This is a genomic window from Rhodovarius lipocyclicus (assembly GCF_009900765.1).
GTDB lineage: Bacteria > Pseudomonadota > Alphaproteobacteria > Acetobacterales > Acetobacteraceae > Rhodovarius > Rhodovarius lipocyclicus.
This window is the reverse complement of the sequence record NZ_JAAABL010000005.1, coordinates 56,576-114,246: the sequence shown is the minus strand read 5'-3', so window position 1 is coordinate 114,246 and position 57,671 is coordinate 56,576. Positions and strand designations below refer to the sequence as shown.

47 protein-coding genes (2 of these 47 running past the window's edge) are annotated in these 57,671 nt (G+C 69.4%); 30 read left to right on the top strand and 17 right to left on the bottom strand.

Going from position 1 to position 57,671, the window contains the following annotated elements:
- From nuoL to GT007_RS07655, 11 genes are all read left to right on the top strand, one after another.
- Positions 1–1,814: the 3' portion of an NADH-quinone oxidoreductase subunit L gene (gene nuoL / locus GT007_RS07705; RefSeq protein WP_160121021.1), read on the top strand. 97 nt of this gene lie to the left of the window's left edge; 1,814 of the gene's 1,911 nt are visible here — the last part of the coding sequence; the start codon falls outside the window, past its left edge; the stop codon is at positions 1,812–1,814.
- Positions 1,815–1,817: 3 nt separating this feature from the next.
- Positions 1,818–3,332: an NADH-quinone oxidoreductase subunit M gene (locus tag GT007_RS07700; RefSeq protein WP_160121020.1), complete on the top strand. Its 1,515-nt coding sequence runs from the start codon at positions 1,818–1,820 to the stop codon at positions 3,330–3,332.
- 1 nt (position 3,333) lies between these two features.
- On the top strand, positions 3,334–4,761 hold the full coding sequence (nuoN, locus tag GT007_RS07695; RefSeq protein WP_160121019.1) for an NADH-quinone oxidoreductase subunit NuoN: 1,428 nt from the start codon (positions 3,334–3,336) through the stop codon (positions 4,759–4,761).
- Positions 4,748–5,464 carry a biotin--[acetyl-CoA-carboxylase] ligase gene (locus GT007_RS07690; RefSeq protein ID WP_236571550.1) on the top strand — a complete coding sequence of 239 codons (717 nt, stop codon included), beginning with the start codon at positions 4,748–4,750 and terminating at the stop codon, positions 5,462–5,464. The genes nuoN and GT007_RS07690 overlap by 14 nt, the downstream gene beginning before the upstream one ends.
- A complete protein-coding gene (locus GT007_RS07685; protein WP_160121018.1) occupies positions 5,464–6,264 on the top strand; it encodes a type III pantothenate kinase in 801 nt (266 codons plus the stop codon). The genes GT007_RS07690 and GT007_RS07685 overlap by 1 nt, the downstream gene beginning before the upstream one ends.
- A 41-nt stretch (positions 6,265–6,305) precedes the next feature.
- On the top strand, positions 6,306–7,964 hold the full coding sequence (locus GT007_RS07680; RefSeq protein ID WP_160121017.1) for a ribonuclease J: 1,659 nt from the start codon (positions 6,306–6,308) through the stop codon (positions 7,962–7,964).
- A gap of 3 nt (positions 7,965–7,967) precedes the next feature.
- A complete protein-coding gene (locus GT007_RS07675; RefSeq protein ID WP_160121016.1) occupies positions 7,968–8,231 on the top strand; it encodes a DUF1467 family protein in 264 nt (87 codons plus the stop codon).
- 582 nt (positions 8,232–8,813) lie between these two features.
- Entirely contained in the window at positions 8,814–10,121 is a 1,308-nt protein-coding gene (proS, locus tag GT007_RS07670) for a proline--tRNA ligase (RefSeq protein ID WP_160121015.1), read from the top strand.
- 3 nt (positions 10,122–10,124) lie between these two features.
- Positions 10,125–11,378 carry a lipoprotein-releasing ABC transporter permease subunit gene (locus GT007_RS07665; RefSeq protein WP_160121014.1) on the top strand — a complete coding sequence of 418 codons (1,254 nt, stop codon included), beginning with the start codon at positions 10,125–10,127 and terminating at the stop codon, positions 11,376–11,378.
- Positions 11,371–12,051, top strand: coding sequence for an ABC transporter ATP-binding protein (locus GT007_RS07660; protein ID WP_160121013.1), 681 nt, complete (start codon positions 11,371–11,373; stop codon positions 12,049–12,051). The genes GT007_RS07665 and GT007_RS07660 overlap by 8 nt, the downstream gene beginning before the upstream one ends.
- A gap of 147 nt (positions 12,052–12,198) precedes the next feature.
- A complete protein-coding gene (locus GT007_RS07655) occupies positions 12,199–13,362 on the top strand; it encodes a multidrug effflux MFS transporter (protein ID WP_160121012.1) in 1,164 nt (387 codons plus the stop codon).
- Positions 13,363–13,632: 270 nt separating this feature from the next.
- On the opposite strand, the gene msrP is transcribed toward GT007_RS07655, so the two are convergent.
- From msrP to gltX, 5 genes are all read right to left on the bottom strand, one after another.
- A complete protein-coding gene (msrP, locus tag GT007_RS07650; protein ID WP_160121011.1) occupies positions 13,633–14,571 on the bottom strand; it encodes a protein-methionine-sulfoxide reductase catalytic subunit MsrP in 939 nt (312 codons plus the stop codon).
- Positions 14,568–15,665, bottom strand: coding sequence for an OpgC domain-containing protein (gene opgC / locus GT007_RS07645; RefSeq protein WP_160121010.1), 1,098 nt, complete (start codon positions 15,663–15,665; stop codon positions 14,568–14,570). Before opgC ends, msrP begins: the two co-directional genes overlap by 4 nt.
- Positions 15,662–16,126: a hypothetical protein gene (locus GT007_RS07640; RefSeq protein WP_160121009.1), complete on the bottom strand. Its 465-nt coding sequence runs from the start codon at positions 16,124–16,126 to the stop codon at positions 15,662–15,664. The genes opgC and GT007_RS07640 overlap by 4 nt, the downstream gene beginning before the upstream one ends.
- A 49-nt stretch (positions 16,127–16,175) precedes the next feature.
- The gene (locus GT007_RS07635) at positions 16,176–17,102 is read right to left on the bottom strand and encodes a GGDEF domain-containing protein (RefSeq protein WP_160121008.1); all 927 of its coding nucleotides are present in this window, start codon (positions 17,100–17,102) and stop codon (positions 16,176–16,178) included.
- Between the two features lie 72 nt (positions 17,103–17,174).
- On the bottom strand, positions 17,175–18,554 hold the full coding sequence (gene gltX / locus GT007_RS07630) for a glutamate--tRNA ligase (RefSeq protein WP_160121007.1): 1,380 nt from the start codon (positions 18,552–18,554) through the stop codon (positions 17,175–17,177).
- Positions 18,555–18,825: 271 nt separating this feature from the next.
- Between gltX and GT007_RS07625 the strand changes: the two genes are divergently transcribed.
- Complete coding sequence (locus GT007_RS07625) at positions 18,826–21,030, top strand: ComEC/Rec2 family competence protein (RefSeq protein ID WP_160121006.1); 2,205 nt, start codon at positions 18,826–18,828, stop codon at positions 21,028–21,030.
- Between the two features lie 53 nt (positions 21,031–21,083).
- On the top strand, positions 21,084–22,442 hold the full coding sequence (gene der / locus GT007_RS07620; RefSeq protein WP_236571549.1) for a ribosome biogenesis GTPase Der: 1,359 nt from the start codon (positions 21,084–21,086) through the stop codon (positions 22,440–22,442).
- 192 nt (positions 22,443–22,634) lie between these two features.
- On the opposite strand, the gene GT007_RS07615 is transcribed toward der, so the two are convergent.
- The gene (locus tag GT007_RS07615; protein WP_160121004.1) at positions 22,635–23,897 is read right to left on the bottom strand and encodes a DUF1796 family putative cysteine peptidase; all 1,263 of its coding nucleotides are present in this window, start codon (positions 23,895–23,897) and stop codon (positions 22,635–22,637) included.
- Positions 23,894–24,511 carry a 30S ribosomal protein S4 gene (gene rpsD, locus GT007_RS07610; RefSeq protein WP_160121003.1) on the bottom strand — a complete coding sequence of 206 codons (618 nt, stop codon included), beginning with the start codon at positions 24,509–24,511 and terminating at the stop codon, positions 23,894–23,896. The genes GT007_RS07615 and rpsD overlap by 4 nt, the downstream gene beginning before the upstream one ends.
- Positions 24,512–24,774: 263 nt before the next feature.
- Here rpsD and GT007_RS07605 point away from each other — a divergent pair, with 263 nt between their 5' ends.
- Complete coding sequence (locus GT007_RS07605) at positions 24,775–24,975, top strand: hypothetical protein (RefSeq protein WP_160121002.1); 201 nt, start codon at positions 24,775–24,777, stop codon at positions 24,973–24,975.
- Between the two features lie 8 nt (positions 24,976–24,983).
- On the opposite strand, the gene GT007_RS07600 is transcribed toward GT007_RS07605, so the two are convergent.
- Positions 24,984–27,032, bottom strand: coding sequence for a TonB-dependent receptor (locus tag GT007_RS07600; RefSeq protein ID WP_160121001.1), 2,049 nt, complete (start codon positions 27,030–27,032; stop codon positions 24,984–24,986).
- Between the two features lie 190 nt (positions 27,033–27,222).
- Here GT007_RS07600 and GT007_RS07595 point away from each other — a divergent pair, with 190 nt between their 5' ends.
- Positions 27,223–28,950 carry a GMC family oxidoreductase gene (locus GT007_RS07595; protein WP_201451828.1) on the top strand — a complete coding sequence of 576 codons (1,728 nt, stop codon included), beginning with the start codon at positions 27,223–27,225 and terminating at the stop codon, positions 28,948–28,950.
- Positions 28,951–29,184: 234 nt separating this feature from the next.
- Here GT007_RS07595 and GT007_RS07590 read toward each other — a convergent pair whose 3' ends face one another.
- Positions 29,185–29,445, bottom strand: coding sequence for a hypothetical protein (locus GT007_RS07590; RefSeq protein WP_160121000.1), 261 nt, complete (start codon positions 29,443–29,445; stop codon positions 29,185–29,187).
- A gap of 5 nt (positions 29,446–29,450) precedes the next feature.
- Complete coding sequence (locus tag GT007_RS07585) at positions 29,451–30,656, bottom strand: MFS transporter (RefSeq protein ID WP_160120999.1); 1,206 nt, start codon at positions 30,654–30,656, stop codon at positions 29,451–29,453.
- 123 nt (positions 30,657–30,779) lie between these two features.
- Between GT007_RS07585 and dnaE the strand changes: the two genes are divergently transcribed.
- The 7 genes from dnaE to GT007_RS07550 all read left to right on the top strand — a co-directional run bounded on the left by dnaE (position 30,780) and on the right by GT007_RS07550 (position 40,915).
- The gene (dnaE, locus tag GT007_RS07580; protein ID WP_160120998.1) at positions 30,780–34,193 is read left to right on the top strand and encodes a DNA polymerase III subunit alpha; all 3,414 of its coding nucleotides are present in this window, start codon (positions 30,780–30,782) and stop codon (positions 34,191–34,193) included.
- Entirely contained in the window at positions 34,193–35,242 is a 1,050-nt protein-coding gene (locus GT007_RS07575; RefSeq protein ID WP_160120997.1) for an AI-2E family transporter, read from the top strand. The genes dnaE and GT007_RS07575 overlap by 1 nt, the downstream gene beginning before the upstream one ends.
- Before the next feature lie 97 nt (positions 35,243–35,339).
- Positions 35,340–36,917, top strand: a complete 1,578-nt coding sequence (locus tag GT007_RS07570) for an ABC transporter substrate-binding protein (protein ID WP_160120996.1) — start codon at positions 35,340–35,342, stop codon at positions 36,915–36,917.
- A 171-nt stretch (positions 36,918–37,088) separates the two neighbouring features.
- Positions 37,089–38,066: an ABC transporter permease gene (locus GT007_RS07565; protein WP_160120995.1), complete on the top strand. Its 978-nt coding sequence runs from the start codon at positions 37,089–37,091 to the stop codon at positions 38,064–38,066.
- A complete protein-coding gene (locus tag GT007_RS07560; protein ID WP_160120994.1) occupies positions 38,066–38,968 on the top strand; it encodes an ABC transporter permease in 903 nt (300 codons plus the stop codon). Before GT007_RS07565 ends, GT007_RS07560 begins: the two co-directional genes overlap by 1 nt.
- Positions 38,965–39,933 (top strand): ABC transporter ATP-binding protein, encoded by a 969-nt coding sequence (locus GT007_RS07555; RefSeq protein ID WP_160120993.1) that lies wholly within the window; start codon positions 38,965–38,967, stop codon positions 39,931–39,933. The genes GT007_RS07560 and GT007_RS07555 overlap by 4 nt, the downstream gene beginning before the upstream one ends.
- On the top strand, positions 39,926–40,915 hold the full coding sequence (locus GT007_RS07550) for an ABC transporter ATP-binding protein (RefSeq protein WP_160120992.1): 990 nt from the start codon (positions 39,926–39,928) through the stop codon (positions 40,913–40,915). The genes GT007_RS07555 and GT007_RS07550 overlap by 8 nt, the downstream gene beginning before the upstream one ends.
- A 233-nt stretch (positions 40,916–41,148) precedes the next feature.
- On the opposite strand, the gene GT007_RS07545 is transcribed toward GT007_RS07550, so the two are convergent.
- Positions 41,149–42,087: a hypothetical protein gene (locus GT007_RS07545; protein WP_160120991.1), complete on the bottom strand. Its 939-nt coding sequence runs from the start codon at positions 42,085–42,087 to the stop codon at positions 41,149–41,151.
- Positions 42,088–42,175: 88 nt separating this feature from the next.
- Positions 42,176–42,622, bottom strand: coding sequence for a hypothetical protein (locus tag GT007_RS07540; RefSeq protein WP_160120990.1), 447 nt, complete (start codon positions 42,620–42,622; stop codon positions 42,176–42,178).
- A 209-nt stretch (positions 42,623–42,831) separates the two neighbouring features.
- On the opposite strand from GT007_RS07540, the gene pehA reads away from it, so the two are divergent.
- The 8 genes from pehA (at position 42,832) to GT007_RS07500 (ending at position 52,926) form a co-directional block, all read left to right on the top strand.
- Complete coding sequence (gene pehA, locus GT007_RS07535) at positions 42,832–44,406, top strand: phosphoric/sulfuric ester hydrolase PehA (protein ID WP_160120989.1); 1,575 nt, start codon at positions 42,832–42,834, stop codon at positions 44,404–44,406.
- 14 nt (positions 44,407–44,420) lie between these two features.
- A complete protein-coding gene (locus GT007_RS07530; RefSeq protein WP_160120988.1) occupies positions 44,421–45,989 on the top strand; it encodes an ABC transporter substrate-binding protein in 1,569 nt (522 codons plus the stop codon).
- Between the two features lie 3 nt (positions 45,990–45,992).
- Positions 45,993–47,600, top strand: a complete 1,608-nt coding sequence (locus GT007_RS07525; protein ID WP_160120987.1) for an ABC transporter substrate-binding protein — start codon at positions 45,993–45,995, stop codon at positions 47,598–47,600.
- A complete protein-coding gene (locus GT007_RS07520; protein WP_160120986.1) occupies positions 47,597–48,559 on the top strand; it encodes an ABC transporter ATP-binding protein in 963 nt (320 codons plus the stop codon). The genes GT007_RS07525 and GT007_RS07520 overlap by 4 nt, the downstream gene beginning before the upstream one ends.
- Positions 48,556–49,548, top strand: a complete 993-nt coding sequence (locus tag GT007_RS07515) for an ABC transporter ATP-binding protein (RefSeq protein WP_160120985.1) — start codon at positions 48,556–48,558, stop codon at positions 49,546–49,548. Before GT007_RS07520 ends, GT007_RS07515 begins: the two co-directional genes overlap by 4 nt.
- A 1-nt stretch (position 49,549) precedes the next feature.
- Positions 49,550–50,482 (top strand): ABC transporter permease, encoded by a 933-nt coding sequence (locus tag GT007_RS07510; RefSeq protein WP_160120984.1) that lies wholly within the window; start codon positions 49,550–49,552, stop codon positions 50,480–50,482.
- 1 nt (position 50,483) lies between these two features.
- Positions 50,484–51,350 carry an ABC transporter permease gene (locus tag GT007_RS07505; RefSeq protein WP_160120983.1) on the top strand — a complete coding sequence of 289 codons (867 nt, stop codon included), beginning with the start codon at positions 50,484–50,486 and terminating at the stop codon, positions 51,348–51,350.
- Positions 51,351–51,501: 151 nt separating this feature from the next.
- A complete protein-coding gene (locus tag GT007_RS07500) occupies positions 51,502–52,926 on the top strand; it encodes an alkaline phosphatase family protein (RefSeq protein ID WP_160120982.1) in 1,425 nt (474 codons plus the stop codon).
- A gap of 31 nt (positions 52,927–52,957) precedes the next feature.
- On the opposite strand, the gene GT007_RS07495 is transcribed toward GT007_RS07500, so the two are convergent.
- The 5 genes from GT007_RS07495 to GT007_RS07475 form a co-directional block, all read right to left on the bottom strand.
- Positions 52,958–53,743 carry an ABC transporter permease gene (locus tag GT007_RS07495; protein WP_160120981.1) on the bottom strand — a complete coding sequence of 262 codons (786 nt, stop codon included), beginning with the start codon at positions 53,741–53,743 and terminating at the stop codon, positions 52,958–52,960.
- Positions 53,740–54,579, bottom strand: coding sequence for an ABC transporter permease (locus GT007_RS07490; RefSeq protein ID WP_160120980.1), 840 nt, complete (start codon positions 54,577–54,579; stop codon positions 53,740–53,742). Before GT007_RS07490 ends, GT007_RS07495 begins: the two co-directional genes overlap by 4 nt.
- Positions 54,580–54,582: 3 nt before the next feature.
- Positions 54,583–55,638, bottom strand: a complete 1,056-nt coding sequence (locus GT007_RS07485) for an ABC transporter ATP-binding protein (RefSeq protein ID WP_160120979.1) — start codon at positions 55,636–55,638, stop codon at positions 54,583–54,585.
- A 1-nt stretch (position 55,639) separates the two neighbouring features.
- Complete coding sequence (locus tag GT007_RS07480; protein WP_160120978.1) at positions 55,640–56,701, bottom strand: ABC transporter substrate-binding protein; 1,062 nt, start codon at positions 56,699–56,701, stop codon at positions 55,640–55,642.
- A gap of 69 nt (positions 56,702–56,770) precedes the next feature.
- On the bottom strand, positions 56,771–57,671 hold the 3' portion of the coding sequence (locus GT007_RS07475) for an NAD(P)/FAD-dependent oxidoreductase (RefSeq protein ID WP_160120977.1). 341 nt of this gene lie beyond the right edge of the window; only the last 901 of its 1,242 coding nucleotides appear in the window; the start codon falls outside the window, past its right edge — the gene reads right to left on this strand; it ends in the stop codon at positions 56,771–56,773.

Genomic DNA, 57,671 nt, shown 5'->3' with positions numbered 1-57,671 from the left:
TGTTCTTCATGGTGCTGGCCGCCGTGTGCGGCGTGACCGCTTTCTTCGAGGTCGGCTTCGGCTCGGCCCCGCGCACGGAGGTGCTGTTCACCTGGGTCGATGTGGGGGACATGCAGTTCTCCTGGGCGCTGCGCTACGACACGCTGTCCGCGATGATGGTGGGGATGGTGACCTTCATCTCCACCTTCATCCACCTCTACTCCGTCGGCTATATGTCCCATGACGAGACGCCGAGCCGGTTCTTCGCCTACCTCTCGCTGTTCACCTTCATGATGCTGATGCTGGTGACGGCCGATAACCTGGTGCAGCTGTTCTTCGGCTGGGAAGGCGTCGGCCTCGCGAGCTACCTGCTGATCGGCTACTGGTATGAGCGCGAGAGCGCCTGCAACGCCGCGATGAAGGCCTTCATCGTGAACCGCGTGGGCGACGTGTTCTTCATGCTGGGCATGGCGCTGACCTTCTATGTGTTCAGCTCCGTCGAGTTCGGCGCGATCTTCGCCGCCGTCCCCCAGCATGTGAACGACCGCTTCCTGGGCCTGCCGGCGCTGGAGCTGATCGGCGTTCTGTTCTTCCTGGGCGCCTGCGGCAAGTCCGCGCAGCTCGGCCTGCACACCTGGCTGCCGGACGCGATGGAGGGCCCGACGCCCGTTTCCGCGCTGATCCACGCCGCCACCATGGTGACGGCCGGCGTGTTCCTGATGGCCCGCATGTCGCCGCTGATGGAATACGCGCCGGTCGCGCTGTCGATCGTGACGGTGGTCGGCGCCTCCACGGCGCTGTTCGCGGCCACCATCGGCTGCGTGCAGAACGACATCAAGCGCGTGATCGCCTACTCCACCTGCTCGCAGCTGGGCTACATGTTCGCGGCCGCCGGCGTGGGCCTGTACCAGGCCTCGGTGTTCCACCTGTTCACGCACGCCTTCTTCAAGGCGCTGCTGTTCCTGGGTGCGGGCAGCGTGATCCACGCCATGTCCGACGAGCAGGACATCCGCAAGATGGGCGGGATCTGGAAGAAGATTCCCATCACCTACGCGATGTTCTGGATCGGCAGCCTGGCGCTGGCCGGCATCCCGATCTTCGCGGGCTACTACTCCAAGGACGCGATCCTGGAGGGCGCGATCGCCGCCCATTCCGGCGTGGGCACCTATGCCTTCGTCTGCATGGTGCTGGCCGCCTTCCTGACCGCCTTCTACTCCTGGCGCCTCATCATCCTGACCTTCCATGGCGCGCCCCGCGCGGACCATCACACCATGGAACACGTGCATGAGAGCCCGGCCGTGATGCTGATCCCGCTGCTGGTCCTCTCGCTGGGGGCCATCTTCACGGGCTTCACCTTCGCCCCCTACTTCATCGGGGAGCACCAGGCGGAGTTCTGGAACGGCGCGATCTTCAACCTGCCGGCCAAGCACATGATCGAGGCGATGCACCACGCCCCGCACTGGGTGGCGACGCTCGCCAAGACGGTGGCGCTCTCGGGCATCGTGCTGGCCTTCGCCATCTACATGGGCGCGCCGAAGCTGCCCGCGAAGGTGGCGGGTGCCGTGCCGGGCCTGTACCGCTTCCTGCTGAACAAGTGGTACTTCGACGAACTGTACAACTGGCTGTTCGTGCAGCCGCTGCGCCGGCTGGCGCGCGGGCTGTGGCAGACCGGCGATGTGCGCATCATCGACGGCATGCCCAACGGCGCCGCCGCGATCACGGCCGGCATGGGGCGAAGCGCCATGCGGCTGCAGACGGGGAGGGTGGCGAGCTATGCCTTCGCCATGATCATCGGCCTCGTCGTTTTCGTTTCGCTCTTCCTGTTGGGGCGCTGAGCCATGAACGCCGCGGGCTTTCCGCTTCTCTCGCTGCTGACCTTCCTGCCGCTGGCCGGCGCCCTCATCATCATGCTGGTGCGTGGTGATGAGGCGGTGGTGGCGAGCAACGCTCGCTGGACCGCGCTCTGGACCAGCCTGATCGTCTTCGTCCTGTCGCTCATCCTCTGGATCAGCTTCGACAAATCCACCGCCGCCTTCCAGTTCGAGGAAAAGCTCGACTGGCTGCCGGATTTCGGGGTGGGCTATCACCTCGGCGTGGACGGCATCTCGGTGCTGTTCGTGCTGCTGGCCACCGCGCTGACGCCGATCTGCATCCTCGCCTCCTGGGTCAGCGTCACCAGCCGCGTGCGCGAATACATGATCGCCTTCCTGGTCCTGGAGACCATGATGGTGGGCATGTTCGTCGCCCTCGACATGATGCTGTTCTACATCTTCTTCGAGGGCGTGCTGATCCCGATGTTCCTCATCATCGGGATCTGGGGCGGGCCGCGGCGGGTGTATGCCGCCTATAAGTTCTTCCTCTACACCTTCCTGGGCTCCGTGCTGATGCTGCTGGCGATCATCGCCCTGTGGTATGCGACCGGCACCACGGATATCCCGGCGCTGATGCAGTTCCAGGTGCCCGTCGCCTGGCAGCCGATCATCTTCCTGGCCTTCTTCGCCTCCTTCGCCGTGAAGGTGCCGATGTGGCCGGTGCACACCTGGCTGCCGGATGCCCACGTCGAGGCACCGACCGCGGGCTCCGTCATCCTGGCGGGCGTGCTGCTGAAGATGGGCGGCTACGGCTTCATCCGCTTCAGCCTGCCGCTGCTGCCGCAGGCCAGCGCCGATTTCGCGCCCTTCATCTTCGCGCTGTCGGTCATCGCGGTGGTCTACACCTCGCTGGTGGCCCTGGCGCAGCAGGACATGAAGAAGCTCATCGCCTATTCCTCGGTCGCCCATATGGGCATCGTGACGATCGGCACCTTCACCTTCAACCAGCAGGGTCTCGAAGGCGCGCTGTACCAGATGTTGAGCCATGGCGTGGTCGCCGGCGCGCTCTTCCTCTGCGTGGGCGTGCTGTACGACCGGGAGCACACGCGCGAGATCGCGCGCTACGGCGGTGTCGCCAAGATCCTGCCCGCCTATGCGCTGGTGTTCATGCTGTTCACCATGGCCTCCATCGCGCTGCCGGGCACGGCGGGCTTCCCGGGTGAGTTCCTGGTGATCGTCGGCGCCTGGGCGGTCAGCCCCTGGGTGGCGCTGGGTGCCGCCATGGGCATGATCCTGGGCGCCGCCTACATGCTCTACCTGTATAAGCGGGTGGCCTTCGGCAAGATCACGCATGAGCATCTGCGCGGCCTGGCCGATCTCTCGGCGCGGGAGATCGTGATCTTCGCGCCGCTGGTCGTGCTCACCCTGTGGATGGGCATCTACCCCTCATCCTTCACCTCCTTCTTCTCCGCCTCCGTCGCTGCGCTGTTGCAGCAGCACGAAGCGGCGATGAATGTCGCGCGTCTCGCGGGGATCAACTGAGATGGAATGGAAGCTCGCCCTCCCCGAAATCACCCTGGCGGTCTCGGCCCTGATCATCCTGGTGGCCGGTGTGCTGCCCAAGCGCGACACCAGCTTCGGCGTCACCATGGCGGTGCTCGGCGCGCTGCTGCTGGCCGGCGGGCTGGTGCTGGCCCAGGGTGAGGGCTCGGCCTTCGGCGGCCAGTATGTGGCCGACAGCTTCTCCACCTTCATGAAGCTGCTCTGCCTGGCCGGTGCCGCGCTGGGGCTGATCCTGGCGCTGGACTGGAACGCCAAGCAGGGCATCGCCCGCTTCGAGTTCCCGTTGCTGGTCCTGCTCGCCACCATCGGCATGATGGTGATGATCTCGGCCAATGACCTGATGTCGCTGTACATGGGCCTGGAGCTGCTCTCGCTGCCGCTCTACGTGCTGGCCGCGATGGACCGCGACAATGGCCGCAGCGCGGAAGCGGGGCTGAAGTATTTCATCCTCGGCTCGCTGGCTTCCGGCCTGCTGCTCTATGGCAGTTCGCTGGTCTATGGCTTCGCCGGCACCACGAATTTCGACCGGCTGGCCGATGCCTTCTCCGCCCAGCAGGGGATTTCCGCGGGCGTGGTGGTGGGCATCGTGTTCATCATCGCCGCGCTGGCCTTCAAGATCTCCGCCGTGCCGTTCCACATGTGGACGCCCGACGTGTATGAGGGCGCGCCGACCCCGGTGACGGCCTTCTTCGCCTCCGCCCCCAAGGTGGCGGCGGTGGCGCTGCTGACGCGCGTGCTGGCCGGCCCCTTCGGGGATACGGTGTCCCAGTGGCAGCAGGTGATCGTGCTGGCGGCGCTGGGCTCCATGGTGCTGGGTGCGCTGGCCGCGATCGGGCAGCGCAACATCAAGCGCCTGATGGCCTATTCCTCCATCGGCCATATCGGCTTCGCGCTGATGGGCCTGGCGGTGGGCGGCGAGAGCGGCCTGCGCGGCGTGCTGGTCTATATGGCCATCTACCTGTTCATGAACCTCGGCACCTTCGCGGTGCTGGTGGCCATGCGCCGCAACGGCCGCGCGCTGGAGGGCATCGACGATCTGGCGGGCCTCGGCCGCACCGATCCGGCGATGGCGCTGGCGATGGCGGTCTTCATGTTCTCCATGGCGGGCGTGCCGCCGATGGCGGGCTTCTTCGGCAAGCTCTATGTGCTGCTGCCGGCGGTCGAGCAGGGGTTCTGGGTGCTGGCGGTGGTGGGCGTGCTGTCCTCCGTCGTCTCGGCCTTCTATTACCTGCGCGTGATCAAGGTGATGTACTTCGACGCGCCCGCCGAGGCCTTCGACGTGCGGCCCGCCTCCGTCTCCGTGGTGCTGGCCGGGACGGGCCTGTTCACGGGCTTCCTGTTCCTGTTCCCGGCGCCGCTGCTGGCCGCGGCCCGTGCCGCCGTCGTGGCGATCCTTGGCGCGGGATGACACCGCGCGCGGGGTGAACTGGCGGCTCTCGATCCATGAGAGCCTGGCCAGCACCTCCACGCTGCTGACCGAACTGGCCGAAAAGGGCGAGCCTGAGGGGCTCGCCATCCTCGCCCGGCGCCAGACCGCCGGGCGTGGCACCCAGGGGCGCGTGTGGGAATCCCGGACCGGCAACCTGCACCTGTCCGTGCTGTTGCGCCCGGCCATGCCGATGCGCGCGGTATCCCAGGCGGCCTTCGTCGCCGCCCTGGCCATGCAGCAGGCGGCCGGGCCCGCCACCCGGGTGAAATGGCCCAACGACCTGATGCTGGACGGCGCCAAGGTGGGCGGCGTGCTGACCGAAACCGCCAGCGACGCCCAGGGCAACCTCGCCTGGCTGGTCTTCGGCATCGGCATCAACCTGGCCTATGCGCCGGAGGTGCCGGGCAGGGCGGTCGCAGCCCTCGGCCCGGAGCCGGTGGAGCTCTTCGCCCGCCGCCTGCTCGATGCCGTGGCCCACTGGCACGGGGTCTGGATCGCCGAAGGCTTCGCCCCCATCCGGGCCGCCTGGATGCGCGTAGGCCCCGATGCTGGTGCCGAAGTGACGGCCAGCAGGGCTGGCAGCCGGATCACGGGGCGCTATGAGGGAATCTCGGAGGAAGGCGGGCTGTTGCTCGCTGTAGAAGGGCGCATCCATGCGCTCCATTCGGGGGAAATCGCCTGATGCTGCTCGCTGTCGATGCCGGCAACACGAATGTGGTCTTCGCGGTGCATGATGGGAAGGAATGGCGCGGCCGCTGGCGCATCGCCACCCGCGCCGACCGCACCTCGGACGAATACGCCGTCTGGCTGCTGCAGCTGATGCAGTATGAGGGGCTGAAGCGCGAGCATATCGACCGCTGCGTGATCGGCACGGTGGTGCCGGCGGCGCTGTACAACCTGCGCCGCCTGTGCCGCGACTGGTTCAGCTGCGAGCCCCTGGTGGCCCGCGCGCCGCTGGACTGGGGTTTCCGCATCAAGGTGGACAGCCCGGGCGATGTGGGGGCGGACCGTCTGTTGAACGCGCTGGCCGCGCACCATCATTACAAGGGCCCGCTGCTGGTGGTGGATTTCGGCACAGCCACCACATTCGATGTCGTGGACAAGGACGGCTCCTATCTGGGCGGCGTGATCGCGCCGGGCATCAACCTCTCGATCGAGGCGCTGCACCAGGCCGCGGCGCGGCTGCCGCGCATCGGTATCGGCCGCCCGCAATCCGCGATTGGCAGGAATACCGTGGCGGCCATGCAATCGGGCATCTATTGGGGCTATGTGGGCCTGATAGAGGGCATCGTCTCACGCGTGCGGGGCGAATACGGGGCGCCGCTGAAGGTCGTCGCCACCGGCGGCCTCGCGCCGCTCTTCGCCGAGGGGACCACGATCATCGAGAAGATCGACCCCGACATCACGCTCGAGGGGCTCAGGCTCCTCTCGGAACGCAACCCCGCGCCGGTGCTGCCTCGCAGCCGCGTGGAACTGGAATAGACGGGCAGCCGCCCCGCTTCGCGGCTTACGGACAGGACTAGATGACGGACGCAAATCACGATCTCGCTTTCATCCCTCTCGGCGGCACCGGCGAGATTGGGATGAACCTCAATGTGTACCGCTGCAACGGGGCCTATCTGGCGGTCGATTGCGGGCTCGGCTTCGGGGGCAACGACAACCCCGAGGTGGATGTGATGGTGCCCGACCCCGCCTGGCTGGTGGAGCGCCGGAAGAAGCTGGTGGGCATGGTCATCACCCATGCGCATGAGGACCATATCGGCGCGGTCGCGCATCTGTGGCGTTCGCTCGGCTGCCCGATCTGGGGCACGCCCTTCGTCATCTCCGTCCTGCGGCGCAAGCTGGGGGAGGTCGGGCTCGGCCATGATGTGGAGCTGAACACCGTCCAGCCCGGCGGCAGCTTCTCGATCGCGCCCTTTGAGTGCCAGTTCCTGCACGTCAGCCACTCCATCCCCGAGGCGCAGGCCCTGGTGCTGCGCACGCCCTATGGCACGGTGGTGCACACGGGCGACTGGAAGATGGACCCCCGGCCGATGGTGGGCCCGCCCACCGATGAGGCGGGCTTCGCCAAGGTCGGCGAGGAGGGGGTGCTGGCGATGATCTGCGACAGCACCAACGTGTTCGAGGAAAAGCCCGCCGGCAGCGAGGCCGATGTGCGCGAGGGGCTGGCCAAGGTGATCGCCGCCTGCAAGGGCCGCGTCGCCGTCACCTGCTTCGCCACCAATGTCGCGCGGGTGGAAAGCATCGCGCTGGCCGCCCAGGCCGCGGGGCGCAAGGTGGCGCTGTTCGGGCGTTCGCTGCGCAATGCCGTGACCTCGGCCCGGGAATGCGGCTACCTCTCCCAGGTGCATGATTTCATCTCCGAGGAGGAGGCGCAGTACCTGGCGGACCGCGAGCTGCTGCTGATCTGCACCGGCAGCCAGGGCGAGGAACGCAGCGCCATGGCCAAGATCGCCGCCGACAACCACCCCAACGTCACGCTGGGCGAAGGCGATACGGTGATCTTCTCGGCCCGCATGATCCCGGGCAATGAGCGCGCCGTGCAGCGCATGCAGGACGAGCTGACCCGCGCCGGCTGCGAGGTGATCACCCCCGACGATGCCCCCGGTGGCGTCAAGGTGCATTGCTCGGGCCATCCCTCCAAGGCCGAGCTGCAGCGCCTGTATGCCCTGGTGAAGCCGAAATACGCGGTGCCGACCCATGGCGAATGGCGCCACCTGTCGGAGCACGCGGGGGTGGCCGAGGACGCCGGCGCGGATGCCATCCTGGTCGAGGATGGCGACGTGCTGCGCCTGGCGCCCGGCCGCGCCGATGTGGCGGGCAGCGCCCCGGTGGGGCGGCTGGCCGTCGATGGGCCCCGGCTGCTGCCGCTGGAAGGCGGTGTGCTCGGTGCGCGCAAGCGCATGCTGTACAATGGCGTGGTGGTCGCCAGCCTGGCGGTCGACCGCGCGGGCAAGGTGCTGGGCCAGCCCCAGGTCTCGGCCCCCGGCCTGTATGAGGCCGATGGCGAGGAAACCGCGCAGCTGTCCGGGGAGTTGGCCCGGCTGGTGCGGGACCTGCCCGACAGCCTGCGTGGCGAGGACGATGCCCTGCGTGAGGCGGTGCGCGCCGCGCTGCGCAAGGCGGTGGGGCGGCGGCTGAAGAAGCGCCCCAATGTCGAGGTGCATCTGCTCAGGGTCTGACCGATGAACTGGTTTACCGGATTCGTCCTGTTTTTCATCATGTGGTGGACGGTGCTGTTCGCCGTGCTGCCGCTGGGGGTGCGGCCGGACGAATCCGGCCAGGACACCACCGGCGGCTGGCGCGGCGCCCCGCGTGAAGTGCGGCTGGGCCGTAAGGCGCTGATCACCACCGCCATCACGGCGGTGCTGTGGCTGGCCTTCTATGGCGCGATGCAGCTGGAATGGTTTGGATTCCGCGAGGGCATCTTCGCGATCCAGGGGGATTGAGGGCGCGCATCACCCGTTTGGGTAAAAAACCGCATGAATCCGACTGCAAGCCTTGAGGCAGATCAAAACCACTGCACAAAAAAATAGCGGACCAGCCGTCTGGAGGCATGGTCCGCTTACACTTGAAGCAGGTCGGGGCGTTTCGCCCTCTTTTTCACCTGATCAAGCCACCGTTTGGCGTTGAGAGCCTCGGCAGCCTTTGCCAATCTCTTCGTCAGAGAGAGGTTGGTCCTCTTTCTGCCGTGTGACTGGCGTTTCCTCCCTAAACTTGGCCGCCCTCTCTGGGGCGGCCTTTTTTTTAGCCCAGGGCTGATCAATGTGGAAGCAATTTCCGCATCTTCATTGGCCAGATCCTGTTAAAAAGTTTCGTGAAGGGCTGTTGCGGCGCAGCAATCTATTGCGACGCAGCGATTTCGGGGTCATCCACCCCCTCCAAATCGCAACACTGTTCCTGTTTCCGGGCGCCCCGGCGGGGGAATCGCCCCCAGGCACGGATTTCCGCCGCCTTCTTTGCCCTTCGGGTGATTTCGCCCGCCCGGGCGATGCTCTAGTTTGCGCCCGAAGATTACCGGAGCCACTGCCTTGCGCCTGTCCCGCGCCTTCCTGCCCACGCTGAAAGAAACCCCCGCCGAGGCGCAGATCGTCTCGCACCGGCTGATGCTGCGCGCGGGTCTGGTCCGCCAGACCTCCGCCGGCATCTATGCCTGGCTGCCGGCCGGCCTGCGCGTGCTGCGCAATGTGGGCCAGATCGTGCGCGAGGAGCAGGACCGCGCCGGGGCGCAGGAAATCCTGATGCCCACCATCCAGTCCGCCGATCTGTGGCGCCAGTCCGGCCGCTATGACGATTACGGCAAGGAGATGCTGCGCATTACCGACCGGCATGACCGTGAGATGCTGTACGGCCCGACCAACGAGGAAATGGTCACCGACATCTTCAAGAGCTATGCCCGCAGCTACCGCGACCTGCCGCGCAACCTGTACCACATCCAGTGGAAGTTCCGTGACGAGGTGCGCCCGCGCTTCGGCGTGATGCGCGGCCGCGAATTCCTGATGAAGGACGGCTACTCCTTCGACCTGACGCAGGAAGCCGCCCAGCATTCCTACCGCCAGATGTTCGTGGCCTATTTGCGCACCTTCGCGCGGATGGGGCTGAAGGCCATCCCGATGGCGGCCGACACCGGCCCCATCGGCGGCAACCTGTCCCATGAATTCATCATCCTGGCCGAGACGGGCGAGAGCCAGGTCTATCTGCACCGGGATTTCCTGAACTTCGACCCGCTGGCCGAGTTGCCGGATTTCGACGGCGACCTGACGCCCATCACCGATCGCTGGACCAGCCGCTACGCCGCGACCGACGAGATGCACGACGAGGCCGCCTGGAACGCGATCCCGGAGGGCGAGCGCGTCTCCGCCCGCGGCATCGAGGTGGGGCACATCTTCTATTTCGGCACCAAGTACAGCGCCTCCATGGGCCTGTCGGTGCCGGGGCCGGACGGCAAGCCCGTGCACCCGGAGATGGGCAGCTACGGCATCGGCGTCTCCCGCCTGCTGGGTGCGCTGATCGAGGCGAGCCATGACGACAACGGCATCATCTGGCCGGATTCCGTGGCCCCCTGGAAGGTTTCGATCCTGAACCTGAAGCCCGGCGACGCCGGCACCGACGCGCTGTGCGGCCAGTTGTATGCCGCGCTGCCCGACCAGGCGCTGCTGGATGACCGCGACGAGCGCCCGGGCGCCAAATTCGCCGATGCGGACCTGATGGGCATGCCCTGGCAGGCCATCATCGGCCCGCGCGGGGCGGCCGCCGGCAAGGTGGAACTGAAGCGCCGCGCAACCGGCGAGCGGTTCGAGCTTTCCCTCGAGGACGCTCTGGCCAAGATCAAGGGATAACGCATGTTCGGCGCCTTCGAGCGCATGGTGGCTTTCCGCTACCTGCGCGCCAGGAAGGGCGAGCGGTTCGTCTCCGTCATCGCCATCTTCTCGCTGGTGGGTATCGCGCTCGGGGTGGCCACCCTCATCATCGTCATGTCGGTGATGAACGGCTTCCGGCAGGAATTGCTGACGCGCATCCTGGGCCTGAACGGGCATCTGGGCGTGCACAGCATCCAGGGCGGCCCGCTGCCCGACTATGATGCGCTGACGGCGCGCATCCGCGCCGTGCCCGGCGTGGTGCAGGCCGCCCCCATCATCGAGGGCCAGGTGCTGCTGACCAGTGACCGCGGCGGGGCCGGCGGCGGCCTCGCGCGCGGGATCTCGCCCGAGGATCTGCGGGCGCGCGCCCTGGTCGCCAGCAATATCCGCGCGGGGCGGCTGGCCGATTTCGGCGGCGACGACACCATCGTCATCGGCACCCGGCTGGCCAACCGCATGGGGCTGACCGTGGGCGACCGCATCACCCTGGTCTCGCCCCAGGGCCGTGCCACCGTGCTGGGCACCGTGCCGCGCCTGCGCGCCTATCGCGTGGTGGCGCTGTTCGAGATCGGGATGCACGAATACGACAGCACCTTCGTCTTCCTGCCCCTCGCCTCGGCCCAGACCTATTTCCAGATGCCCGGCACCGTCAGCCAGGTGGAGGTCTTCGTCTCCGACCCCAGCCGGGTCGCGGCCACCACGCGGGCCATCCGCGAGGCGCTGGGCGCGCAGAACTTCCGCATCCTGGACTGGCAGAGCCTGAACAGCAGCTTCTTCGGCGCGGTGCAGGTGCAGCGCAACGTGATGTTCCTGATCCTGACGCTGATCATCATCGTCGCCGCCTTCAACATCATCAGCAGCCTGATCATGCTGGTGAAGGACAAGGGGCGGGACATCGCCATCCTGCGCACGGTGGGTGCCACGCAGGGGGCGATCATGCGCATCTTCCTGCTCGCCGGTGCCTCGGTGGGCATTCTCGGCACGCTGATCGGCTTCGCCCTGGGCATGGTGTTCTGCGCCAATATCGAGAGCATCCGCCAGTTCATCCAATCCCTGTCGGGGACGGAGCTGTTCAGCCCGGAGGTGTATTTCCTGGCGCAGCTGCCGGCGGTGGTGGACCCGATGGATGTGGTGCAGGCCGTGGGCATGGGCCTCGTCACCTCGCTGCTCGCCACCCTCTATCCCAGCTGGCGGGCCGCCCGCACCGACCCCGTGGTGATGCTGCGCAATGAATAGCCCCGTCCTGGAACTGCGCGGCGTCGCCCGCCGCTACGCCACCGAGGCCGCAACCCTGACCGTGCTGGACAACGCCAACCTCACCCTGCACCCGGGTGAGATCGTGGCGCTGGTCGCACCCTCGGGCACCGGCAAATCCACCCTGCTGCATGTGGCCGGGCTGCTGGAACGCCCTGACGCGGGGGAGGTGTACATCCACGGCACCCCCGCCGGCACCCAGAACGACGACACCCGCACCCGGCTGCGCCGCGAGACCATCGGCTTCGTCTATCAGTTCCACCACCTGCTGCCGGAATTCACGGCGCTGGAGAATGTGGTGCTGCCGCAGATGGCCGCGGGCATCGCCCGCCGCGTGGCGGAGGCCCGCGCGCAGGACCTGTTGGCGCGCTTCGGCCTGGCGAGCCGCGCCGAACACCGCCCGGGCAAGCTGTCGGGCGGCGAGCAGCAGCGCGTGGCCATCGCCCGCGCCCTGGCCAACAAGCCGCGCCTGCTGCTGGCGGACGAACCCACCGGCAACCTGGATGTGGGCACCAGCGGGCGGGTGTTCGACGAACTTCTGGCCCAGACCCGGGCGGAAGGGCTGGCGGCGCTGATCGCCACCCATAACCCGGAACTGGCGGCGCGGATGGACCGGGTGGTCACGCTCAGGGATGGGGCGGTGGTGGCGGGCTGACAGGGCATGACCCTGGCGCTCGGATAACGGGCGCCAGCGGGGCGAAGCCCTGTTTGCACCCGTTTGCATGCCATGCCACCTTTGTGGCGTGACAGATCAACTCATGCGTTTCGCCCGCCTTTCCGGCCGGCTGGCGGAGCTGACGGCATGACCAGGCCACCGCCGCTGTGGTTCCTGGCGCTGATCACCCTGACCGGCACGCTGGCCATGCACATCTTCGTGCCGACCCTGCCGCTGGTCGCCCGGCATTTCGGGGCCAGCGCCGGCGCCGCGCAGATGACGCTCAGCGCCTATGTCATCGGGCTGGCGGTGGCGCAGATCGCCTATGGCCCGATCTCGGACCGCTATGGCCGCCGGCCGGTGCTGATCCTCGGCATGGTGATCTACGCGCTGTCCAGCATGGTGGCGCTCTCCTCGGTCTCGATCGAGATGCTGATCGTCGTGCGCTTCTTCGAGGCGCTGGGCGGCGGCGCCGGGCTGGTGCTGGGCCGCGCCATCATCCGCGACGGCAGTTCGGGGTATGAGGCGGCGCGGCGGCTGTCCCTGCTGAACCTGATGGTGATGGCCGGGCCCGGCCTGTCGCCCATGCTGGGGGCGGCCATCGCGGATGTCGCGGGCTGGCGGGCGATCTTCGTGGCGCTGGCCGGGCTCGGCGTGCTGAACCTGTGGCTGGTGATCCGGCGCCTGCCGGCCGTGCCGCTCAACACCGGCCAGACCGGCTGGACCATCCTGCGCAATTACGGGCGGATGCTGCGCTCGGTGCGCTTCCTGGCCTATGTCTTCGGCGGCGGCTTCGCCTCCACCTCCATGTACGCCTTCGTCAGCGCGGCGCCCTTCATCTACATTGAGCAGCTTGGCCGCCCGACGCAGGAGGTGGGGGTGTATCTGGCCATCAACTTCCTGGGCACCTGGTTCGGCAGCCTGGCGACCAGCCGGCTGGCCGGGCGGGTGCAGCCGCGGCTGCTGATGGTGGGCAGCAACCTCATCACCTGCCTGGGCGCCGTGGTGTTCCTGGGGGTGGTGCTGACGGGCGGCCTGAGCGTGCCCGGCACCGTGCTGCCGATGATGCTGGTCAGCTTCGGCGCGGGCATCGCCTCACCCATGGCACTGTCGGAGGCAATGGCGGTGAACCCCACCATGGCGGGCTCCTCCTCGGGCCTCTATGGCTGCACGCAGATGGCGATCGGCGCGCTGTGCGCGGCCCTGGCGGGGGTGGGCGGCAACCCCGCCCTGGCCGCCGCGGTGGTGCTCACGGTCGCCGGGGTGATCTCCCAGGCGACCTTCTTCATCGCCGGAAAGGCGAGGGATTGAGGCGGGCGGTCTTTTTCAGGGGCTTCGCCCCCGAACCCGCACCGAGGGGCTCTGCCCCCAAGGGTGCAAAAGACCGAGGGGCTCTGCCCCTCGGCTCCCCGCCAAAGGCCGAAAGGCCCTTGGAACCCATCAGAGGCGCCATTTTCATTATAAAAATCAATGGCAGATACCTTCCCAGGATCAGCGCCAAACTGATCTAGGTCCAGGACCGAGCACGGTCCTGGCGGGGGTGTCGGGGGCGGAGCCCCTGAGTGCCTGCCCCCCGGCGCCTCAGGTGAACAGCCGCTCGCTCCCCAGCCCCTGGTACATCGCGGCCACCTGCTCGCCATAGCCGTTCCAGATCTGGGTCGGCACGCGCTCGCCGCTACCGATCAGGCGTTCGGTGGCCTGGCTCCAGCGCGGATGGGGCACTTCGGGGTTCACATTGGCCCAGAACCCGTATTCCTGGGGCTGGATGGTGCCCCAGAAGGTGGCCGGGCGTTCCTCCTGGAAGGTGATCCGCACCAGGGACTTGCCTGATTTGAAGCCGTATTTCCACGGGAACAGAACCCGCACCGGGGCGCCGTTCTGGGCCGGCAGCGGGTTGCCGTACATGCCGACCGCCATGAAGGCCAACTCGTTGCCGGCCTCCTGGATGGTGCAGGCCTCCTGGTGGGGCCAGGGGTACCAGCTCTGGCGCAGGCCGGGCATGACGGCGGGTAGGGCGGCGGTCTGGAAGGCGAGGTATTTCGCGCTCGCCATGGGCTTCACCACATCCAGCAGCGCCTTCAGCGCGAAGCCGGACCAGGGCACGGTCATCGCCCAGGCCTCGACACAGCGCAGGCGCAGCACGCGCTCCTCGATCGGCATCATCCGGATCAGGTCATCGATGTCGAATTCGCGCGGGTTCTCGACCAGCCCTTCCACCTTCAGCCGCCAAGGGCGGCGGGGCATGCGCTGGGCGTCCCGCGCGATGCCCTTGTAGGTGCCGAATTCATAGAAATTGTTGTAGTTGGTGGCCTCGCGCTCGGCGGTGATGGCGCGCCCGCCCGGATAGGCCGGGTTGCGCTGATGCTCCGGCAGGGCGGGGATGGCGCCTTGCTGGGCCAGCGCCGGCGTGGCCGCCAGCAGGGCGGGGGCGCCCATCAGCGCGCGGCGGTTCAGGACGAATGCCTGCGATGTGGCGGCGCTGTCGGGCAGCGCCCAGCCCTTGCGGCGGATGATGTTCATGCGGAAGGCCCTTTTCCTGCCGCCAGCATATGGGCGCTGCCGGTGCCGGCGCTAGCGGCGATGCGGCGGTTCTCGAGATGGCGGGCGAAAGCCCAGAGGATCAGCGCGCCGCCGGGGATCAGCAGCAGCTCCAGCGCCGGGTGGCGGGCCAGCGCCACGGTGCCCGTCCAGGACAGGAACAGCCCCAGGCTGAACACATGCAGGCTGTTGCGCCCGATGCGGCCCAGCGCCCCGGCCAGAGGCGTGCGGGCCCAGGCGGCGTCGCGCGGCACCAGCGCCGCGACCAGATAGGCCAGGCTGAGCGCGTGCAGGGCGCGCAGCGGGGCCAGCTGCTCCTTGCCGTCCAGCCAGGCGGGCAGGGTGCCGGTCAGCTTGGCCGCCAGCCCCAGCGCCACCACGCCCAGCGCGCCGGCGATCAGCCAGGGGGTGGGGCGCACGGCGCGGCCGGTGAACAGCACGCGGCGGCCGAACCAGGCGCCCAGCAGGAACAGCGGCACCCAGCCTGCCGGGCTGAAGGCGATATGGGTGCCGCCCAGCGCGGGCCATTCCGCGGGCAGCACCTGGGCCGCGGCATACAGGATGGCCGGCACCAGCAGTGCCCAGGCGCCCCAGCGCCCGACCAGCCACAGAAAGGGCACCAGCGCCGCCATCCCCAGCAGGAACATGGGCAGGATGCCCATGAAGGGCGGCTGGTACAGCAGCAGCGTGCCGCCGATCGCGGCCAGCACCGGGTGGGCCATGGCATAGCTCCAGCCCGGCGTGCCCAGCAGGGCGGCGGCCCCCGTGACCATCACGCCGAAGCCCAGGAACACCAGCATGTGCATGCGCCACAGCTTGCCGAAGCGCCCGGCCATGTCCCGGCAGGCGGCCAGGAAACCCTGCCGCGCCTGCTTGTACAGGAACACCGACCCCAGCCCGAAGCCAGACAGGAAGACGAACTGCTCGGAACTGTCGGACACGCCCCAGGCCGCATGGATCAACCAGCCGCCCGTGATGCTGCCCCCCATGTGGGAGGCGAAGATGGACAGCTGCAGCCAACCGCGGATGGCATCCAGCCGGGCGTCCCGGCTGGGGGGCTTGAGCGGTGCGCTCATGCGCGCCGCCATTGCCGGAAGGCCAGCACGGGCAGTTCCTGGCGGTGCAGCCACGCCAGGAAGGCCGCGACCAGGAAGGTGAAGCAGGCTTCCTTGAACAGCATGGCGCCGTCATTGTAGGGGTCGATTCCGATCGGCCCCAGCGTGTGCAGGAAGATGGCCCCGCCCATCAGCCCCATGGTCATGACCGCGCCGAACAGGCGGGTGGGCTGGTTCAGCACCAGGGTGGCCGCCGCGATCTCCAGCAGGGCCACGGTCCAGCGGACCTGCGGCTCGAAGGCCGGCAGGAACAGCCAGTCGGCCAGCGGCTGGAACACCCCCTGCACGGAGCCCTCGGCGCCGTTCAGCTTGAACTGTTCGTAGTAGAAGAACTCCCACGCGATCCACCCGGCCGCGAGCCAGGAGACGGCATGGGCCAGGCGCTGGGCGCAGCGTCCGGCAATGGGCAGGTTGGGATGCATGGCGGAGCCCCTCTGTGACACCGGTTCTTCGCCCGGCGCCGCCCGAAGGTTACATGATCGGCTCCGCCTGCCGCGAGCCGGACCTGACATGGCGCGCCTGGGGCTGCTCCGCCGGTTCCATCGACGGCTCCGCGAGGACGACACGGTCGCGTCCCGCGCGCTTGGCGGCGTAAAGCGCCAGATCCGCCTCCCGCAGCAGCTGGTCCATGCCGGCATCGTAACGGGGCGGGGCGATGCCGATGCTGACGGTGACCGCCAGCTCCGTCCCCGAACGCAGGGGCACGCGCAGGGCCGCGATGTCCTGGCGCAGCTGCTCCATCCGGGGCTCGGCCTGGTCGGGGCCGGGCAGCAGCAGGGCGAATTCCTCACCCCCCAGCCGGGCGGCGAAGCAAGGCTGATGCAGCAGCAGCCTGGCGACCGCCACCAGCACCGCGTCCCCGGCCTCATGGCCATGGGTGTCGTTCACCGCCTTGAAATGGTCGATGTCCAGCAGCGCCAGCGCGGCGCCGGGCATGCGCCGGGCATTCTCCAGCAGCTGCCGGCGGTTGGGCAGGCCGGTCATGGCATCGGTCGTCGCCTGTTCGATCAGCGCGCGCTGGGCATGGAGCAGGCGTTCGGCCGCGCGCAGGCGCGCCGTCAGCTCGATGACGGAGGGCGGTTTGAACACGAAGTCATCGGCGCCGGCGTCCAGCGCCTCCGCGACATGGGCATCGTCGAGGCTGGAGGACATGGCGATGAGATAGAGCGGCGGCCGGCCGGAGCGGGAGAGCAGGCGGGCATGCCAGCACAGTTCCATCCCCGGCATGCCCGGCAGCTCGAAGCTGGTCAGCAGAACGTCGACGGAGGCATCGGCGCGCAGGGTGTCCAGCGCATGCAGGCCATGCCCCTCCGCCACCACGGTATGGCCCGCGGCCTCTAGCATGGCGCGGACCAGGCGCTGCGCCAGACGGCCAGGCTCCACCAGAAGTATCTTCATGCCACCTCACCCATGCCTCGGCCGGGCCCCAAGGGCCTGGGCAGGCGTAGCCGGGTGGCGGTTGACCAATCCTTACCCGGCGGCGGCGCGGATGCGGAACAGCGCCTCGTCCTCGCCCAGCGCGGCCAGCACGGCGTCGATGGGCGGGGAGACCAGCGTGCCGGTCAGCGCGGCCCGCAGCGGCTGCGCCACGGCGCCGAGCTTCACGCCCTCCGCCTCGGCGAAGGCCTTGATGCGGGGCTCCAGCCCGGCGCGGGACCAGTCGCCGCCGGCCAGCGCCTCGGCCAGGCGGGCCAGGCGCGCGCGGCCTTCCTCGTTCAGCTGGCCCTGCGCCTTGGCGTCGGGCGCCGGCGCGCCGTGGCCGAGGGCGAATTTCGCGCCCTCCGCCAGTTCCAGCACGGTCTTGGCGCGTTCCTGCATGGCGGGCATCAGGGCCAGGATGCGGGCCTGTGCGGTCTCATCGGCACCCAGCCGGGCGCTGACATCGGCGGCCAGCCGCGCGGGGTCCGCCTGGCGGATATAGACGCCGTTGATGTGCATGAGCTTGGCGTAGTCCATGCGCGAGGCGCCCCGGCCCACATCGGACAGGTCGAAGATCTGCTCCGCGCGCTCGCGGGGGACGATTTCCTCGTCGCCATGGCCCCAGCCCAGGCGCAGCAGCGCGTTCAGCGCGGCCTCGGGCAGAATGCCCTGGTCGCGCCATTCCAGCACGCTGACGGCGCCGTGGCGCTTGGAGAGCTTGGCGCCATCCGCGCCATGGATCAGCGGGATATGGGCGAAGCGCGGCCGCTCCCAGCCCATGGCGTCGAACACCAGGCACTGGCGGAAGGTGTTGGTCAGGTGGTCGTCGCCACGGATGACATGGGTGATCTCCATGTCGTGGTCGTCCACCACCACCGCGTGCAGATAGGTGGGCGTGCCGTCCGAGCGCAGGATGATCAGGTCATCCAGCTCCTCGTTCTTCACCTCCACGCGGCCCTGCACCAGGTCCTCCACGACCATCGTGCCCTCACGCGGGGCCTTGATGCGGATGGCGTAGGGCTTGCCCTCCTGCTCGGGGCCGGGCGCGCGGTCGCGCCAGAAGCCGTTGTAGCGGGGGGGGCGCTTCTCGGCCATCGCGGCGGCGCGCATGGCGTCCAGCTCCTCGGCCGTCTCATAGGCGCGATAGGCGGCACCCTTGGCCAGCAGCTCGTGCGCGACCTCGGCGTGCCGGGCCTCCCGCGTCGATTGCAGGATGGGTTCGCGGTCGGGCGACAGGCCGAGCCAGGCCAGGCTTTCCTTGATCTGGTCCACCGCGGCCTGGGTGGAACGGGACTTGTCGGTGTCCTCGATGCGCAGCAGGTATTCGCCCCCGTTCCGGCGCGCGTAGAGGGCGTTGAAATAGGCGGTGCGGGCGCCCCCCACATGCAGGAAGCCGGTGGGGGAGGGCGCGAAACGGGTGCGGACGGTCATGGGGCCGATATCCGCCGCCGCGCGCGCTTCGTCCAGAGGGTTCCTCTCGTGTCTGGGGCGCGTTTTTCCGGCAGGCGGGCCGTGAGGGGCAGCGGGCGATTCAACCACCAATTGTAGTGGCTGGCCGCGGCTTCGCATACCGCATCGTGGGGTGGGGGTGGAGGCGGGCCGGGATCGCGAGAAATCTGTGGACGACTCGTTAACATTCCGTTTGCGGAAAGAGATGACTCGAGGCTTGTGACTTGACTCGGATTCGCGCGAAAGAATCGAGATGGCGCACGCTTGGGTTGCATCACCCGGGTCCGATCTCGCTCCGGCCGGCCTCGCCGCCGGGCGCGGCGCGCCGCTGTTCGTCCATTGGGCCGTCCTGTTCCGGGCCATGCTGGGCGCCCAGCACGGGCGCTGGCTGCTGTGGCTGCCGGTGGCGCTCGGCGCCGGGGTGCTCGCCTATTTCGCCTCGCCGGTGGAGCCGCCGCTGTGGCTGGGGCTCGGGGCTTTCGCGCCGTTGGGTGTCGCCGTCTGGGCCGCGCCGCGCCGGCCGGCCCTGGCCTGGCTGCTGGGGCTGCTGGGCGCCGCCTGGCTGGGGCTGGGGTTGGCCGCGCTGCACAGCGCCCGCATGCCCGCCGCCCTGGAACTGCCCCGCAACGCCGTGCGGGCCGAGGGGACGATCGCCGCTGTCGAGGCCCTGCCCGACGGGCTGCGGATCACCCTGTCGGGCGCCGTCTGGCCGGGGCTGGCCGAACCCGCCGGGCGGCTGGTGCGCGTGCGGCTGAAGGCGGATGACCCGCTACATCCCGTGCCCGGCCAGCGCATCGCGCTGCGCGCCATGCTGCGCGCGCCCTCCGCCCCCACCCATCCGGGCGCCTGGGATTTCCAGCGCGCCGCCTGGTTCTCGGGGCTCGGGGCCTCCGGCTATGCGCTCGGCCATGCCAGCTTGCTGCCGGGGGAGGGCAGGGCGCCCGCCCTGGCCGCCACCCGCCGCGCGATGGAAAGCCGCATCGCCGCCGTGCTGCCGGGCGCGCCCGGGGCTGTCGCCGCCGCGCTGATCACTGGCGGCCAATCCGTCATCCCGCCCGCCGAGATGGCCGCGATGCGCGACAGCGGCCTCGCGCATCTGCTCTCCGTCTCCGGTCTGCACATGACCATCGTGGTGGGGCTGGTCTATGCGCTGCTGCGGGGCGGGCTGGCGCTGTGCCCCTGGCTGGCGCTGCGGCTGGATGTGAAGCTGCCCGCGGCGCTGGGGGCGCTGGCGGCGGGGGGCTTCTATCTGGTGCTGTCGGGCAACCAGATCCCGATGCTGCGCAGCTTCGCCATGGCGGCCCTCGTCACGGCCGCGCTGCTGGCGGGGCGGCGCGCGATCACCCTGCGCGGTGTCGCCATCGCCGCGCTGATCGTGCTGCTGATCGACCCGGCCGCGATCCTCGGCCCTTCCTTCCAGATGAGCTTCGCCGCCGTGCTGGCCCTGGTGGCCGCCCATGAGGCGCTGCGCCCGCATCTGAGCGTGCCCGAGAACCCGCGCTGGTGGCGCCGGCCGCTGCTGGTGCTGGCGGGGCTGGCCGCCACATCCCTGATCGCGGGGCTGGCGACCATGCCCTTTGGCCTGGCGTATTTCGGGCGGCTGCAATTGTATGGGGTGGCGGCGAACATGGTCGCGGTGCCGCTGACCACCTTCCTGGTGATGCCGGCGGGGCTCGCCGCCGTGCTGGCCATGCCCCTGGGGCTGGAGGCCCTGCCGCTGACCGTCATGGGCTGGGGCGTGCAGGCGGTGCTGGGCATCGCGCAGGCCGTCGCCGCCTGGCCTGGCGCGACCCTGGCCTCAGAGCCCTTGCCGGCCTGGGGCGCCGCCCTGGTGGCGCTCGGCCTGTGCTGGCTGGCGCTGTGGCGTGGCTGGCTGCGGGCGCTGGCCCTGCCCATGCTGGCCTGCGGGCTGCTGGCGGGCATGGTGAGCCCCACGCCCGATGCGCTGGTGTCCGCCGATGGGCGGCTGATCGCCCTGCGCGCGGGGGGCGAGGTGTTCGTGCAGCGGGCCTCCGGCGCGCAGCGCTTCACCGCCGATGCCTGGCTGCGCGGCTGGGCGGAGGACGCCGCGCGCCCGCTGCCCGTGGCCGGCGGCCCGCCGGGGCTGGCCTGCGATGGTGCCTCCTGCCGCCTGTCGGACCGCATCGCCCTGCTGCGCCCGCCCGCCGCTCCGTCCGCTGGCCAGCGCGGCCGCACCCGGGCCGCGATGCCCGAGGCGCCTTGCGGCCAGGCCGCGCTGATCATCTCGCCCGAGCCCGTGCGCGGCCAGTGCGAGGGCAGCCGGGTGATCGACCGCTTCACCGTGTGGCGCGACGGCGCCCATGCCGTGTGGCTGACGGCCGATGGCGGGGTGCGGGTTCTGAGCGACCGCGCGCATCGCGGCGACAGGCCATGGGTTCCCCCGCGCCCCACGCCGCGCTATCAGGCGGAATCCCTTCCGGTCGCCAGCATCGAATAGCGGCCGCTTCCCTGTATATTTGGCGCACACCCCCCGCGCCTGAGGTTCCGCCCGTGCTCCCGCTCGTTGCCATTCTTGGCCGGCCCAATGTCGGCAAATCCACCCTGTTCAACCGCCTGGCCCGGCGCCGGATCGCCATCGTGGACGATACGCCCGGCGTCACGCGCGACCGGCGGGAGGTGGAAACCGAGATCGGCGGCCGCAAGGTGCGCCTGATGGACACCGCGGGCCTGGAGGAAGCGCCCCCCGAGACCATCCCCGGCCGCATGCGCCAAAGCACCGACACGGCGCTGGACATGGCCGATGTGGTGCTGCTGGTGATCGACGCCCGCTTCGGCCTGACGCCGGTGGACAAGACCTTCGCCGACATCCTGCGCCGCGCGAACAAGCCCGTGATCCTGGTGGCCAACAAGGCCGAGGGCCGCGCCGGCGCCACCTCCGCCATGGAGGCCTATGAGCTGGGCCTCGGCGACCCGCTGCCGGTCTCGGCTGAGCATGGCGAGGGCTTCGGCGAGCTGCATGAGGCCGTGGCCGAGGCGCTGCCCCCCGACCCCGAGGCCCGGGACTATGACCAGGAGGACGAGGACGACCGCGCCAACCGCCCTCTGCGTCTGGCGATCCTGGGCCGGCCCAATGCCGGCAAATCCACCCTGCTGAACACGCTGGTGGGCGAGGAGCGCATGATCACCGGCCCCGAGCCCGGGCTGACGCGCGACGCCATCCCGGTGGAATGGAACGACGGCCAGGGCCCGGTGCGGCTGGTCGATACCGCCGGCCTGCGCCGCAAGGCCCGCATCCATGAGAAGCTGGAGCAGCTCTCGACCTATTCCTCCATCGAGGCGCTGAAGCAGGCGGAGGCGATCATCCTCGTCCTCGACGCACAGCTGGGGATGGAGGAGCAGGACATCCGCATCGCCCGCCTCGCGGAGCGCGAGGGCCGGGCGCTGGTCATCGCGCTGAACAAGTGGGACGCGATCGAGGACCGCCCGGCCGCCCGCAAGCGGCTGGACGACACGCTGACGGCCTCTCTGGCGCAGATGAAGGGTGTGACGGTGGTGCCGATCTCGGCCGCCAACGGGCGCGGCGTGGACAAGCTGATGCCCGCCGTGCGCAAGGTGGTGGAGCTGTGGAACCGCCGCATCCCCACCGGCGCCCTGAACCGCTGGTTCGAGGACGCGCTGTCCCGCCATCAGCCGCCGCTGGTCTCCGGCAAGCGGTTGAAGCTGCGCTACGCCACCATGCCCAAGGCCCGGCCGCCCACGATCGTGGTGTTCGGCACCCGCGCCGAGCAGACCCCGCAGGATTACCAGCGCTATCTGGTGAACAGCTTCCGCGAGGCCTTCGACATGCCGGGCGTGCCCGTGCGGCTGAGCTTCAAGGGGACCGAGAACCCTTACGTGGACGAGGACTGACCGGCGCCGCGCGCGGTGGCGCGGGGCCTTCGGTTCCGCGCCGCCGCAGATGCGCGGGCAGGCCCTGTTCCAGCACGGTTTCCGTGCGCTCCCGGCCGTTATCCGGCAATCCCTTGGATTCGGTGCCGTCGGGCGGGGTCTTCTTCACTGCCATGATCCGTTCTCCTCATCGGAAGAACGGGCGGCGTGCTGTCAGGTTGCGGGCATCCGCACGCTGGCGAAGGCGGCGCGCAGCAGCACCACCTCATCCATCATGTCCGCCGATTGCGCGGCCTGGATGCGGGAGATGGGCTGGAAGCGCATCATCCGGTGGGGCCCTGCCGCCAGGACAGGTTCCATCTGCGGGAAGGGCGCTTCCTGATCCTCGGGCAGCACGCTGACCAGCACGTACTGGAAGTGCCGGCCCATGGCGTTCAGCAGCAGCGCGGTTTCCTGGAAATGGCGCTCGGCCTCGCCATCCTCCTGGATCACCTGCAGCACCAGCTTGTTGCCCACGCCGCGCATCGCGTCCTGGAAGCGCTGCACGCAGCGGGCCATGTATTGCAGGCCGTCTTCCGTCGTCATGTCCGCGCTGTGCAGGATGCAGGGGGCGCCGTGGCGGACCTCCAGCGCGTGGTTGCGGCTGCGGTACCAGCGCTCGTCCGGGCGGTCCGCGGCGTTGATGCTCTCCCAGCCCTCCGGGGCCAGCAGCGGGGCGAAATCCTCGCTCAGGATCTCCCGCACCATGTCCGGCGTGGCGGAGAGCCAGTCGAAGGGCCCGCTCCAGCGGCGCATGCTGAAGCGCTTCAGCATGGCGGCGGTGTAGCCGGTGCTGCCCAGGCTGATGATGAGCGGGGAGTTCGCGCCGCCGTAATGGGGCTGCAGCAGCTGGGCGCGCACCGCGTCCATGGCGGTGGCCATGTGGCGCTGGTACCATTCCTGGCTGCCGACGATCATCGGCATGAATTTCAGCAGGAATTCGTCGGGGCCCTGCACCAGGAAATCCTGGAAGCGGTCCTTCATCCAGTACTCGATGCCCTGCGCGCCGGCGTCGCGGCCCAGCAGGGCGCGGAAGCAGCCGTTCACGATTTCCGCGAACAGTTCCTCGTCGCTCATGCCCAGCCGGGTGACGGCGGGGGCCTGGGTGGAATGGCCGAGGCGCATGGAGAGGCGGCCGACCAGCTCGGCCAGCGCATCCTCCAGCGGGGCCTCACGCAGGCGGGCGATCAGCCGGGGCAGTTCGGTGCCGTATTCGCGGGGGGAGACATCCTGCCCGGTCAGGCCCTTGACGGCGCCGGTCAGCAGGGAAAGGGCCAGGGCGGGGCTGTGTGCCTCGCTGGCGATAGCTGTGGGGGCGGTAGCCGAAGGGGCGGGGGCCGCCCCATCCGGCGTATCGGCGCGCATGGGCGCGGGTTCCGGCGTGTCCGCCGGAACGGTAGCGGGAGCCAGATCCTCTCCCGCCACCTTGTCGTTCACCGCGAGTAGAACTCAACCACGAGGTTGGGTTCCATCTGCACCGGGTAGGGCACGTCGCTGACCTTCGGGGCGCGGAGGAACTTGCCGCGCATGGCGCGGTGATCCACCTCGATGTATTCGGGCACGTCGCGCTCGCCGCTCTGGGCCGCGTCCAGCACCATGGTCAGCTGCTTGGACTTTTCCTTCACCTCGATCAGGTCCCCGTCCTTCACGATGTAGGAGGAGATGTTGAGGCGCTTGCCGTTCACCAGCACATGGCCGTGGTTCACGAACTGGCGGGCGGCGAAGGGCGTGACGGCCAGCTTCATGCGGTACACTACGCTGTCCAGGCGGCGCTCCAGCAGCTCGATCAGGTTCTCGGAGGTGTCGCCCTTGCGGCGCACGGCCTCCTCATAATACTTGCGGAACTGCTTCTCACCGATGTTGCCGTAGTAGCCCTTGAGCTTCTGCTTGGCCATCAGCTGCACGCCGAAGTCCGTGGGCTTGTTCTTGCGGCGCTGGCCGTGCTGACCGGGACCATACTCGCGCTTGTTGACCGGGGACTTGGCACGGCCCCACAGGTTCACGCCAAGGCGGCGGTTGATCTTGTACTTGGATTCTGCGCGCTTCGTCATAGAACGACTGCCTCGCCCCGGGATGCGGGGCGATCCTTCTTCATCGTGCGGTATGGCCCGGCTCGGTGCCACCGCGGGTTGTCCCGGTAGTCCCGCCCCGGTGGTATAGCACCACCAGGCGGGCGTGCCGCACACAGTTTCGCGCGCTTATTGGCGCGAGGCTTGTGCAGCCGCGTTCCCAGGAATGGGGGGCGTATAGGGGCGGGGGGCGGCTTTGTCAAAACCGGCTTGCCAAACCGGGCCGGGCGGTTCAGTTGCGGGCCATGGTGACGCGCGAAGAGATCCTGGTCCTGGGCCTTTCGGCCGGTGTGGTGGGCAGCCTGGTGGGCGGGCTGATGCTGGGCATTGGGCTGGGGCTGGTGGTCAACGGGGCGCATGCCGGCTGGGTGCTGGTGCTGCCGGCGGGGCCGGTGGCGGGGCTGCTGGGCTATGTGCTGGCGCGGAAGCTGGCCGCGAAGCTGTAGGCATCCCCTCAAAACTCCCGGCTCACCCCCGCCAGCACCGCCCGCCGCAGCCCGTATTGCGGCGCCCCCACGCCAATCCCCGTCCCATCCCGCAGCATATAGTTCCGGTCGAACAGGTTGATCACATCCACCCGCGCCACCCATTCCCCCGCGCGCGGCAGGCTGAAGCGTTGGCTCACCCCCAGGTTCACCGTCACATAGGGCGTCACCGACTGGCTGTTGGCGAAGCCCCGCCGCATCCCGCTGCCATACAGCAGGCTGGCGTTCAGCGTGCCGCCCTCCCACCCCTGCCAGCTCGTGCTCGCGCTGCCGGTCAGCAGCTGGTCATGGTCCGTGCGCACGTATTTCCGCGCCACCTGCGCCAGCTCCGCGGCACTCCACACATATTGGCTGGACATCAGCCCCCGCCCCTCGGAGCGTGAGACCGCCAGGCTCGCCTGCGCCGACAGCGCTCCCCGCCGCCACCCGGCCGACAGCTCCACCCCATAGGCCCGCCCGCGTTGGTAGTTATAGGGGCTGAACACATAGGCGCGGCCGAACTGCCCCAGATCCTGCATGTCCCGCACCGTGCGGTGATACAGCTCCACCCCCAGCGTGATCTCCTCGCTCAGCCGGTGGCGCAGGCCGAGGTTCACGTAATGCGCGCGCTCCGGCCGCACCGGGTCGTTGCGGTTCACCTCGGGTGCCAATGTGGTGCCGGCGTAGCGGGACAGGGCCGGCAGGGCCAGCAGCTCCGCCGGCGCGGGGGTGAAGGTGCGGGCATAGCCCAGCGAGACACTGGTCGCCTCGCTCGCCTGCCACACCAGGGAGGCACGGGGCGACAGCTGCGAGGCGCTCACCTGCTGGTCCATCGCGTCGAAGCGTGCGCCCAGGTTCAGGGTCAGCGCCTCGCTCAGCCGCCATTCGTCCAGCGCGTAGAACCCGAACAGCCGGGTGGCGATGCGCCCGCGCTCGCTGATGGTAAACGGCGTGTCGGGCCCCGAGAGCGGCAGCACCGCGCTGTCCGTCGCGTTGCGCGTCATGTCGTGGCTGGCGGAAAAGCCGGTGCGCAGCGTGTGGGCGGCGTTCAGCCGGTATTGCGCATCGCCCTGCAGCCCCAGCGACAGGTTTTCCCGCAGCACCCGCGCCGCCACGCCGCTGGCCAGCAATTCGCCGCGCACATCCGGCAGATAGCTGAGGGAGGTCTGCCGGGCGGACAGCGCCAGCGTCGCCTCCCACGGCCCGCTCTCATGCCGCAGCCCCGCGATGGCGAACTGGCTGCGGTTCCATTGCCGGGCGCGCAGGGTGGCGCTGTCCAGCAGCGCGTCCCCCAGCACGGAATAGGCCGCGGGCTGCCCTGGGACATTCGGGATCTGGAAGCGCTGCTGCACCGTGCCCGCCACCAGGATGGCGCGCGTCGTCTCCGTGACGGGGTAGGAAAGCTGGACCACCCCGCGCCCCTGCCGGGTGGCGTTGTGCAGGGCATTCACCCCGCCGGTCGGGTTCTCGAAGCCGCGATCGCTGAATAGCAGGCTGCCGCTGAGGAAATAGCGCAGCCCCCCCAGCGCGCCGCCATAGCTGCCCCCGGGCTGGATCAGGCTGTTGGAGCCGCCCGAGATCCCCGCGCTGCCGCCCGGGTCCACCGCGCCGTCGCGCAGGCGCACATCCACCACGGCCGCCGTGCGCTGCCCGTATTGCGCCGGCAGGGCCCCGGTGATCAGCGAGACGGAGGAGACCGACCGCCCCTCCAGCAGCGCGCCGAAGCCGCTGATGCCCTCGGGGATGGCGATGCCCTCGATGCGGTATTGCAGGTTGCGGTGGTCGCCGCGCACATGCAGGTCGCCCGCGGCCTCCTGCACCACGCCCGGCGCGTGCAGCAGCACCTGGTTCAGCGTCGCGGCCTCGCCCTGGGGCAGGGCGGTGATCTCCTCCCGCCCGAAGCGCGTGACGGAGGCGCCGGAGGACGGGTCCTGCCCGGTGCGGGTGGCGGCCGCGCGGGCGGATTCCACCACCAGCTCCGGCAGTTCGGCCATCACAGCGCCATCCTGCGCCAGGGCCGCGATGGGCAGGCCCAGCACCAACAGCTGAACAGGCCTACATATGTATAGGTTCAGTGACTGCACAGCTTTGCATTCCTTCATATAATCGTTGTTTTTCAATATGTTATGAAGGTGTGCGGCAGCGATGCTGTCAAGCGCGCAACTGCGTGCTTGGCCCGGGGCAGAAACGAATGCCAAGATCGCGCCCAAGAAAACGAGGAAGCGCGGCTTGTCCGAGAACCTGTTCGACCATGTGATCTGCGGGGGTGGCTCCGCGGGCTCCGTCCTGGCCGCCCGGCTGTCGGAGGATCCCTCCCGCCGCGTCTGCCTGGTGGAGGCCGGGCCCGACACCCCGCCCGAGGCCGTGCCGGCGGATATCCGCCTCAGCTATCACGGCCATGCGGTCTACAACCCGGACTTCCTGTGGCGCGGGCTGAAGGTCACGCTGCCGCACCGCCCGCATAACCGGCCCGAGCCCCCGCCCAAGCCCCGCAGCTATGAGCAGGCGCGGGTGATGGGTGGCGGCAGTTCCATCAACGGGCAGCTCGGCAACCGGGGTGTGCCCAGCGACTACGACGATTGGTCGCGTGAGGGGGCCGAGGGCTGGAGCTGGGCCGAGGTTCTGCCCTTCTTCCGCAAGCTGGAGACCGACCTGGATTTCGGCGAGACCCCGCTGCATGGTGGCGGCGGGCCCATCCCGGTGCGGCGCATCCCGCGCGAATCCTGGCCCGGCTACAGCCAGGCGGCGGCCGCGACCTGGCAGGCCTCGGGCCTGCCCTATCTGGCGGACCAGAACGGGGATTTCCGCGATGGCTGGTTCGCCCTGACCACCGCCAATGCCGCGGCCGACCATCGGGTTTCGGCCGCCATGGGCTATCTGACCGCGGCGGTGCGCGCGCGGTCCAACCTGACCATCCTGGCCCGCCACCTGGTGCTGGGGCTGGATTTCGACGCGCAGGGCCGCGCCATCGCCGTGCGCCTGCGCGCGCCCGACGGCGACACCCGCCGGCTGGAGGTGCGGCGGGACATCATCCTCTCCATGGGCGCCATCCGTTCACCGGCCTTCCTGCAAAGCCAGGGTATCGGCGCGCCGGAGGATTTCTCCCCCCATGGCATCGCCCTGCGCAACCACCGCCCGGGCGTGGGGCGCAATCTGCAGGAACACCCGACCATGGGCATGGCCGCCCTGCTGCCAGCCGCCAGCCGCATGCCCGGCGCGCTGACCCAGCGCAACATCCATGCCGGGGTGCGCTGGTCCTCCGGCCTGCCGGGCGTGGCGGGGGGCGACATGTTCGCGCTGGCGATCGCGCGCCCCTCCTGGCACGCGGTGGGCGCGCGGCTGGGGGCGATCCAGGCCTGGGTCAACCGCAGCTATAGCCAGGGCAGCGTGCGCATCCAGGGCGCAGACCCCGCCCTGCACCCGGAGGTGAACCTCAACCTGCTGTCGGATGCGCGGGACGCGGAGCGCCTGATGGATGCGCTGCGCCGCATCGCGCTGTGGCACGCCATGCCCGCCCTGCGCGGGGCCATCCGCTATGCCTTTCCGGCCGTGTACAACGAGGCGGTGCGCAAGGTGGCGGTGCGCGGCCTGAAGAACGATGTGATGACGCGCCTGCTGGCGCCCATCCTGGAATTGCCGGGCGCCGTGCACCGCGCCGCCGTCCATGCCTTCATCACCGAGGCCCCGCCCATCGCGGCACTGCTGGCCGACGAGGACAAGCTGGAAGCCTTCGTGCGCGCCAACGCCACCGGGCAATGGCATGTCAGCTGCACCTGCCGCATGGGGCGCGAAGACGACCCGATGGCCGTGACCGACAGCGCGGGCCGCGTGCACGGCACGCCCGGGCTGAGGGTGTGCGATGCCTCGGTGTTTCCGTTCGTGCCGAGCGCGAATACGAACTTCCCGACGCTGATGGTGGCGGAGAAGATGGCGGCGGCGATCCTGGCGGAGAAGTAGAAGGCTGGGGAAGGCGCCGCCTTCCCCAGACCCCATCCGCTGGGGAGATAAGATCTCCCCAGGCCCCTGCGAATAGTTTTATATTATTGATATTATTATATAAATTTACCAGAGAAGCCTTCGCAGGCTCAGGGCTGTCCCAAAACTGATGGAAAGTAATGGGGGGGCAAACGCATCGCGTTTGACGAGGGGGAAAGTCATTTCCCCCTCAACCTTAATCTCCAGGGCAGCGCCTCAATCGTCTTTCTTCATCCCCATCACCGCGATGCCGATCTGCACGCTGGAGGCACTGAGCCCCAGGAAGAACCACAGCAGCAGCACCGGGATGGGGTGCTCGCGCGATCGCAGCATCAGTTGCCCGATGCCGCCGAAATTGCTCCACAGCAGCGCGCCCACCAGCAGGGTGGCGATGACGAAGCCGCCCAGCACGCCGGGCAGGAACAGCTGCACCGGCAGGGGCAGGCGCAGATAGAAGGCATGCAGCCGGCGCAGCATCGGCGTCAGGCCGGGCGCGGCACGGGGGTGGGGTCGCGCACCGGCAGGTGCACCAGCGCCGCGAAGGCGGCGGCGGCGATGGAGATGATCCACATCAGGTCGTAGCTGCCAGTGGCGTCGAAGATCACCCCGCCCAGGAAGGCGCCAGTGAAGCCGCCGATCTGGTGGCCCATGAAGACCAGGCCGAAGATGGTGCCCAGCCACCGCACCCCGAAATTCCTCGCACAGAGCGCCACGGTGGGCGGCACGGTGGACAGCCACAGCACCCCCATGATGGCCGAGAAGGCCAGCACGGTGGGGGTGGTCTTTTCCAGCATCATGAACACCGCCATCAGCACGCCCCGGCTGGCATAGATCAGCACCAGCAGCTCCCGCCGCTTCCAGCGGGAGGTGAGCTCGCCCGCCGTCAGGCTGCCCACCACGTTGAACAGCCCGATCAGGGAGATGGCGCCGGCACCGACATAGGAAGGCAGGTGGCAATAGGCCACGAAGCCCGGCAGGTGCACGGTCAGGAAGCTGACATGCACGCCGCAGACGAAGAAGCCCCAGAACAGGCACCAGAAGCTGGGGCTGGACAGGGCGCGGCGCAGCGCGTCGCTCGCACTTTCCTCATGCGCGGCCCCGGCCCGCACCGCCACTCGGTCATTCAGCGGCAAGGCTAGCGGCAGCATCAGCAGCGCGGCACCCGCCATCATGAACAGCGCGCCCTGCCAGCCGGCCAGATGGATGCCCAGCTGCGCCGCCGGCACCACCAGGAACTGCCCGAAGGAGGAACCGGCGGTGCCGAGCCCCACCGCGCGGCCGCGCATCGCCTCCGGCAGCAGGCGCGTCAGGGCGGAATTGATGATGGGCATGCCCGCGGCCGAGACCGCGACGCCCATCACCAGCCCGGCGAAGGCGGTGAACAGCCACAGCCCGCCGCTGAGCGCCATGCCCAGAATGCCCAGCCCATACAGCACCGCGCCGCCCATCAGCACCACCCGCGCGCCGTAGCGGTCGGCCAGCTGGCCGCAGATGGGCTGGCTGACGCCGTTCACCAGCACCTGCAACGCGATGGCGAAGGCGAAGCCCGAGGCGGTCCAGCCCTGGTCCAGCGTCATCGGCGCCAGGAACAGGCCGAAGCTCTGTCGCAGCCCCATGGCCAGGGCGGCGGCCAGCACGGCACAGAGACAGAGAAGCCAGAGCGGCGTCGCGCGGGTGAGAATGCTCATGGTCGCAGGTTTCCCGTGGCGGCGGCGCGCCGCAACAGGCATTCGCGCCGGGCACGGCATGCGCGCCATGCATGGGGGCTGATATCCCTGCCAGAATCAGGCTGGGCATGCCATGTTGGGGGGATGCGCCCGACCTTCATCCATCTGCACACCCATTCCAGCTACTCGCTGAGCGAAGGCGCCATCAAGGCCGAGAAGCTGGCCAGCTATGCCGCCGATGCGGGCATGCCGGCGGTGGCCATGACCGACACGGTGAACCTGTTCGGCGGCCTCGAATTCTCCATGGCCTGCACGGCCAAGGGGGTGCAGCCGATCCTGGGCTGCCAGCTCTGGCTCTCCCGCTCCGCGAGCGATGACCGGCCGGAGGCCGCGCGGCTGGCCCCGGATGTGGTGGTGGCGCTGGCCATGGGGGCCAAGGGGCTCGACAACCTTCAGCGCCTGACCAGCCTGTCGCATCTGGGCGAGGACCCCTCGGGCAAGCCCGCCATCGGCTTCGACACGCTGGCCCAGCACGCGGAGGACATCTTCCTGCTGACCGGCGGCACGGGCGGGCCGATCGCGCGCATGCTGGCCGAGGGCAGGCGGGCCCAGGCCGAGACCCTGCTGCGCCGCTTCCAGGAGATCTTCCCCGACCGCATGGCGGTGGAACTGCACCGCCACGGCACCGAGCGCGACATCGCCACGGAACCGGGCCAGCTCGCCCTGGCCGATGCGCTGCGCATCCCCATCGTTGGCACCAACGACGTCTATTTCGCCAAGCGCACGATGCATGAGGCGCATGACGCGCTGCTGTGCATCGCCGAGGGGCGGACCATGGCGGAGACCGACCGCCGCCGCGTGACCGCGGAGCACTGGTTCAAGCCCGCCGAGGACATGCGCAAGCTGTTCGCGGACCTGCCGGACGCGGCCGACAACACGCTGGCCATCGCGCGCATGTGCGCCGTGATGGCCGAAGTGAAGAAGCCCGCGCTGCCCATTTGCCCCAAGGTGCCGGAGGGCAAGACCGAGACCGAATTCGTGGGCGAGATGGCCCGCGAGGGGCTGAAGGAACGCCTGCGCGGCCCGCTCTCGGCGCCCGAGGAGGTGTACTGGCAGCGCCTGGACTATGAGCTGGGCGTCATCGATAAGATGGGCTTCTCCGGCTACTTCCTGATCGTGGCGGACTTCATCCAATGGGCGAAGAACCACGACATTCCGGTGGGGCCGGGGCGCGGTTCGGGCGCCGGCTCCCTGGCTGCCTGGGCGCTGAAGATCACCGACCTCGACCCGCTGCGCTTCGGCCTGCTGTTCGAGCGCTTCCTGAACCCCGAGCGCGTGTCGATGCCCGACTTCGACATCGACTTCTGCCAGGACCGGCGCGACGAGGTGATCAACTACGTCCGGCGCGAATACGGCCTCGACCGGGTCGCGCAGATCATCACCTTCGGCAAGTTGCAGGCGAAGGCTGCGGTGCGCGACGTGGGGCGCGTGCTGGGCATGCCCTATGGCCAGGTGGACAAGATCGCCTCCCTGATCCCGTTCAACCCGGCCAAGCCCATCCCGCTGAAGGAGGCGATCGAGGGCGAGCCGCGCATCCGCGAAATGGCCGAGAATGACGAGACGGTGGCCCGCCTGCTCGACATCGCCCAGCAGGTGGAGGGGCTGTACCGCAATGCCTCCACCCACGCGGCCGGCGTGGTGATCGGGCGCCGCCCGCTGCTGGAGATCGTGCCGCTCTACCGCGACCCGCGCAGCCCGGACCTCATCACCCAGTACTCCATGAAATACGTGGAGCAGGCGAGCTTGGTGAAGTTCGACTTCCTGGGCCTGAAGACGCTGACGGTGATCCAGCGCGCGCTGCGCCTGCTGCGCCAGCAGGGCATCGAGGTGGACATCAGCGCCATCCCGCTGGACGACAAGAAGACCTACGACATGCTGGCGCGCGGCGACGCGGCGGGGGTGTTCCAGTTCGAAGGCCAGGGCATGCGGGACTGCCTGCGGTCCATGCGCGCCAGCCGGCTGGAGGACCTGATCGCGGCGGTTTCGCTGTACCGCCCGGGCCCGATGGCCAATATCCCCGCCTATTGCGCCCGCAAGCTGGGCGAGCCCTGGGAAAGCCCGCACCCCTCCATCCACCCGATCCTGGAGGAGACCTATGGCATCATGGTCTACCAGGAGCAGGTGATGCAGATCGCCCAGGTGATGGCGGGCTTCTCGCTGGGCGGCGCCGACCTGCTGCGCCGCGCCATGGGCAAGAAGAACATGGAGGAAATGCAGCGCCTGCGCGTGACCTTCGTGGAGGGCGCGCAGAAGAACGGCGTGCCGGAGACGACGGCGGGCGAAGTGTTCGACCTGATGCAGCGCTTCGCGGAATACGGCTTCAACAAATCCCACGCGGCGGCCTATGCGCTGGTGTCCTACCAGACGGCCTGGCTGAAGGCGAACCACCCGGTGGCCTTCCTGGCGGCGTCGATGACGCTGGACATGGCCAACACCGACAAGCTGGCCGCCCACCTGCAGGAGGCATCGCGCGTCGGCATCAAGGTGCTGCCGCCGGACATCAACAAATCCGAGGCCGAGTTCACCATCGAGGACGGCAACATCCGCTTCGCGCTGGCGGCGGTGAAGCGCGTGGGCATGCAGGCCATGCAGGAGCTGGTGGCCGCGCGGAACAAGCCCTTCGAGAGCCTGGCCGATTTCGCGGAGCGGGTGGAACCGCGCCTGCTGAACAAGATGCAGATCGAGAACCTGGCCCGCGCCGGCGCCTTCGACAGCCTGGAGCCGAACCGTGCCGCGGTGGTCGCGGGCTCCGAGACCATCCTGCGCCGCGCCCAGGCCACGGCGGAGGACCGCGCGACCAACCAGGTCAGCCTGTTCGGCTCGGTGGAGCAGGGGCCCGCCATGCTGCGCCTGCCCGACGTGCCGCCCTGGCCGGTGCTGGACCGCCTGGGCTTCGAGGCGGAGGCGGTGGGCTTCCACCTGACCGCCCACCCGCTGGACGAATACCGCAAGGCGCTGGGGCGGCTCGGCGTCATCACCGCGGCCCAGCTGACCGAAACGGCGCGCGCCGGCACAAGGCGCGTGAAGCTGGCGGGCACGGTGGTGGGCCGCAAGGAGCGCAACACCAAGACCGGCAGCCGCATGGCCTGGATCAGCCTGAGCGACCAGACCGGCAGTTATGAGGTCACCTGCTTTTCCGAGGTGCTGTCCCGCTGCCGGGAGATGCTGGAGGACGGCAAGGCGCTGATCGTGACCGCCGAGGCCAAGCTGGAGAACGACACCCTGCGCCTGACCGCGCAGGAGGTGGAATTGCTGGACACCGCGGCCTCCGGCGTGCCGCAGAGCGTGCGGCTGCACATCGACAGCGCCGCCGCCATTCCGCATGTGAAGGCGCTGTTGCAGCGCGAGGGGCGGGGCAAGGGCCAGGTGGCGCTGAAACCGAACCTGCCCGACGGCATTGAGATCGAGGTGGCGCTGCCCGGGTACTGGAATGTCTCGCCGCGCATGATGCAGGCCATGAAGGTGCTGCCCGGCGTGGCGAACGTGGAGGAAGTCTGATGCAAGGGCGTATCCTGGGCCTCGCGGCCGCCGTGGCGCTGGGGGTGGGCTGCCTCTACATCATCCGGCCCTTCATCTCCTCGCTGCTCTGGGCCTCGATCCTGGTGTTCTGCACCTGGCCGGTCTTCGTGCTGCTGAACGAGAAGCTGCGGCTGTCGCGCACTCTCACCTCGCTGCTGCTGGTGCTGGCCTGCTTCCTGGTGCTGGTGGTGCCGGTGCTGGTGGCCGCCCCCACCTCCCGCTCCGACATCGACGCGCTGAGCCAGCGCATCGAATCCCTGGTGGCCGGCGGCCTGCCGGACCTGGCGCCGACGCTGGCGCAGATCCCCTTCGCGGGGGATTACCTGGCGGAGTTCTATGGGCGGTTCATGGGCAACGCCGATGCGTTGCTGGCCTTCGTCCGCCCCTATGCCGGCACCATCGCGCAGACGGCGCTGTCCATCCTGCTGTCGGTGCTGTCGGGGGTGGCGGAACTGCTGGTGGCGATCTTCCTGGCCTTCTTCCTGTACCGCGACGGCCCGGCCATCGCCCGCGCGCTGGAGGGGCTGATGCAGCGCCTGGCGGGCGACCGGGCGCGGCACCTGCTGCTGGTGGTGGCCAATGTCACGCGCGGGGTGGTGTTCGGGCTGGTGGGCACGGCCTTCGTGCAGGGGGCGATGACCATGGCGGGGCTTTGGATCTCCGGCGTGCCGCAGCCCATCCTGCTGGGGGTGGTGGCGGGGTGCCTGTCCATTCTGCCCGTGGGCGCGCCGCTGGTCTGGATCCCGGCCGCGATCTGGCTGTTCACGCAGGGTTCTACCGGCTGGGGCGTGTTCATGCTGCTGTATGGGGGCTTGGGGATTTCCTCGGCCGACAACGTGATCCGGCCCTGGTTCATCGCGCGCGGCGCCGATCTGCCGCTGCTGCTGACGCTGATCGGCGCGCTGGGGGGCGTGGTGGCCTTCGGCTTCCTGGGGCTGTTCCTGGGGCCCGTACTGCTGGCCGTGGGGTTCACGGTGATCAAGGAATGGGCGGAGATCGGCAATGGGGAGGCGCCGCCGCGAGGGTGAGCGCGCGGGGGCAGCGCCCCCGTCAACCCAGCCATGCAAAGCACGCTTCCCGTCCGCGCGCTGGCGCCGTATAGCGGACGTAACGGGAGCTTCATCCATGCGAATCAGGCTTTTCGCGGCCGTTGCCGCCCTTTGCCTTTCCTTCGGCGCCGAGGCGCGCACCGTCCGCTGGTCCGCCAGCGGCGATCCCAACACCATGGACCCGCACAGCCAGAATGTGGGCACCGTCACCATGGTGCTGCAGCAGGTCTATGACGCGCTGATCCAGCGCACCCGCACGCTGGGCCTCGGCCCCGGCCTGGCCACGCGGTGGGAGCAGGTGGAGCCCAACCGCTGGCGCTTCCATCTGCGCGAGGGCGTGCGCTTCCATGAAGGCCAGGCCTTCACCAGCGACGATGTGGTGTTCAGCATCACCCGCGCGAAGCAGCCCACCTCCAATTTCGGCATCTATGTCGACACGATCGAGAGCGCGGTGGCGGTGGACCCGCTGACGGTGGACATCATCACCCGCGTACCGGACCCCATCCTGCCCAACAAGATCGCCAGCGTGTTCATCATGAGCCGCGGCTGGTCCGAGGCGAATGGCGCCGCCCGCCCGCAGAACACCCGCCAGCGCGAGGAACTGCACACCACCCGCAACACCAACGGCACCGGCGCCTTCCGCCTGTCCCTGCGGGAGCCCGATGTGCGCACCGTGCTGACCCGCAACGCCGATTGGTGGGGCTGGCGGGAGGAAGGCACCGGCAATGTGACCGAGATCGTCTTCCGCCCCATCGCCTCCGACGCCACGCGCATCGCCGCCCTGCTGTCGGGCGAGGTGGATTTCGTGATGGACCCCCCGTTGCAGGATTTGCAGCGCCTGCGCGCCGCCCCCGGCGTGGGCGTGCTGGAGGGGCCGGAGGTGCGCACCATCTTCCTGGCCATGGATGTGGCCCGGCCGGAGCTGCTGTATTCCGACGTGCGCGGCCGCAACCCGCTGGCTGACCTGCGGGTGCGGCGCGCGCTGTACCAAGCCATCGATATCCAGGCGATCCAGCGCGTGACCATGCGCGGCCAGTCCCTGCCCACCGGCACCCTCTTCCCCGAACAGGTGAACGGCTATGTGCGGGAGGAGGATGTGCGCCTGCCCTTCGATGCCGCACGCGCCCGCGCCCTGCTGGCCGAGGCCGGCTATCCGAACGGCTTCGAGATCACGCTCGACTGCCCCAACAACCGCTACATCAATGATGAGCAGATCTGCCAGGCGATCGCCAGCATGTGGACGCGCGTGGGCATCCGCACCCGGCTGAACGCCATGCCGCTCGGCCCGTTCTTCGCCAAGATCCAGCGCGAGGACACCAGCGTCTATCTGTTCGGCTGGGGCGTGCCGACGCTGGATGCGCTGTATTCCTTCCAGTCGCTGCTGGCGTCGCGCGCCGGCGGGCAGCAGGGCGACGGCATCTGGAACTATGGCGGCTATTCCAACCCGGCCATGGACGCTCTGATCAACCGCATGCGCACCGAGACCGGGGACGCCCGCCAGGACGCCATCCGCCAGGCGCTGCACATCTTCCGGGAGGACGTGCCGCTGATCCCGCTGCACCACCAGATGATCCCCTGGGCGCTGCGCACCAGCATCACCATCCCGCACATGGCCAACAACCAGCCCTATTTCCGCTGGGCCGTGGTGAACTGAATGGTGCGCACCATGCCTCACCCCATCTTGCCGTGCCGGCCACGGCGCACCATTCGCGTTGTTGGTGGGCCGATTCACGCCGTCGCCTGCCGGCGCCAACGATCGGACCACGCCATTGCCGGTGGGCCGATTCACGCCGTCGCCTATCGGCGCCAACGATCGGACCACTAGATGTTCGCTTTCGTCATCTCCCGCCTGTTGCAGGCCATCCCGGTGATGCTGACCGTCAGCTTCATCAGCTTCGCCATGTTCACCTATGTGGGCGACCCGGTCTCGATCATGCTGGGCCAGGACGCGACGGAGGCCGAGCGCGCCGCCTTGGTGGCGCAGCTGGGCCTGGATCAGCCCTTCTTCGTGCAGTTCCTGAAATTCATCGGCCAGGCGGTGCAGGGGCAGTTCGGCCTCTCCTACCGCCTGTCGCGCCCGGTGGCGGAGCTGATCGCGGAGCGCGCGCCCGCCACGCTGGAACTCGCGCTGTGCGCCGCCTTCATCGCCATGGCCGTCGGCGTGCCGATGGGGGTCTATACCGGGCTCTACCGGAACTCGATCCTGTCGCGCTTCTTCCTCACCTTCTCGCTGATCGGCGTGTCGCTGCCGACCTTCCTCATCGGCATCCTGCTAATCCTGGCCTTCGCGGTGGGCCTCGGCTGGCTGCCCAGCTTCGGGCGGGGGGATGTGGTGCAGATCGGCTGGTGGTCCACGGGCTTCCTCACCGTCTCGGGCCTCAAGGCCATGATCCTGCCCGCGATCACGCTGGGGCTGTTCCAGCTCACGCTCATCATGCGGCTGGTGCGGGCGGAGATGATGGAGGTGCTGCGCACCGACTACATCAAGTTCGCCCGCGCGCGTGGCCTGTCCAACCGCGCGATCAATTTCGGCCATGCCCTGAAGAACACGCTGGTGCCGGTCATCACCATCGCGGGGTTGCAGCTGGGCGCCATCATCGCCTTCGCCATCGTGACGGAGACGGTGTTTCAATGGCCCGGCATGGGGCTGCTGTTCATCCAGTCCGTTGGCTCGGCCGACGTGCCGGTGATGGCGGCCTATCTGATGCTGATCGCGCTGGTCTTCGTGACCATCAACCTGATCGTCGATCTTCTCTACTATGCCGTCGATCCGCGCCTGCGCATCGGCAAGGGGGCGCATTGATGCGGGGCTTCTTCGACAGCGACCTGTGGTGGTCCTTCACCCGCAGCCGCATCACCATGGCCTCGGCGGTGGTGGCCTTCATCTGCATCGCGGGCTCCGCGCTGGCGCCCCTGCTGGCCCCGCATGACCCGTTCGATCTCGCCTCCCTGCAACTCATGGACGCCTTCAAGCCGCCGGTCTGGACGGCGGAGGGCGATGCCACCTATCCGCTCGGCACCGACGACCAGGGGCGGGATGTGCTCTCGGCCATCATGTACGGCGCGCGGGTGTCGCTGATGGTGGGGTTCTCGGCCACCATCTTCGCCACCCTGCTGGGGGTGATGGTGGGGCTGCTGGCCGGCTATCTGGGCGGCACCACCGATGCGGTGCTGATGCGGGTGGCCGATATCCAGCTGACCTTCCCCTCCATCCTTGTCGCCCTGCTGGTGGACGGCATCGTGCGCGCCGCCCTGCCGCGGGAGGTGCATGACCAGATCGCGCTGTTCGTCGTGATCTTCGCCATCGGCATCAGCGAATGGCCGAAATTCGCCCGCACCGTGCGCGGCTCCACCCTGGTGGAGCGCAACAAGGAATATGTGCTGGCCGCGCGCGTGATTGGCCTCGGCAAGTTGCCCATCATGCTGCGCCATGTGCTGCCCAACGTGCTGGGGCCCGTGCTGGTGATCGGCACGCTGAACCTGGCGCTGGCCATCTTGGCGGAGGCGACCCTCTCCTTCCTCGGCGTGGGCGTGCCGCCCACCCAGCCTTCGCTCGGCACCCTGATCAGGATCGGCAACGACTTCCTGTTCTCGGGCGAGTGGTGGATCACGATTTTCCCCGGCATCTCGCTCATCGTGATGGTGCTGTCCGTCAACCTGCTGGGCGACTGGTTGCGCGACGCCCTGAACCCGAAGCTGCGATGACCGCTCCTCTCCTCGAAGTCCGCAACCTGCGGGTGGAATTCCCCACCCGCCGCGGCACGCTGACGGCGCTGCACGATGTGTCGCTGACCATCCAACCCGGTGAGGTGCTGGGCATGGTGGGCGAATCGGGTGCCGGCAAATCCATGACCGGCGCCGCCATTATCGGCCTGATCGAGCCCCCGGGCCGCATCGCCGGCGGCCAGGTGCTGCTGGGCGGCCGGCGCATCGACAATCTGCCCTATGACCAGATGCGCCATGTGCGCGGCCGGCAGATCGGCGCCATCTTCCAGGACCCGCTGACGACGCTGAACCCGCTCTACACTGTCGGGCGCCAGCTGGTGGAGACCATCACCACCCACCTGCCGCTGAACCCCGCCCAGGCCCGCGCCCGGGCCATCGAGTGGCTGGAGCTGGTGGGCATCCCCGCCGCCAGCCAGCGCATCGACAGCTACCCGCATGAATTCTCGGGCGGCATGCGCCAGCGGGTGGTGATCGCGCTGGCCCTCTGCGCCGAGCCGCGGCTGATCATCGCCGACGAACCCACCACGGCGCTCGATGTCTCGATCCAGGCGCAGGTCATCGCCCTGCTGAAGCGCCTGGCGCGGGAGAAGGGCACGGCCATGCTGCTGGTCACGCACGACATGGGCGTGATCGCGGAAACCGCCGACCGCGTGGCGGTGATGTATGCCGGGCGGATCATCGAGATCGGCCCGGTGCGCCAGATCGTGAAGCACCCCCGGCACCCCTATACGGAGGGGCTCATGGCCTCCATCCCGCCGCTGGACCGCCGTGTGGAGCGGCTGGCCGCCATCGAGGGCTCCATGCCGCGCCTGTCCGCCATTCCGCCCGGCTGCGCCTACAACCCGCGCTGCCCGAAGGTGTTCGGCCGCTGCCTGACCGAGCGCCCGGAGCTGCTGGACGCCGGCACCACCCAGGCCGCCTGCTGGTTGCACGCCGATGGTTGAGAACCCGATGCTGGAGGCGCAGGACCTCGCCCGTTACTTCGATGTCTCCCGCCCCGCGCTGCAGCGGCTGCTGGCGCGCGAACCGCGCCGCACCCTGCGCGCGGTGGATGGGGTGTCCTTCGCCATCCCCAAGGGCCAGACCCTGTCGCTGGTGGGGGAATCGGGCTGCGGCAAATCCACCGTGGCGCGGCTGGTGGTGGGGCTGTACCCGCCCAGCGACGGCGCGGTGGTGTTCGACGGCCAGCCCCTGTCGGTCGCGCGCGCGGACCCCGCCCAGCGCCAGCGCATGCAGATGATCTTCCAGGACCCCTACGCCAGCCTGAATCCGCGCTGGCGCGTGCGGGACATCATCGCCGAGCCCATCCGCGCCTTCAAACTGGTGGAGGGCAAGGAGGCGATCCTGGCCCGGGTCGGCGAGTTGCTGACCCAGGTGGGCCTGGCCCCGGCCGATGGCGAGAAATTCCCGCATGAATTCTCGGGCGGGCAGCGGCAGCGCATCTCCATCGCGCGCGCCTTGTCCTCCAACCCGGAATTCCTGGTCTGCGACGAACCGACCTCGGCGCTCGATGTCTCGGTGCAGGCGCAGATCCTGAACCTGATGAAGGAATTGCAGAGCCGGCTGGGCCTGACCTTCCTGTTCATCTCCCACAACCTGTCCGTCGTGCGGCAGGTCAGCGACCGGGTGGGGGTGATGTACCTGGGCCGCATCGTGGAGCAGGCACCGGCGGAAACCCTGTTCACCGCGCCGCGCCACCCCTACACGCGCGCGCTGATGGAGGCGATCCCGGACCTCGAGATGACCGGGCGCGCCCGCACGCCGGTGGGGGGCGAAGTGCCGTCACCGATCAACCCGCCCTCCGGCTGCGCCTTCCACCCGCGCTGCCCGCTGGCGAACGCGCGCTGCAAGGCGGAGCGGCCCGTGGCGCTGGCGGCGGGGGAAAGCCTGGTGGCCTGCCATGCGGTGGAGGAAGGGAGGGGGTGAGCCTTCCTGGGAAGGTGGACTGGGGAGGCGCCGCCTCCCCAGACCCCTCCGCTGGGGAGATAAGATCTCCCCAGTCCCCTGCGAATAGCTTTATATTATTGATATTATTATATAATTTATCAGAAAAACCCTCCCGGACCCAGGTCCGCCCCCAAACTCCCAAAAAGTAATGGGGGGTTCTCGGGGGGAAAGTCATTTCCCCCCGAGCGGGAGCGCGAGGGCAGCGCCCTCGCTTACTGCTCTTCCGTAGGCTGCACCCCGGCGATCTCGCCCAGCGCGTTCACCGCGTTCTCGAACGCCACGACCTTGCCTGCGGTATCCGTGCTGGTCGGGTCCGCCGCCAGGGCCACATGGGCCGTGTGCAGGCGGTTCAGCACCGTCACCACGGCGCCGATCGTTCCTTGCACCGGGTCATTGTCCCGCAGTGCCACGATGCTGCGATACAGGCTGTAGCGGGCCACCGGATCCCGGTTGGTGGCGCGGGCGGCGGTCAGCAGGCGGTTGTGGGAGGCTTCGAGCGCGTTGCGGCTGCTGCGCACGGCGCCGCGCACGGCCTGGCCGGTTTCGGCGCCCAGCACCTGCTTCAGCAATTCCACCACGGCGGCCAGATGCGGCTCGGCCTCGGCGGCCAGGGTCCGCAGGCCGGGCTCGGGGCCGCCGCGCTTGCTGATCGTCTCGGCCAGGTCGGCCAGGGCGATGATGCCGGCCAGGCCCGCGCTGCGCACCTCTGGCGTCACGGTCACGCCGGCGGCGGTCTGCACGGCGGCCAGGCCGGCCTCGGTCAGGCGGGCCAGTTCGGCGCCGCTCGGGCCGGGCTTGGCCGTGATCGGCAGGCCGGAGGCGACATGGCCCATCACATGGCCGTAATCGCCGATCGCGGCGAAGGCGGGGGCGAAGACCATGCCCGCGGCGTCGGCGGCGCTGGGGCCTGGGCGGTCGGCGGGGCGGCGGCCGTCGGTGGCATAGGCCACCGCGGCTTCCTCACGCACCACCACCTGCTCGAAATCCGCCACGCGGCGGATGGCGGCGGTGGCGTTGGTGTCCGCGGTTTCCATCTGGCCGGCGAAGCGCTGCCCGGCGGGCAGGTCGGCCCGGCGGACCGGCGCGGTGGAGGCGCAGCCGGTGGCCAGCAGCAGCGGCAGCGCGATGGCTGTCAGGCGGTGACGGATCATGGCATCCCCACAGGGTTGGATTTCGGCGGAATGTCTGCCCGCGCCATGATGCCGTCAAGGCGCATGGCGCGGGCGAGGGAGCGCGCGGTCACCACCGGCGCCAGCCTCGGCCCCGGCCCGGCGGGTCGCTGGGGTCATTGTCCGTCACGCCGCGATAGGGCTGGGGCGGCGGGGCGTAATAGCGCGGCGGCGGCGGCGGCGGCGGGGGCGGCCGGTAATAGCCGCCGCGGCCCTGGCCCGCCGCGTCGTAAGGGTCGTTGTCCGTCACGCCGCGCCGATAGGGCGGGGGCGGGCGGTAATAGGGTTGCGGATAATAGCCACGGCCCCGGCCATAGCCCGCGGCGTCCGACGGGTCATTGTCGGTGATCACCGGAATGGCGGGGGTGGCCGCGCCCTCGGGGGTGGCGGCACGGGGCGGGGCCGCCAGGGCCGGGGCGGCCGCCCCCGCGGCGCCGCCGATGGTCAGAACGCGCAGAACAAGAAGTCGCCGCCCCAGCTTCGTGACAAGTCCTGGGTCGTCCGGTTCGTCAGCCATGGCCTGTTCCTCCTGGTAACAGCGTAGCGGTATTCAGGGCAATAATGGGGCGAAATCCCTGTAATTCTTGGGCTCCGCCCCATCTGTATTCCAGGGACTGGACCAGCGCGCGCCGCGTGGTGTCATCAAACCGCAGTCATCCCGTCACGCTGTTGTCCGCAAGCGGGCGTATGCCCCCGGCGCACTGAGTGAGCCTCGGGAGAGATTCGATGGCCGGCCCTAAGAATGTATTGCTGATCGTGGTGGACCAGTGGCGGTGGGATTTCCTGCCCGCCATGGGCGCGCATTTCCTGAAACTGCCCAATATCGAGCGCCTGTGCCGCGAGGGGCTGACCTTCAGCAACCACGTGACCAACGCCGTGCCCTGCGGCCCGGCCCGCGCCAGCCTGCTGACCGGGTTGTATGAGATGAACCACCGCGCGGTGCAGAACACCGTGCCGCTGGATGCCCGCCACTTCAACCTGGGCAAGGCGCTGCGCAACATCGGCTATGATCCGGCGCTGATCGGCTACACCACCACAACGCCAGACCCGCGCACGACCGGCGAGCGCGACCCGCGCTTCACCACGCTGGGCGACATCATGGACGGCTTCCGCGCGGTCGGCAGCTTCGAGCCGAACATGGACGGCTATTTCGGCTGGCTGGCGCATAAGGGCTATCCGCTGCCGGACCGGCGCGAGGATATCTGGCTGCCGGAGGGCGAGGATTCGGTGCCCGGCGCCACCGACCGCCCCTGCCGCATCCCCGCCAACCTGTCGGACAGCGCTTTCTTCACCGAACGCGCGCTGACCTACCTCAAGGGCAAGGGCGACAAGCCCTGGTTCCTGCATCTGGGCTACTACCGCCCACACCCGCCCTTCATCGCGCCCGCGCCCTACAACACGCTGTACAGCGCCGAGCAGATGCCTAGCCCCGTCCGCCGCGAGACCTGGCAGCAGGAGGCCGCCGGCCACCCGCTGCTGGCCCATTACCTGGAGGAGATCGGCCAGGGTTCCTTCTTCCGGGGGGCCGGCGGCGCCGCCGCGAACCTGGATGAGGGCGCGATCCGCCAGATGCGCGCGACCTATGCCGGGCTGATGACCGAGATCGACCAGTGCCTGGGCCAGGTCTTCGCCTGGCTGGACGACAACAAGGCCTGGGACGACACCATGATCGTCTTCACCTCCGACCATGGCGAGCAGCTGGGCGACCACTGGCTGCTGGGCAAGGTGGGCTTCTTCGACGAGAGCTTCCGCATCCCCCTCGTCATCAAGAACGCCGGCGCGAACACCCGCGCGGGCCAGATGGAGGACGGCTTCACGGAAAGCGTGGACATCATGCCGACCATCCTGGCGGCGCTGGGCGGGGAGGCGCCGCGCGCGGCCGATGGCGCGTCCCTGCTGCCCTATCTGACGCAGCCCGGCGGCGGCCCCGATGCCCGCCAGCACCTGTTCTACGAATATGATTTCCGGGACGTCTACTACTCCCGCCCCGAGAGCAAGCTGCAACTCTCGATGGATGAGTGCTCGTTGTGCGTGGTGCAGGACGAGCACTACAAATACGTGCATTTCGCCGCTCTGCCGCCGCTGTTCTTCGACCTGTCGGCGGACCCGCACCAGTTCACCAACCTGGCCGAAAAGCCCGAATACGCCGCCCTGGTGCGCGAATACGCCCAGAAGGCGCTGAGCCACCGCATGCGCCACGCTGAAAAGACGCTGACGCATTTCCGCGCCTCCCCCGCGGGGTTGCAGGAACGCGAGCCCCCGCGCGCACCCGACGCTATCTCCCCCCTCGCCGCCAATTGAGACAGGAGCGCCCCATGCCCATGCTGTCCCGCCGCACGATGCTGGCCACCCCGGCCATTGCTCTCGCCACGCCCGCCTTTGCCCAGGCCGACAACCGCCCCTCCATCACCATCGCGGTGCAGAAGGTGGTGAACACCAACACGCTGGAGGTGCTGCGCGAGCAGTCCAATGTGGGTGAGCGCGCCTTCAAGACCTCCATCTGGGAAGGGCTGATCGACCGCGACTGGCGCGGCCAGTTGCAGGCCGTGCCGGGCCTGGCCACCGCCTGGCGCCGCATCAGCGACCGCGTGGTGGAGCTGGACCTGCGTGAGGGCGTGCGCTTCCACAATGGCGACGAGATGACCGCCGAGGACGTGGTCTTCACCTTCGGCCCCGAGCGCATGTTCGGCGGTGCGGGCACCAAGGAACTGCCGCCCGAGATCCCGGCCATCGCCCGGCGCATCTGGCCCTCGCTGGAGAAAGTGGAGGCCGTCGGCCGCTACAAGGTGCGCTTCATCAACGGCACGCCCGATGTGACCATCGAGGGCCGCATCAGCCGCCTGGGCAGCGAGATCATCAGCCGCCGCGGCTATGAGCAGGCCGCGAGCTGGCTGGACTGGGCCCGCGCCCCGGTCACCACCGGCGCCTACAAGGTGGCCGAGCTGCGCCCCGATGTCTCCCTGACGCTGGTGGCCCATGACCAGTATTGGGGCGGCCGCCCGCCGCTGAAGCAGATCCGCTTCGTGGAGGTGCCCGAGGTGTCCTCGCGCATCAACGGCCTGCTGTCGGGCCAGTATCAGTTCGCCTGCGACATCCCGCCGGACCAGATCGCCGCCGTCGAGCGCAACCGCGCCTTCGAGGTGCAGGGCGGCACCATCCTGAACCACCGGCTGACCTGCTTCTACAAGAACCACCCGGTGCTGGCCGATGCCCGGGTGCGCCGCGCCATGACCCATTCCATCGACCGCAACGCGATCGTGGAGGCGCTGTGGGCCGGCCGCACTGTGGTGCCGAAGGGCCTGCAGTGGGAATATTACGGCGACATGTTCCTGTCCGACTGGTCGGTGCCCGCCTTCGACCTGGCCGAGGCTAGGCGCCTGCTGCGTGAGGCGAACTATCGCGGCGAGCCGATCCCCTACCGCCTGCTCAACAACTACTACACCAACCAGACGCCGACGGCGCAGGTGCTGGTGGAGATGTGGCGCGCGGCCGGGCTGAACGTGCAGATCGAGATGAAGGAGAACTGGTCGCAGATCTTCGACAACTCGTCCGTGCGCGGCGTGCGCGACTGGTCCAACAGCGCGCCGTTCAACGATCCCGTCTCCTCGCTGGTGAACCAGCACGGGCCGGCCGGCGAGCAGCAGCAGGTGGGCGAGTGGACGAACGCCGAGTTCAACACGCTGTCCGGCGTGCTGACCACCAGCACCGACCATGAGCAGCGCCGCCGCACCTTCCGCCGCATGCTGGAGATCGCGGAGCGTGAGGACCCCGCCTATACGGTGCTGCACCAGAACGCGACCTTCACCGCGAAGCGCCGCGACATCGCCTGGAAGGCCGCTCCGGCCTTCGCGATGGATTTCCGTCCCGGCAATTACGGGGCCTGATCCATGCTCCGCCGCACCCTCCTCGCCAGCCCGGCCGCCATCGCGCTTCCCTTGGCCGCCCCCGCTTTTGCACAGGCCGACACCCGGCCCGTGCTGACGGTGGCGGTGCAGAAGATCAGCAACTCCAACACGCTGGAGCCGCCGCGCGAACAGTCCAATGTGGGCTTCCGCCTGTCGGGCCTGTTCAGCGAGACGCTAATCGGCACCAACTGGACCGGCGACCTGTCCGCGAAGCCGGAACTGGCGACGGGGTGGCGGCGGATCGACGAGCGCACGCTGGAATTCCAGCTGCGCCCCGACGTGAAGCTGCATGACGGCCGGGTGATGTCGGCCGAGGACATCGCCTTCAGCCTGGGCGCCGAGCGCCTGTATGGCTCGGGCGAGGGCAATGCCGGGCGCGGCGTGCTGGCGGGTGCGACCGGCAAGGAGCCGCCGGGCGACGTGGTCGCCGCGGCCCGGCGCAGTTTCCCGGGTTTCGAGCGCATCGAGGCGGTGGACGAGACCACCATCCGCTTCGTGAACCGCGTGCCCGACCTGACGCTGGAAGGGCGGATGGCGCAGAATGTGGGCGCCATCTTCTCACGCGAGGCGTTCCGCGCCGCCGAGAGCTGGCTGGCCTGGGCCCGCCGGCCCGTCGGCACCGGCCCCTATCGCGTGGGGGAATACCGCCCCGATACCTCCCTGATGCTGGAGGCGCATGACGAATACTGGGGCGGCCGCCCGCCCGCGCGCCGCATCCGCGTGCTGGAGGTGCCGGAGGTGTCGTCGCGCATCAACGGGCTGGTGGCGGGCGAATTCGATTTCGCCTGCGACATCCCCCCCGACCAGATCGGCACGGTGGAGCGCCACCCGCGCTTCGAGGTGCTGGGCAGCGCGATCAACAACATCCGCATCATCTGCTTCGACACCATCCACCCCACCCTGCGCAACCCGCTGGTGCGCCGGGCCATGGCCCATGCGGTGGACCGCCGCACCATCGTGGACGCGTTGTGGGCCGGCCGCACCGAGGTGCCCAAGGGGCTGCAGCTGGAATCCTTCGGCCAGATGCATGTGGGCGAGCACGAGACCCCGCGCTTCGACGTGGCCGAGGCCAAGCGCCTGCTGCGCGAGGCCGGCTATCGCGGCGAGCCCATCCCCTACCGGCTGCTGAACAACTACTACACCGGCCAGGTGCCGACCGCGCAGATCCTGCAGGAGATGTGGCGCGCGGCCGGGCTGAACGTGCAGATCGAGATGCGCGAGAACTGGTCCCAGGTGAATGAGCCGGGGCCGAACCGCGCCGTGCGCGACTGGTCCTGCACCGCCGTCTTCGCGGACCCGGTGGCCACGCTGGTGCGCGCCATGGGGCCGAACGGGGAGCTGCAGCGCTCCGGCGAATGGAAGAACGAGGAGTTCAACCGGCTGTGCGGCGTGCTGGAGACCGGCACCGACCCTGGCGCGCGTCGCGCCGCCCACGCCCGCATGCTGAACATCATCGAGCGCGAGGACCCGGGCTATCTGGTGCTGCACCAGGCCGCGACCTTCACGGCCAAGCGGCGCGATATCGCCTGGCGCGCCCCGCGCGGCTGGCCGCTGGATTTCCGGGCCGGCAATTTGGGCTTCCGCGCATGAACCTCGTCGAGATCTCGGGCCTGACGGTGCGGTTCGGCGCGGCGCCCGCGCTGCGCGGCATCGACATCGCCGTGGCCCCGGGTGAGGCGCTGGGCATGGTGGGGGAATCGGGCTGCGGCAAATCCGTCACCTGGCTGGCGGCCCTCGGCCTGCTGCCGGGCAAGGCGCGCATCGAGGGCAGTGTGACGTTGCAGGGGCAGGAAATCCTGGGCGCCCCCGCCGCCACGCTGGACCGGCTGCGCGGCGGGCGCGTGGCGATGATCTTCCAGGACCCTTCCTCCTCCCTGAACCCGGTGCACCGCATCGGAAAGCAGGTGACGGAGGCGCTGGGCCTGCATCGCGGCCTGACCAGCGCGGCCGCCCGTGCCGAGGCGAAGCGCCTGTTCGAGCTGGTGGGCATCCCCGACGCCCAGCGGCGCCTCGATGCCTATCCGCATGAGCTGTCGGGCGGGCAGAACCAGCGCGTGATGATCGCCATGGCGCTGGCGGGTCAGCCCGAATTGCTGATCGCGGACGAACCCACCACCGCGCTGGACGTGACCATCCAGGCCCAGATCCTGGACCTGCTGAACGAGCTGCGGCGGGAGATGGGGATGGCGCTGGTGCTGATCTCCCACGACCTGGGCGTGATCGCGGAAACCTGCGAGCGGGTGGCCGTGATGTATGCCGGCCGCATCGTGGAGGAAGCGCCGGTGGAGCGCCTGTTCGCCGCCCCCAGCCACCCCTACACCCGCGGGCTGATGGCCGCCCTGCCGCCGATCGACGGGCCGCGCCGCCCGCTCGCCGCCATTCCGGGCACGGTGCCGGAGCCCTCGGCCCTGCCGCCGGGCTGCGCCTTCGCGCCGCGCTGCGCCCTGGCGCGGGAGGCCTGTTCGGTGGCGATCCCGCCTGACCGCCTGCTGGGCGCGGGCCACCGTGCCGCGTGCCTTGTGGCCGATGACGCGCTGGTGCCGGCATGAGCGTTCCTCTCCTCGTCGCGCGCGGCCTGGCCCGCCGCTATTCCATGAAGCGCGGCCTGTTCGGCGCGCCCACCGCCGTGGCCGCGGTGGAGGGCCTGGACCTGACGCTGGACCAGGGCCGCACCCTGGGTCTGGTGGGGGAATCCGGCTGCGGCAAATCCACCACCGGCCGCATGGTGCTGGGCATGGAAGCGCCCGATGCCGGCAGCATCGCCTTCGCCGGCCAGCCCATGCCGCGCCCCGGCTCCGCCGCCTGGCGCGCGCTGCGCGCCCGCATGCAGATGGTCTTCCAGGACCCGCTGGGCGCGCTGGACCGCCGCCTGACCATCGGCGCCCAGGTCGCCGAGCCGCTGGTGATCCATGGCATCGGCACCCGCGCCGACCGGCCGGAGCGTGTCGCCGCGCTGCTGGCCGATGTGGGGCTGCGCCCCGACCATGCCGGCCGCTATCCGCATGAGCTGTCGGGCGGGCAGCGGCAGCGCGCCGTGCTGGCCCGCGCCCTGGCCACCAGCCCCGAATTGCTGGTCTGCGACGAGCCGATCTCCGCGCTCGATGTCTCGATCCAGGCGCAGGTGATGAACCTGCTGACCGAGATCCAGGCGCGGCTCGGCCTGACCATGCTGTTCATCAGCCACGATCTGCGTGCCGTGCGCCAGGTCAGCCACCGGGTGGCCGTGATGTATCTGGGCCGCATCGTGGAGGAAGGCGCGCCGGACGCCGTGCTGCACGACCCGGCGCACCCCTATGCCCAGGCCCTCGTCTCGGCCATTCCGGGGCAGCAGGGCGTGCGGCGCATCCGCCTGCAGGGCGACCCGCCGAACCCGGCCGACCGCCCGCAGGGCTGCGCCTTCCACCCGCGCTGCCCGCTGGCGGGCCCGGTGTGCCGCCAGGCGGTGCCGGAACTGAAACCCCGCCCCGGCGACGGGCGCCTCGTCGCCTGCCATGTGGCGCAGGGCGAGATCTCGCCCCCGATGCAAAGGGCTGCCTGAGATGGCGCGTTTCCTCGCCGGGCGCCTGCTGCGCGCCTTCATCACCCTGTTCCTGGTCGTCACCTTCGCCTTCGTGGTGCTGCGCCTGTCGGGCGACCCCGCCCAGATCATCATGGGCGCCGATGCCCCGCATGAGGCCGTGGCGGCGTTCCGCCAGGCCTGGGGCCTCGATAAATCCTTGTGGGAACAGTATCTGGGCTATGTCGGCTCGATCTTCACGGGCGACCTCGGGCGGTCCATGCGCGATGGCCGGCCGGCGGCGGCACTGGTGGCGGAGCGCATCCCGGCCACCCTGGCGCTGACCATCCCGGCGCTGTTCCTCAAGCTCGGCCTCGGCATTCCCGCCGGCATCTATGCCGCCCTGCACCGCAATTCCGCGATCGACCGCGTGGTGATGCTGGTGGCGGTGGCGGGCTTCACCATCCCCTCCTTCGTGCTGGGGCTGCTGTTGGTGCTGGTGTTTGCCGTGCAGCTCGGCTGGCTGCCCTCGGGCGGGCAGGAGAGCTGGCGCCATGCCATTCTGCCCGTCATCACCCTGGGCATCGGCGGAGCCGCGGTGCTGGCGCGCTTTACGCGCTCCGCGATGCTGGAGGTGCTGGGCCAGCCCTATATCCGCACGGCCAGCGCCAAGGGCGTGCCCTGGCGGCGCGTCGTGTCGGGCCATGCGGCCCCCAACGCCGCCATCCCGACCGTGACCATCATTGGCTTCATGTTCGGCAGCCTGATCGCGGGGGCGGTGGTGGTCGAGAGCGTGTTCTCCTGGCCCGGCGTCGGCCGGCTGATGGTGGTGGCGGTGGCGAACCGGGACCTGGCGGTGGTGCAATGCGTGCTGCTGCTGGTTTCCTTCACCATGGTGGCGGCGAATTTCACGGTGGATCTGCTCTACGGCCTGATCGACCCGCGCCTGCGCACCGGCGCGCAAGGGGGGCATTGAGATGAGTGTCACGACCCTGAACGCGGCCCCCGCGCGCCGCAGCTGGCAACTGCCGCCGCCGCTGGTGCTGTTCGGCCTGTGCTGGCTGGCGCTGATGCTGGCCGTCGCCCTGCTGGCGCCGCTGATCACGCCCTATTCCTACACCGCGCTCGACCTGCGCAACCGGCTCTCGGCGCCCATCGGCATGGGCGGCACCATGGCCCATTGGCTGGGCACGGATGAGCTGGGGCGCGATGTGCTCTCGCGCCTCATCTCCTCCATCCGCATGAGCCTGACCATCGCTTTCGGCGCCACCATCATCGGCGCGCTGATCGGCACCACGCTGGGGCTGCTGGCGGCCTGGGCGCGGGGGCTGGTGGAGCAGGCGGTGCTGATGCTGGTGGATTTCTCGGCCAGCATCCCCTTCCTGATCCTCGCACTCGCGGTGCTGGCCTTCTTCGGCAACTCGCTGCCGCTGTTCATCTGCCTGCTGGGCCTGCATGCGTGGGAGCGCTACGCCCGCATCGCGCGCGGCCTGGCGATCTCGGCCGGTTCCCAGGGCTATGCGGCGGCGGTGCGCCAGCTCGGGGCCTCGCCGCTCAGGGTCTATCTGCTGCACATCCTGCCCAACATCGCCTCGACCCTGATCGTGTCGATGACGCTCGCCTTCCCCGAGATCATCCTGCTGGAAAGCGGGCTGTCCTTCCTCGGCCTGGGCGTGCAGCCGCCAGAGACCTCGCTGGGCAGCATGGTGGGCTATGGGCGGGAGTATCTGACGCGCGCGCCCTGGATCCTGCTCTCGCCCGCCATCATCATCGTGTTCACCACCCTGTCGGTCTCGTTGATCGGCGATTGGCTGCGCGACAAGCTCGATCCGACTTTGAGATAATGCCTCAGGCGCCGGCGCGCCCATCCGGGCGCTTGGCTTGCGCGCCGCGCACTGGCCCGCCCGTCAGGCAGGCGGCCTGGGCGCGGTCGTGCTTCGCACTCCCGGACCGATGCTGGGCATCGGTCCGCTTCACACGGAAAGGGCCCGGGATATGCCGCGCTTCATCATGGTGGCTTTGGATGGGCTGCGGCCCGATCTGGTCAGCGCCGAAACCACCCCGCACCTGGCGGCCCTGACCGCCGCCGGCACGCGCTTCGCCAATGCCCGCAGCGTCTTCCCCTCCGAGACGCGGGTGGCCACGCCCTCCCTCGTCACCGGCTGCCGCCCGGGCGGGCATGGCATGGTGGCGAACACGCTGTTCGACGCCCAGGCCGCGCCGGACCGGCTGCTGCGCACGAAGCTCGCGGCCGATGTGGAGGCCATGGCCCTCGGCGGCGAAACCCCGATGGAGCGCGCCTCCCTGGCCGAGCACCTGGCCCAGGCCGGGCGCAGCTTCGCCCTGGTCAGCGCCGGCACGCAGGGGGCCGCGCGCCTGCTGCATCCGGTCGCCCCGCGCCTGGGCAGCTTCCGCTGGAATGTCGAGGACACGCAGGGCGAGACTTTCGAGGAGGTCCGCGCCTCCCTGGGTGCCACGCCGCCCGCCGGCGTACCCAACACCGCCCGGGTGGAATTCGCCGGCCGCGTGCTGCTGGAACATGTGCTGCCCCTGCAGCGCCCCGACGTGGCGCTGCTGTGGCTCTCGGAGCCCGATGTGGCCTTCCACTATCGCGGCCTGCGTCATGAGGAGACGCTGGAGGCCCTGAAAGCTGCCGACGCCGTGCTGGGCCGGGTCGTCGCCTGGCGCGATGCGCAGCCCGACGCCGCCGAGATCGGCATCATCGTGCTGTCGGACCACGGCCATGTCACCGGCAAGGGCAAGCTCTCCTTGCGCGAGGAGTTGTGCCGCGCGGGCTTCGCCGCCGGCACCGGCATGGGTGAGGGGGTGGACGTGGTCGTGGCCCCCGCCGCCGCCCCGGGCCTGTGGCTGCGCGACAAGTCCCTGGCCCCGCAGATCGCGGAGTTCCTGGCCGGCCAGCCCTGGGCCGGCCCGCTGCTGGCGCGCGACCCCGCCATCCTGCCCGAGGGCCAGGCCGCGCCGCTGGCGCTGCTGGGCTCCGCCCACCGCCGCAGCGCCGACCTGGTCGTGACCTTCGCGGGCGACGAAGGCCCGGACCATTGGGGCCTGCCCGGCACCGCGCCCTTCGATACCGCCGATGTGCCCGAGGGCGGCGGCATGCACGGCGGCCTGCACCGCAGCGAACTGGCCACCGTGCTGGTGATGCAGGGCGGCCCGTTCCGCGGTGGCGCGGTGGCGCAATCCGCCGCGGACCTGACGGATATCGCGCCCACCGTGCTGCATGCGCTGGGCATCACACCCCAAGGCATGGAAGGCCGGCCGCTGCTGGGGGCCTTCGATGCGGGCGCGGATGCGGAACCGCTGCGGGAGATCGTGGCGATGCCGCGTGGCTTCCTGCTGCATGGGATGCGGGCGGAAGCCGGTGGGCGGTTCTATCCGACGGGGTTGGTGCGGGGGTGAGGTTAAGCCCAAGGGCAGCGCCCTCACCCCCTCACCCCCTCACCCGTCGCAGCACCGCATCCACCCCCAGTGCCACGCTCGTCACCGCGATCAGCAGCGTGCTCACCGCCGCGATGGTCGGCTCCACCTCCAGCAGCAGGCTGTTCCAGATCCTGACCGGCAGGGTTTCCGACCGGATGCCCGCCAGGAAGATGCTGATCACCAGCTCGTCGAAGGAGGTGAGGAAGGAGAACAGCGCCGCTGAGACGATGCCCGGGAAGGCCAGCGGCAGCACCACGCGGCGGAACACCCCCCAGCGCGTGCAGCCGCAGACCATGGCCGCGCGTTCCAGCGCCGGGTCCACCGTGCGCAGCGCGGATTGCAGGATGACCAGCACCACCGGCAGAGCCACCACCGTGTGCGCCACCGCGATCCAGGGCCGCACCCCCACCACGCCCAGGCGCGCCGACAGGAAATACACCGCCACCGCCGTGATCACATGCGGCACGATCACGGGTGTCAGCAGCAGAGAGGCCAGCACCTTCTTGAAGCGGAAATTCCCCCGCAGCATGGCATAGGCCGTCAGGAACCCCAGGAAGGTGGACAGCGCCGAGGTCATCAGCCCGATGAACACCGAATTCACGATGGCCGAGCGCCAGCGCGCATCGCCCAGGAAGCGCGCGTACCAGCGGGTGGAGAAGGTCTCGGGCGGGAATTTCAGATAGCCGTCCCCGCTGAAGGAGGCGATGGCGACCACAATGATCGGCGCCAGCAGCCCGAAGGCCAGCAGCACCACCAGCGCCTTCAGCAGCGTGGCGCGTAGCACGGGACCCATCATGGCATGGCTCCCTTCTCGTCGGTGGTGAAGCGGCTGTACAGGCCATAGAGGATCAGCGTGACCACCAGCAGCACGATGGTCATCAGCGCGGCCCCGGGCCAGTTCTGGGTTAGCTCCACCTCACGCTCGATCAGCATGGCGATCATCATGTCGCCCGGCCCACCCATCAGGGCGGGGGTGACGAAGAAGCCCAGCGCCAGGATGAAGGTGATCAGCACTCCGGCCACCACGCCATGCAGCGTCAGCGGCATGAACACGCGGGCGAAGACCTGCAGGGGCGTGGCGCCCATGCTCTCGGCCGCCTGCAGCAGCCGCATGTCCACCGCCTTCATCGCGGCATACAGCGTCAGGACCATGTAGGGCAGCAGCACATAGGTCATGCCGATGATCACGCCGGTGCGGTTGTACAGCAGCTGCACCGGCTCGCTCACCAGGCCGAGGCCCAGCAGCAGCTGGTTGATCAGCCCGTTGCGGCCCAGCAGCACCATCCAGGCATAGGTGCGCACGATGGTGCTGGTGAAGTACGGCAGCACGATGCACAGCAGCAGCAGGGTGAAGGCGAGGCCCGAGGCGCGCGACATGGCGTAGGAGACGGGATAGCCGATCACCAGCACCAGCGCCGTCACCACGGCGGAGATCCAGAGCGTGTTGATCAGCGCGCCGCCGACGGCGCCCGAGAGCAGCACCGCGTCGGCTTCCTCCAGGATCTCGGCCAGGCTGCCGAGCTCCTGCAGGGAGGCCACGAGGAACCAGCCGATCGGCACCAGGAACATGCCCAGCAGCAGCAGCAGGGCGGGGGCCAGCAGCAGCCAGGCGGGAAGGCGTCCAAGCGGCATGGCTCAGCCCGCCAGGAAGCGGCTGTCGGCCGCGTTCCAGCTGACGGTCACATCCGCGCCCGGGGCGTGCAGCGCGGCGCCCGCGGCGTTGGCGGTGTCGCACAGCACGCTGCGGCCGGGCTCCACCTCCACCTCATAGCGCATGGTGTTGCCCAGGAAGCTGGCATGCAGCACCCGGCCGGGCAGGGCGTTGGGCGCGGCATCGGCCAGGCCCGCCGTGATCGACAGTTTCTCGGGCCGGATGAAGGCGAGGCCGCCCTTCCCGGGCAGGCTGCCCGCGCCCGCCTGGATCAGCGCGCCACCAGGGCCGCGCGCGGCCGCGCCCTCCGGCGTCACGGGCAGCAGGTTGGCCTCCCCCAGAAAGGCCGCGACGAAGCTGCTCTCGGGTTTTTCGTAGACCTCGCGCGGCGGGCCCATCTGCGCAATCCGGCCGCGTTCCATGATGGCGATGCGGTCGGACATGGTCAGCGCCTCCTCCTGGTCATGGGTGACGTAGATCACCGTCATGCCCAGGCGCTGCTGGATGTCCTTGATCTCCACCTGCATGTGGTAGCGCAGGTTCTTGTCCAGCGCCCCCAGCGGCTCATCCATCAGCACCACGGCGGGGTGGCCCACGATGGCCCGTGCCAGGGCCACGCGCTGCTGCTGCCCGCCCGAGAGCTGGCGCTGATAGCGCTTCTCGAAGCCGGTCAGCTTCACCATGGCCAGGGCTTCGGCCACGCGGCTTTCGATCTCGGCCTTGGGCGCCCCACGCACGGAAAGCGGGAAGGCCACGTTCTCGGCCACGTTCAGGTGCGGGAAGATGGCGTAGTTCTGGAACACCATCCCCAGGCCACGCCCGCGCGGGGGCACGCGCGTCATGTCGCGCCCGCCCATCATCACGCGGCCCTCATCGGGCTGCACGAAGCCCGCCAGCATGGACAGGGTGGTGGTCTTGCCGCTGCCCGAGGGGCCCAGCAGGGTGAAGAACTCGCCGGCCGGAATGGCGAGGTCGACCCCCGCCACCACCGTCTCGGCACCATAGCGCTTGGTCACGCCCTCCAGGGCGACGGCCTGCATGTCAGCGCAGGACCCAGCGGGACCAGGCGCGGTTCACGCGGTCGCGGTTGTCCTCCCACCAGGTGACGTTCTGGTAGAAGCCGCTCCGGCGCGAACGCTCGCCGCCCGGCATGCGGGCGATCTCCTCGGGGGTCAGCCCCTCGAAGGCCTTCTGGTTGGTGGGGCCGTAGATCAGCTCCTTGGCGTAGCCGGCCTGGACATGGGGCTGCATCATGAAGTCGATCAGCCGCTGGGCGCCGGCGACGTTGCGCGCATCCTTGAAGATGCCCAGCGCCTGCACCTGGATCATGTGCTCGTTCCAGGTGTAGGCGAGCGGGGCGTTGCGGTCGATCAGCGTCTGCAGCCGGCCGTTCCAGATGGAGCCCGCGACCACTTCCTTGTCCGCCAGCATCTGCGCCGACAGCGCCCCCGTATCCCAGAAGCGGCGGATGCTGGGGCGAATCCGCGTGAGGGAGCGCAGCGCGCGGTCCACGTCGATCGGATAGATCTGGTCCTTCGGCACGCCATCGGCCAGCAGCGCGAATTCCAGATTGGGGGAACCCGCGGCCATGTCCGCCAGCATGCGGGGGCCGGGGAAGCGCTCGGCGTTCCAGAAATCCGCCCAGCTGTCCGGGTGGGCGTTCGGGAAGTGCTCCTTGCTGTAGGCCAGCACCGTGCAATAGACGAAGTTCGCCACCTGGGTGCGCAGGCGCAGTTCGGGCGCCACGTCCTCGGGCTTGGACCAGCGCCAGCTGTCATAGGCGATGGGGGCCAGCGCGCCCATGCGCTCCAGCGTGATCAGCTGGCCGTTGCCGGTGTCGATCAGGTCCAGCTCCACGTTGTTGGCGCGGAACATGGCGAACAGCTTGGCGGTGGTGGCGGCCACGGGGCGCACGGCGATGCCGGTTTCCCGCGTGAACGGGTCGTACACATGGCGGCGCATGATGTCGTCGTACACGCCGCCCGGGGTGCGCACGATCACCTCGCCATTGGCGCGGGCGGGGCGGGCGGCCAGGGCCGGGGCCAGCAGCGCGGCCCCGCCCAGCAGGGCACGGCGGCCCGGTTTCAGGATCTTGTCGTTCATCTCTCAGCCCCTCGAATTCGCGCGATGCGCGCATGGATCATTGGTGGTGGCGGGCGCTCTGCGGCGCGTTCAGCCGAACCGTGTGATGGCGTAGGGGGCGGGGTCCTGCGCGGGTTTCCGCCCCAGGATGATGTCCGCCACCAGCCTGCCACTGGGCGGGCCCCCTGTCATGCCGAAATGCCCGTGCCCGAAGCACAGGTGCAGCCCGGCATGGCCCGGCACCGGCCCCAGCACCGGCAGGCTGTCGGGGGTGGAGGGGCGGAAGCCCATCCACAGCCGCGGCGTGCCGCCGGTGATGCCGGGGAACAGGCTTTGCAGCTTGCCCAGCAACTGCTCGGCGCGGCGCTCGTCGGGGGCTGCGTCCAGCCCCGCGATCTCCACCGTGCCGGCGGCGCGCAGGCCTTCCTCCATCGGCGTCAGGCCGAAATTGCCGGATTTGTACAGCAGCGGGATGCGCGGCACGATGCTGGGATCGGGCAGCATCAGGTGATAGCCGCGCTCGGTTTCCAGCGGCGGCTTCACCCCCAGCGGCGCCAGCAACTGGCCGGACCAGGCGCCGCCCGCGACCACCACCTGCTCGGCCTCATGGTTGGCGATGTTGGTCATGACCATCCAGCGGCCTTCGCGCGGGATCAGCTTCATGGCGCGCTGGGGCAGGATGGCGCCGCCCTCGGCCAGCAGCAATTCGGCCAGGCGCTGGACGGTGCGGGCGGGGCTGATGGTGTGGCCGTTGCCCGGCACCAGCACGCCGCGCGTCACCCGCCGGGCGATGCCGGGGAACAGCTGGCGCAGCTCATCGGGGCCCAGCACCTCCGCCTGGATGCCCAGCCGTTCCCGCAAACCGCGCTCGATGGCGGCGGAGGGGGTTTCCTCCGCCTCGTCCCACAGCTGCACCTGGCCGGTGCGGCGGATCAGTTCGGAAAACCCGTCATGGCCCAGCAGGTCGCGCCAATCCTCGAAGGCGCCCTTG

What these genes read in the sequence shown, in the direction of transcription:
- pehA (WP_160120989.1), top strand. Translation starts at nt 42,832, where the DNA reads ATGGCCGGCCCTAAGAATGTATTGCTGATCGTGGTGGACCAGTGGCGG.
- GT007_RS07510 (WP_160120984.1), top strand. Translation starts at nt 49,550, where the DNA reads ATGGCGCGTTTCCTCGCCGGGCGCCTGCTGCGCGCCTTCATCACCCTG.
- GT007_RS07540 (WP_160120990.1), bottom strand. Translation starts at nt 42,622, where the DNA reads ATGGCTGACGAACCGGACGACCCAGGACTTGTCACGAAGCTGGGGCGG.
- GT007_RS07550 (WP_160120992.1), top strand. Translation starts at nt 39,926, where the DNA reads ATGGTTGAGAACCCGATGCTGGAGGCGCAGGACCTCGCCCGTTACTTC.
- GT007_RS07530 (WP_160120988.1), top strand. Translation starts at nt 44,421, where the DNA reads ATGCCCATGCTGTCCCGCCGCACGATGCTGGCCACCCCGGCCATTGCT.
- GT007_RS07570 (WP_160120996.1), top strand. Translation starts at nt 35,340, where the DNA reads ATGCGAATCAGGCTTTTCGCGGCCGTTGCCGCCCTTTGCCTTTCCTTC.
- nuoN (WP_160121019.1), top strand. Translation starts at nt 3,334, where the DNA reads ATGGAATGGAAGCTCGCCCTCCCCGAAATCACCCTGGCGGTCTCGGCC.
- GT007_RS07685 (WP_160121018.1), top strand. Translation starts at nt 5,464, where the DNA reads ATGCTGCTCGCTGTCGATGCCGGCAACACGAATGTGGTCTTCGCGGTG.
- GT007_RS07665 (WP_160121014.1), top strand. Translation starts at nt 10,125, where the DNA reads ATGTTCGGCGCCTTCGAGCGCATGGTGGCTTTCCGCTACCTGCGCGCC.
- GT007_RS07560 (WP_160120994.1), top strand. Translation starts at nt 38,066, where the DNA reads ATGCGGGGCTTCTTCGACAGCGACCTGTGGTGGTCCTTCACCCGCAGC.
- GT007_RS07505 (WP_160120983.1), top strand. Translation starts at nt 50,484, where the DNA reads ATGAGTGTCACGACCCTGAACGCGGCCCCCGCGCGCCGCAGCTGGCAA.
- GT007_RS07565 (WP_160120995.1), top strand. Translation starts at nt 37,089, where the DNA reads ATGTTCGCTTTCGTCATCTCCCGCCTGTTGCAGGCCATCCCGGTGATG.
- GT007_RS07485 (WP_160120979.1), bottom strand. Translation starts at nt 55,638, where the DNA reads ATGCAGGCCGTCGCCCTGGAGGGCGTGACCAAGCGCTATGGTGCCGAG.
- msrP (WP_160121011.1), bottom strand. Translation starts at nt 14,571, where the DNA reads ATGAACATCATCCGCCGCAAGGGCTGGGCGCTGCCCGACAGCGCCGCC.
- GT007_RS07655 (WP_160121012.1), top strand. Translation starts at nt 12,199, where the DNA reads ATGACCAGGCCACCGCCGCTGTGGTTCCTGGCGCTGATCACCCTGACC.
- GT007_RS07640 (WP_160121009.1), bottom strand. Translation starts at nt 16,126, where the DNA reads ATGCATCCCAACCTGCCCATTGCCGGACGCTGCGCCCAGCGCCTGGCC.
- GT007_RS07590 (WP_160121000.1), bottom strand. Translation starts at nt 29,445, where the DNA reads ATGCTGCGCCGGCTGCATGCCTTCTATCTGCGCCTGCCCCTGCCGGTG.
- rpsD (WP_160121003.1), bottom strand. Translation starts at nt 24,511, where the DNA reads ATGACGAAGCGCGCAGAATCCAAGTACAAGATCAACCGCCGCCTTGGC.
- GT007_RS07525 (WP_160120987.1), top strand. Translation starts at nt 45,993, where the DNA reads ATGCTCCGCCGCACCCTCCTCGCCAGCCCGGCCGCCATCGCGCTTCCC.
- GT007_RS07515 (WP_160120985.1), top strand. Translation starts at nt 48,556, where the DNA reads ATGAGCGTTCCTCTCCTCGTCGCGCGCGGCCTGGCCCGCCGCTATTCC.
- GT007_RS07625 (WP_160121006.1), top strand. Translation starts at nt 18,826, where the DNA reads ATGGCGCACGCTTGGGTTGCATCACCCGGGTCCGATCTCGCTCCGGCC.
- dnaE (WP_160120998.1), top strand. Translation starts at nt 30,780, where the DNA reads ATGCGCCCGACCTTCATCCATCTGCACACCCATTCCAGCTACTCGCTG.
- gltX (WP_160121007.1), bottom strand. Translation starts at nt 18,554, where the DNA reads ATGACCGTCCGCACCCGTTTCGCGCCCTCCCCCACCGGCTTCCTGCAT.
- GT007_RS07700 (WP_160121020.1), top strand. Translation starts at nt 1,818, where the DNA reads ATGAACGCCGCGGGCTTTCCGCTTCTCTCGCTGCTGACCTTCCTGCCG.
- GT007_RS07520 (WP_160120986.1), top strand. Translation starts at nt 47,597, where the DNA reads ATGAACCTCGTCGAGATCTCGGGCCTGACGGTGCGGTTCGGCGCGGCG.
- GT007_RS07480 (WP_160120978.1), bottom strand. Translation starts at nt 56,701, where the DNA reads ATGAACGACAAGATCCTGAAACCGGGCCGCCGTGCCCTGCTGGGCGGG.
- GT007_RS07490 (WP_160120980.1), bottom strand. Translation starts at nt 54,579, where the DNA reads ATGCCGCTTGGACGCCTTCCCGCCTGGCTGCTGCTGGCCCCCGCCCTG.
- GT007_RS07495 (WP_160120981.1), bottom strand. Translation starts at nt 53,743, where the DNA reads ATGATGGGTCCCGTGCTACGCGCCACGCTGCTGAAGGCGCTGGTGGTG.
- GT007_RS07545 (WP_160120991.1), bottom strand. Translation starts at nt 42,087, where the DNA reads ATGATCCGTCACCGCCTGACAGCCATCGCGCTGCCGCTGCTGCTGGCC.
- GT007_RS07675 (WP_160121016.1), top strand. Translation starts at nt 7,968, where the DNA reads ATGAACTGGTTTACCGGATTCGTCCTGTTTTTCATCATGTGGTGGACG.
- GT007_RS07585 (WP_160120999.1), bottom strand. Translation starts at nt 30,656, where the DNA reads ATGAGCATTCTCACCCGCGCGACGCCGCTCTGGCTTCTCTGTCTCTGT.
- GT007_RS07660 (WP_160121013.1), top strand. Translation starts at nt 11,371, where the DNA reads ATGAATAGCCCCGTCCTGGAACTGCGCGGCGTCGCCCGCCGCTACGCC.
- GT007_RS07635 (WP_160121008.1), bottom strand. Translation starts at nt 17,102, where the DNA reads ATGAAGATACTTCTGGTGGAGCCTGGCCGTCTGGCGCAGCGCCTGGTC.
- opgC (WP_160121010.1), bottom strand. Translation starts at nt 15,665, where the DNA reads ATGAGCGCACCGCTCAAGCCCCCCAGCCGGGACGCCCGGCTGGATGCC.
- GT007_RS07555 (WP_160120993.1), top strand. Translation starts at nt 38,965, where the DNA reads ATGACCGCTCCTCTCCTCGAAGTCCGCAACCTGCGGGTGGAATTCCCC.
- GT007_RS07680 (WP_160121017.1), top strand. Translation starts at nt 6,306, where the DNA reads ATGACGGACGCAAATCACGATCTCGCTTTCATCCCTCTCGGCGGCACC.
- GT007_RS07605 (WP_160121002.1), top strand. Translation starts at nt 24,775, where the DNA reads ATGGTGACGCGCGAAGAGATCCTGGTCCTGGGCCTTTCGGCCGGTGTG.
- GT007_RS07575 (WP_160120997.1), top strand. Translation starts at nt 34,193, where the DNA reads ATGCAAGGGCGTATCCTGGGCCTCGCGGCCGCCGTGGCGCTGGGGGTG.
- GT007_RS07500 (WP_160120982.1), top strand. Translation starts at nt 51,502, where the DNA reads ATGCCGCGCTTCATCATGGTGGCTTTGGATGGGCTGCGGCCCGATCTG.